The sequence below is a fragment of the Corynebacterium sp. MSK310 genome, from assembly GCF_030227355.1.
In the GTDB taxonomy this organism is placed as follows: domain Bacteria; phylum Actinomycetota; class Actinomycetes; order Mycobacteriales; family Mycobacteriaceae; genus Corynebacterium; species Corynebacterium rhinophilum.
Genome location: NZ_JASPFZ010000005.1, coordinates 57,672 through 114,231 on the forward strand (window position 1 = coordinate 57,672; position 56,560 = coordinate 114,231).

At 60.4% G+C, this 56,560-nt stretch carries 54 protein-coding genes (2 of these 54 only partly in view); 17 read left to right on the forward strand and 37 right to left on the reverse strand.

What is annotated here, in order from left to right; all coding sequences use genetic code 11:
• Both QP891_RS05640 and QP891_RS05645 read left to right on the forward strand, forming a co-directional pair.
• Positions 1–1,259, forward strand: partial view of a BCCT family transporter gene (locus tag QP891_RS05640; RefSeq protein WP_284770302.1) — the 3' portion only. It extends 544 nt beyond the left edge of the window; 1,259 of the gene's 1,803 nt are visible here — the last part of the coding sequence; its start codon lies off the left edge, out of view; the stop codon is at positions 1,257–1,259.
• The gene (locus QP891_RS05645; RefSeq protein ID WP_284770248.1) at positions 1,259–1,639 is read left to right on the forward strand and encodes a hypothetical protein; all 381 of its coding nucleotides are present in this window, start codon (positions 1,259–1,261) and stop codon (positions 1,637–1,639) included. The genes QP891_RS05640 and QP891_RS05645 overlap by 1 nt, the downstream gene beginning before the upstream one ends.
• A gap of 126 nt (positions 1,640–1,765) precedes the next feature.
• On the opposite strand, the gene QP891_RS05650 is transcribed toward QP891_RS05645, so the two are convergent.
• Positions 1,766–3,142 carry a M20 metallopeptidase family protein gene (locus tag QP891_RS05650; RefSeq protein WP_284770247.1) on the reverse strand — a complete coding sequence of 459 codons (1,377 nt, stop codon included), beginning with the start codon at positions 3,140–3,142 and terminating at the stop codon, positions 1,766–1,768.
• Positions 3,143–3,299: 157 nt separating this feature from the next.
• Between QP891_RS05650 and QP891_RS05655 the strand changes: the two genes are divergently transcribed.
• The gene (locus tag QP891_RS05655; RefSeq protein ID WP_284770246.1) at positions 3,300–4,289 is read left to right on the forward strand and encodes an HNH endonuclease signature motif containing protein; all 990 of its coding nucleotides are present in this window, start codon (positions 3,300–3,302) and stop codon (positions 4,287–4,289) included.
• Positions 4,290–4,512: 223 nt separating this feature from the next.
• Here QP891_RS05655 and efeB read toward each other — a convergent pair whose 3' ends face one another.
• From efeB to lepA, 4 genes are all read right to left on the reverse strand, one after another.
• The gene (gene efeB, locus QP891_RS05660; RefSeq protein WP_284770245.1) at positions 4,513–5,742 is read right to left on the reverse strand and encodes an iron uptake transporter deferrochelatase/peroxidase subunit; all 1,230 of its coding nucleotides are present in this window, start codon (positions 5,740–5,742) and stop codon (positions 4,513–4,515) included.
• The gene (locus QP891_RS05665) at positions 5,742–6,863 is read right to left on the reverse strand and encodes an EfeM/EfeO family lipoprotein (RefSeq protein ID WP_284770244.1); all 1,122 of its coding nucleotides are present in this window, start codon (positions 6,861–6,863) and stop codon (positions 5,742–5,744) included. The genes efeB and QP891_RS05665 overlap by 1 nt, the downstream gene beginning before the upstream one ends.
• A gap of 3 nt (positions 6,864–6,866) precedes the next feature.
• Positions 6,867–8,765 (reverse strand): phospholipase C, encoded by a 1,899-nt coding sequence (locus QP891_RS05670; protein ID WP_284770243.1) that lies wholly within the window; start codon positions 8,763–8,765, stop codon positions 6,867–6,869.
• A 250-nt stretch (positions 8,766–9,015) separates the two neighbouring features.
• Positions 9,016–10,866, reverse strand: a complete 1,851-nt coding sequence (lepA, locus tag QP891_RS05675; RefSeq protein ID WP_284770242.1) for a translation elongation factor 4 — start codon at positions 10,864–10,866, stop codon at positions 9,016–9,018.
• Between the two features lie 18 nt (positions 10,867–10,884).
• Between lepA and QP891_RS05680 the strand changes: the two genes are divergently transcribed.
• Positions 10,885–11,421: a type II toxin-antitoxin system PemK/MazF family toxin gene (locus QP891_RS05680; RefSeq protein WP_284770241.1), complete on the forward strand. Its 537-nt coding sequence runs from the start codon at positions 10,885–10,887 to the stop codon at positions 11,419–11,421.
• A gap of 222 nt (positions 11,422–11,643) precedes the next feature.
• Positions 11,644–11,907 (forward strand): 30S ribosomal protein S20, encoded by a 264-nt coding sequence (gene rpsT, locus QP891_RS05685; RefSeq protein WP_023023493.1) that lies wholly within the window; start codon positions 11,644–11,646, stop codon positions 11,905–11,907.
• A gap of 100 nt (positions 11,908–12,007) precedes the next feature.
• Here the strand turns inward: rpsT and QP891_RS05690 are convergent, their stop codons facing one another.
• On the reverse strand, positions 12,008–12,586 hold the full coding sequence (locus tag QP891_RS05690) for a TetR/AcrR family transcriptional regulator (protein WP_284770240.1): 579 nt from the start codon (positions 12,584–12,586) through the stop codon (positions 12,008–12,010).
• Between the two features lie 341 nt (positions 12,587–12,927).
• Here QP891_RS05690 and QP891_RS05695 point away from each other — a divergent pair, with 341 nt between their 5' ends.
• Both QP891_RS05695 and QP891_RS05700 read left to right on the forward strand, forming a co-directional pair.
• On the forward strand, positions 12,928–13,770 hold the full coding sequence (locus tag QP891_RS05695) for a DNA adenine methylase (RefSeq protein WP_284770239.1): 843 nt from the start codon (positions 12,928–12,930) through the stop codon (positions 13,768–13,770).
• Positions 13,763–15,124: a type II restriction enzyme gene (locus QP891_RS05700; protein ID WP_284805851.1), complete on the forward strand. Its 1,362-nt coding sequence runs from the start codon at positions 13,763–13,765 to the stop codon at positions 15,122–15,124. Before QP891_RS05695 ends, QP891_RS05700 begins: the two co-directional genes overlap by 8 nt.
• Here QP891_RS05700 and QP891_RS05705 read toward each other — a convergent pair.
• The 11 genes from QP891_RS05705 to QP891_RS05755 all read right to left on the reverse strand — a co-directional run bounded on the left by QP891_RS05705 (position 15,121) and on the right by QP891_RS05755 (position 24,300).
• Positions 15,121–15,768, reverse strand: a complete 648-nt coding sequence (locus QP891_RS05705; protein WP_284770237.1) for a LysE family translocator — start codon at positions 15,766–15,768, stop codon at positions 15,121–15,123. The genes QP891_RS05700 and QP891_RS05705 overlap by 4 nt on opposite strands.
• Positions 15,765–16,154 (reverse strand): ankyrin repeat domain-containing protein, encoded by a 390-nt coding sequence (locus QP891_RS05710; protein WP_284770236.1) that lies wholly within the window; start codon positions 16,152–16,154, stop codon positions 15,765–15,767. Before QP891_RS05710 ends, QP891_RS05705 begins: the two co-directional genes overlap by 4 nt.
• A 10-nt stretch (positions 16,155–16,164) precedes the next feature.
• A complete protein-coding gene (gene holA / locus QP891_RS05715) occupies positions 16,165–17,133 on the reverse strand; it encodes a DNA polymerase III subunit delta (protein WP_284770235.1) in 969 nt (322 codons plus the stop codon).
• Between the two features lie 7 nt (positions 17,134–17,140).
• Positions 17,141–18,544, reverse strand: coding sequence for a ComEC/Rec2 family competence protein (locus QP891_RS05720; protein WP_284770234.1), 1,404 nt, complete (start codon positions 18,542–18,544; stop codon positions 17,141–17,143).
• A gap of 20 nt (positions 18,545–18,564) precedes the next feature.
• A complete protein-coding gene (locus tag QP891_RS05725) occupies positions 18,565–19,242 on the reverse strand; it encodes a ComEA family DNA-binding protein (RefSeq protein WP_284770233.1) in 678 nt (225 codons plus the stop codon).
• Positions 19,243–19,400: 158 nt separating this feature from the next.
• Positions 19,401–20,198 (reverse strand): DegV family protein, encoded by a 798-nt coding sequence (locus tag QP891_RS05730; protein ID WP_284784782.1) that lies wholly within the window; start codon positions 20,196–20,198, stop codon positions 19,401–19,403.
• Positions 20,198–20,896, reverse strand: coding sequence for a histidine phosphatase family protein (locus tag QP891_RS05735; RefSeq protein ID WP_284770231.1), 699 nt, complete (start codon positions 20,894–20,896; stop codon positions 20,198–20,200). Before QP891_RS05735 ends, QP891_RS05730 begins: the two co-directional genes overlap by 1 nt.
• 7 nt (positions 20,897–20,903) lie before the next feature.
• Positions 20,904–21,347 (reverse strand): ribosome silencing factor, encoded by a 444-nt coding sequence (gene rsfS, locus QP891_RS05740; protein ID WP_284770301.1) that lies wholly within the window; start codon positions 21,345–21,347, stop codon positions 20,904–20,906.
• A gap of 117 nt (positions 21,348–21,464) precedes the next feature.
• Complete coding sequence (nadD, locus tag QP891_RS05745) at positions 21,465–22,082, reverse strand: nicotinate-nucleotide adenylyltransferase (RefSeq protein ID WP_284770230.1); 618 nt, start codon at positions 22,080–22,082, stop codon at positions 21,465–21,467.
• Positions 22,083–22,100: 18 nt separating this feature from the next.
• On the reverse strand, positions 22,101–23,027 hold the full coding sequence (locus QP891_RS05750; RefSeq protein WP_284770229.1) for a cutinase family protein: 927 nt from the start codon (positions 23,025–23,027) through the stop codon (positions 22,101–22,103).
• A gap of 4 nt (positions 23,028–23,031) precedes the next feature.
• The gene (locus QP891_RS05755; protein WP_284770228.1) at positions 23,032–24,300 is read right to left on the reverse strand and encodes a glutamate-5-semialdehyde dehydrogenase; all 1,269 of its coding nucleotides are present in this window, start codon (positions 24,298–24,300) and stop codon (positions 23,032–23,034) included.
• Between the two features lie 224 nt (positions 24,301–24,524).
• Between QP891_RS05755 and QP891_RS05760 the strand changes: the two genes are divergently transcribed.
• From QP891_RS05760 to QP891_RS05775, 4 genes are read left to right on the forward strand one after another with little or no spacing between them, the layout of a single operon-like run.
• Positions 24,525–25,604 (forward strand): metal ABC transporter substrate-binding protein, encoded by a 1,080-nt coding sequence (locus tag QP891_RS05760; RefSeq protein ID WP_284770227.1) that lies wholly within the window; start codon positions 24,525–24,527, stop codon positions 25,602–25,604.
• Positions 25,601–26,299 carry a metal ABC transporter ATP-binding protein gene (locus tag QP891_RS05765; RefSeq protein WP_284770226.1) on the forward strand — a complete coding sequence of 233 codons (699 nt, stop codon included), beginning with the start codon at positions 25,601–25,603 and terminating at the stop codon, positions 26,297–26,299. Before QP891_RS05760 ends, QP891_RS05765 begins: the two co-directional genes overlap by 4 nt.
• Positions 26,296–27,120 carry a metal ABC transporter permease gene (locus QP891_RS05770; RefSeq protein WP_284770225.1) on the forward strand — a complete coding sequence of 275 codons (825 nt, stop codon included), beginning with the start codon at positions 26,296–26,298 and terminating at the stop codon, positions 27,118–27,120. The genes QP891_RS05765 and QP891_RS05770 overlap by 4 nt, the downstream gene beginning before the upstream one ends.
• Positions 27,108–27,905 (forward strand): metal ABC transporter permease, encoded by a 798-nt coding sequence (locus QP891_RS05775; RefSeq protein ID WP_284770224.1) that lies wholly within the window; start codon positions 27,108–27,110, stop codon positions 27,903–27,905. Before QP891_RS05770 ends, QP891_RS05775 begins: the two co-directional genes overlap by 13 nt.
• 26 nt (positions 27,906–27,931) lie before the next feature.
• Here QP891_RS05775 and QP891_RS05780 read toward each other — a convergent pair whose 3' ends face one another.
• The 7 genes from QP891_RS05780 to QP891_RS05810 form a co-directional block, all read right to left on the reverse strand.
• Positions 27,932–28,606, reverse strand: a complete 675-nt coding sequence (locus QP891_RS05780; protein ID WP_284770223.1) for a metal-dependent transcriptional regulator — start codon at positions 28,604–28,606, stop codon at positions 27,932–27,934.
• A gap of 171 nt (positions 28,607–28,777) precedes the next feature.
• The gene (locus QP891_RS05785) at positions 28,778–29,707 is read right to left on the reverse strand and encodes a D-isomer specific 2-hydroxyacid dehydrogenase family protein (protein WP_284816988.1); all 930 of its coding nucleotides are present in this window, start codon (positions 29,705–29,707) and stop codon (positions 28,778–28,780) included.
• A gap of 22 nt (positions 29,708–29,729) precedes the next feature.
• Positions 29,730–30,962, reverse strand: a complete 1,233-nt coding sequence (gene proB, locus QP891_RS05790) for a glutamate 5-kinase (RefSeq protein ID WP_284770221.1) — start codon at positions 30,960–30,962, stop codon at positions 29,730–29,732.
• 140 nt (positions 30,963–31,102) lie between these two features.
• Positions 31,103–32,635 carry a GTPase ObgE gene (gene obgE / locus QP891_RS05795; protein ID WP_284805849.1) on the reverse strand — a complete coding sequence of 511 codons (1,533 nt, stop codon included), beginning with the start codon at positions 32,633–32,635 and terminating at the stop codon, positions 31,103–31,105.
• Positions 32,636–32,807: 172 nt separating this feature from the next.
• The gene (gene rpmA / locus QP891_RS05800; RefSeq protein WP_005277951.1) at positions 32,808–33,086 is read right to left on the reverse strand and encodes a 50S ribosomal protein L27; all 279 of its coding nucleotides are present in this window, start codon (positions 33,084–33,086) and stop codon (positions 32,808–32,810) included.
• A 43-nt stretch (positions 33,087–33,129) separates the two neighbouring features.
• Entirely contained in the window at positions 33,130–33,435 is a 306-nt protein-coding gene (gene rplU / locus QP891_RS05805) for a 50S ribosomal protein L21 (RefSeq protein ID WP_023023542.1), read from the reverse strand.
• Between the two features lie 224 nt (positions 33,436–33,659).
• Positions 33,660–37,517 (reverse strand): translation initiation factor IF-2 N-terminal domain-containing protein, encoded by a 3,858-nt coding sequence (locus QP891_RS05810; RefSeq protein ID WP_284816990.1) that lies wholly within the window; start codon positions 37,515–37,517, stop codon positions 33,660–33,662.
• 224 nt (positions 37,518–37,741) lie between these two features.
• On the opposite strand from QP891_RS05810, the gene QP891_RS05815 reads away from it, so the two are divergent.
• Positions 37,742–38,509, forward strand: coding sequence for a hypothetical protein (locus tag QP891_RS05815; RefSeq protein ID WP_284770218.1), 768 nt, complete (start codon positions 37,742–37,744; stop codon positions 38,507–38,509).
• Here QP891_RS05815 and arsB read toward each other — a convergent pair.
• Positions 38,506–39,570 carry an ACR3 family arsenite efflux transporter gene (gene arsB / locus QP891_RS05820; RefSeq protein WP_284770217.1) on the reverse strand — a complete coding sequence of 355 codons (1,065 nt, stop codon included), beginning with the start codon at positions 39,568–39,570 and terminating at the stop codon, positions 38,506–38,508. The genes QP891_RS05815 and arsB overlap by 4 nt on opposite strands.
• 158 nt (positions 39,571–39,728) lie before the next feature.
• On the opposite strand from arsB, the gene QP891_RS05825 reads away from it, so the two are divergent.
• Complete coding sequence (locus QP891_RS05825) at positions 39,729–40,079, forward strand: ArsR/SmtB family transcription factor (RefSeq protein WP_284770216.1); 351 nt, start codon at positions 39,729–39,731, stop codon at positions 40,077–40,079.
• Positions 40,080–40,206: 127 nt separating this feature from the next.
• Here the strand turns inward: QP891_RS05825 and ndk are convergent, their stop codons facing one another.
• From ndk to QP891_RS05850, 5 genes are all read right to left on the reverse strand, one after another.
• Entirely contained in the window at positions 40,207–40,617 is a 411-nt protein-coding gene (gene ndk, locus QP891_RS05830) for a nucleoside-diphosphate kinase (protein WP_005277934.1), read from the reverse strand.
• Positions 40,618–40,703: 86 nt separating this feature from the next.
• Positions 40,704–41,015 carry a hypothetical protein gene (locus QP891_RS05835; protein ID WP_023029145.1) on the reverse strand — a complete coding sequence of 104 codons (312 nt, stop codon included), beginning with the start codon at positions 41,013–41,015 and terminating at the stop codon, positions 40,704–40,706.
• Between the two features lie 5 nt (positions 41,016–41,020).
• Positions 41,021–41,506 carry a DUF4233 domain-containing protein gene (locus QP891_RS05840; RefSeq protein ID WP_284770215.1) on the reverse strand — a complete coding sequence of 162 codons (486 nt, stop codon included), beginning with the start codon at positions 41,504–41,506 and terminating at the stop codon, positions 41,021–41,023.
• A complete protein-coding gene (gene folC / locus QP891_RS05845) occupies positions 41,503–43,074 on the reverse strand; it encodes a bifunctional tetrahydrofolate synthase/dihydrofolate synthase (RefSeq protein WP_370658452.1) in 1,572 nt (523 codons plus the stop codon). The genes QP891_RS05840 and folC overlap by 4 nt, the downstream gene beginning before the upstream one ends.
• Positions 43,074–45,806 (reverse strand): valine--tRNA ligase, encoded by a 2,733-nt coding sequence (locus QP891_RS05850; RefSeq protein WP_284770214.1) that lies wholly within the window; start codon positions 45,804–45,806, stop codon positions 43,074–43,076. Before QP891_RS05850 ends, folC begins: the two co-directional genes overlap by 1 nt.
• 57 nt (positions 45,807–45,863) lie before the next feature.
• Between QP891_RS05850 and panB the strand changes: the two genes are divergently transcribed.
• Entirely contained in the window at positions 45,864–46,685 is an 822-nt protein-coding gene (gene panB, locus QP891_RS05855; protein WP_005277923.1) for a 3-methyl-2-oxobutanoate hydroxymethyltransferase, read from the forward strand.
• 11 nt (positions 46,686–46,696) lie between these two features.
• Positions 46,697–47,518 carry a pantoate--beta-alanine ligase gene (panC, locus tag QP891_RS05860; protein WP_005284412.1) on the forward strand — a complete coding sequence of 274 codons (822 nt, stop codon included), beginning with the start codon at positions 46,697–46,699 and terminating at the stop codon, positions 47,516–47,518.
• Here the strand turns inward: panC and QP891_RS05865 are convergent.
• On the reverse strand, positions 47,515–48,477 hold the full coding sequence (locus QP891_RS05865; RefSeq protein WP_284770213.1) for a malate dehydrogenase: 963 nt from the start codon (positions 48,475–48,477) through the stop codon (positions 47,515–47,517). The two genes, panC and QP891_RS05865, sit on opposite strands and share 4 nt — an antisense overlap.
• A 408-nt stretch (positions 48,478–48,885) precedes the next feature.
• Here QP891_RS05865 and QP891_RS05870 point away from each other — a divergent pair, with 408 nt between their 5' ends.
• Positions 48,886–49,644 (forward strand): TetR/AcrR family transcriptional regulator, encoded by a 759-nt coding sequence (locus QP891_RS05870; protein ID WP_284782285.1) that lies wholly within the window; start codon positions 48,886–48,888, stop codon positions 49,642–49,644.
• A gap of 57 nt (positions 49,645–49,701) precedes the next feature.
• On the opposite strand, the gene clpX is transcribed toward QP891_RS05870, so the two are convergent.
• A complete protein-coding gene (gene clpX / locus QP891_RS05875) occupies positions 49,702–50,997 on the reverse strand; it encodes an ATP-dependent Clp protease ATP-binding subunit ClpX (RefSeq protein WP_284770211.1) in 1,296 nt (431 codons plus the stop codon).
• Positions 50,998–51,227: 230 nt separating this feature from the next.
• On the opposite strand from clpX, the gene fabG reads away from it, so the two are divergent.
• A complete protein-coding gene (fabG, locus tag QP891_RS05880) occupies positions 51,228–51,992 on the forward strand; it encodes a 3-oxoacyl-ACP reductase FabG (protein ID WP_284770210.1) in 765 nt (254 codons plus the stop codon).
• Positions 51,993–52,107: 115 nt separating this feature from the next.
• On the opposite strand, the gene QP891_RS05885 is transcribed toward fabG, so the two are convergent.
• From QP891_RS05885 to QP891_RS05905, 5 genes are all read right to left on the reverse strand, one after another.
• Positions 52,108–52,362 (reverse strand): hypothetical protein, encoded by a 255-nt coding sequence (locus QP891_RS05885; RefSeq protein ID WP_284770209.1) that lies wholly within the window; start codon positions 52,360–52,362, stop codon positions 52,108–52,110.
• 160 nt (positions 52,363–52,522) lie between these two features.
• Positions 52,523–52,813 (reverse strand): hypothetical protein, encoded by a 291-nt coding sequence (locus QP891_RS05890; protein ID WP_284770208.1) that lies wholly within the window; start codon positions 52,811–52,813, stop codon positions 52,523–52,525.
• A 3-nt stretch (positions 52,814–52,816) separates the two neighbouring features.
• Entirely contained in the window at positions 52,817–54,121 is a 1,305-nt protein-coding gene (locus tag QP891_RS05895) for an inorganic phosphate transporter (RefSeq protein ID WP_284770207.1), read from the reverse strand.
• 322 nt (positions 54,122–54,443) lie between these two features.
• Positions 54,444–55,946 carry a peptide MFS transporter gene (locus QP891_RS05900; protein ID WP_284770206.1) on the reverse strand — a complete coding sequence of 501 codons (1,503 nt, stop codon included), beginning with the start codon at positions 55,944–55,946 and terminating at the stop codon, positions 54,444–54,446.
• A gap of 269 nt (positions 55,947–56,215) precedes the next feature.
• Positions 56,216–56,560, reverse strand: the 3' portion of a protein-coding gene (locus QP891_RS05905; RefSeq protein ID WP_284770299.1) for an ATP-dependent Clp protease proteolytic subunit. Its footprint extends 282 nt past the window's final position; only the last 345 of its 627 coding nucleotides appear in the window; its start codon lies beyond the right edge, outside the window; its stop codon occupies positions 56,216–56,218.

The following is a 56,560-nucleotide window of genomic DNA, read 5'->3' on the forward strand; positions in this document are numbered from 1 at the left end:
CCCTCATCTCTTCCATCTTCCAGCCGCTCTTCGGCTCCCGCGCCACGGACGGCCCGCTGGGCAAGCTTATCGATGTCATGGCGCTTATCGCCACCCTCTTCGGCACCGCCGCTACCCTGGGGCTTTCTGCTATTCAAATCGGCCAAGGCGTCAGCATCATTCGCGGCGCAGGCCCCATGACCAATTCCGCGCTCATCATCGTCATCGCCGTCTTAGGCTGCGCGTTTATCATCTCCGCGGTCTCTGGCGTCGCGCGCGGCGTGCGCTACCTGTCCAATTTCAATATCACCTTGACCTTGGGGCTTATTGTCTTCGTCTTCTTGGTCGGACCCACCCTATTGCTGCTGAACCTGATTCCTTCGGGCATCGTGACCTATATCGATCAATTCCTGCCCATGATGGCCAAGGGACTGTCCTGGGGCGATGAGACAATTGAATTCCAGTCCTACTGGACAGCGTTCTACTGGGCCTGGTGGATTGCATGGACGCCGTTTGTGGGCATGTTCGTCGCCCGCATCTCCCGCGGCCGCACCATTCGCGAATTCGCCGCCGTGACTATCTTCGCGCCCACCGCCATTTTGGCGCTGGCCTTTACCATCTTTGGTGGCACCGCCATTTCCTTCAACCAAGACGGCGTAGAGGGCTTCGACGGGGGATCCTCCAATGAACAGGTGCTCTTTTCGATGTTCCAGGATCTTCCCCTTGGCACCATCACCCCGTTTATCCTTTTGGTCATCCTAGCGGTCTTCTTTGTCACCTCGGCTGACTCTGCCTCCGTAGTCATGGGCACCATGTCCTCCAAGGGCGACCCAACCCCGAATAAGCTCATCGTCATCTTTTGGGGCCTGTGCATGATGGGCATCGCCATCGTCATGCTGCTGACCGGCGGCGAAGACGTGCTCACCGGCCTGCAAAACCTCACCATCTTAGCCGCCCTACCCTTCTGCCTCGTGCTGCTGACCATGATGGTGGCGTTCATCAAGGATTTGCGCTCTGATCCGATGTTCATCCGCCGCACCTATGCCCGTTCGGCGATGGATAATGCGGTCATGCGCGGCATCGCAGAGCATGGCGATGAATTCGAGTTCTCCGTCCAGCATGCCGAAGACGGCCGCGGGGCCGGCCATGACTTCGATTCCACCGCGGACCGTTATACAGAGTGGTACCAGCGCACGGATGAAGAAGGCGAAAACGTCGATTATGACTTCGAAACCGGCGAATGGTCCGATGGCTACGCCCCAGAGGATGAGGAGAAGTAATGGGTCTTCCCAGCGAAGTTGTCCTCGATGGCTACACCCTCATCGAGCAGCACGAGATTGACCACGAATTCTTATTACACGGTTCGCCGCTGAGCACGAACACTCCCCTGCTCTTCGCACTCACCATCGCCGGCATCGTACTCGTGGCCGCCAGTTTATTTCTACGCGGGCGCGGGCGGGTCATCGCCGGTGTATTGGGCGCGGTGCTCGCAGTAAGCAAGCTGTGGTGGATGCCTTTCGCCTTGGCACGACACTTCGATGACGGTCAGGTATTTGGCTATACGCTCAAGTACTTCCCGCAATACTGGCCGGTGGCCTCCATCATTGTCGGCGCCATCGCGCTCATCGGCCCGGTCTCCGCCGTTATCCGCCGGCATTAACCTCCGAGCACCGCAATCGCGATGTGAAATGCGCGTATTCACGTCGGCAGGCGAAAGGAACGCTGCTCAGCCCTCGGGCCGTCAACTGGCTTGTGCCTGCCACCACCCAGGCGCTCGCACACATCATTATTTCTGCACGCCGGCGGCCTCGCGCATGGCCTTGGTCTGCGCGGAAGGGTGCTCGTTTTCGGTGGCCAGTCGCTCGAAAGCCACGGCGGCGAGCGCTGCCGCCTGCATGCCGAGCACGGAGTCATCAAAACGCATCATCGGCGAGTGGTTCCACTCGCGCTGGTTTTCGGGCGTCGAAGGGTTGGCCGTGCCCATCCACATAAACGTGCCCGGCACTTGGGAAAGAACATAGCCGAAGTCCTCGGAGGCCATCATCGGGGCTTCGAAGGGCTGCATGTTTTCCGCGCCAAACATCTGCCCCCACAGCGTGGCGGCGAATTGATTCTCCCGCGGGTTCGTCTTCGTCGTGGGATACAACACCTCGAAATCCACCTGCGCGGTGCAACGGTGCGAGGCGGCCACCGAGCTGGAGACCTCGGTGATCATTTGGCGGACGGCGTCGATCTTTTCATCGCGAAGCACGCGCACCGTCGCCCCCAGCGCCGCGCGATCTGGAATCGCGTTATACGCACCATTGCCTGCCCACAGGTTAGTCACGGTGATAACGATGGGCTCCAGCGCGTCGAAGCGGCGCGTCAGCGCGGTCTGCAGCGCCATCTGGATTTCCGCCAGCGCCGCGACGGGGTCAATGGCATCGTGCGGGCGGGACCCGTGCCCGCCCTTGCCCAGCACCGTAATGGTCAGGTTGGACGAGCTTGCCATCATCGGACCTGGAACATAGTGGAACGTGCCTCGGTCTTGCGGGCCGACGTGCAGGCCGTAGGCGGAGATTGGGCGTCGGCCAGCGGCATCGAGCACACCCTCCTCGATCATCGGTTGCGCACCGCCCGGGCCTTCCTCGCCGGGCTGGAACATAAAGGTGACATCGCCATGCAGCTCCTCGCGGTGCTCGCACAGCATGCGTGCAGCCCCAATCAGCCCCGCGGTATGCAGGTCATGGCCGCAGGCGTGCATGTATTCGTTGATCGACGCAAAGGGGCTGCCGGTCTGCTCATGCACCTCCAGCGCGTCCATATCCGCGCGTAGCAGCACCGATACCGGCCGCTCGCCGCGCTTGCCGCCGCGCAGCACCGCCACCACGGAGCTAAGATCCTGCCCCACATGGATCTCGAGTGGCAGGCCCTCGAGTGCTTCAAGAACCTTTTGCTGGGTGCGCGGCAGATGCAGCCCGATTTCCGGGTGGCGGTGCAAATCACGCCGGATTTCCTGCAGGTCCTTCACCATGTTTTCGCCCATGTCCTGAAAAATCTCCGTCGCCGGCTGCTTGCCGATGCGCGCCCTAGTTACCGGCAGCGGCGGCAGCTCCTGCGCTTGGCGCGGGACGGACTTACGGCCGGGGTGGTTGGGGCGGATAATTTTCGTGGGATCAGTCATATGGGCTCCTTTACTCGCTGTCATATTCGACAATACCGCAGGTTATCCACAGGGTGAATGGACGGCGAGACGCCAGGTGTGACGCATGGGGCGAGTTATCCACAGGCGGGGCGGAGCGGGCTTTCGCGCGGGTGTACGGTGGCTTAACCTCGCAGGCATGACCCGCTTGCAGGACTACGCCCGCCAATTAACCTCGCCGATGGAGCTTCTCGGCGAGGTCTTCGGCCTTACCGAGGCAGACCTGCGGCGGCTCGGCATTTCCCGGCAGGAATCGCGCGAATTGCTGCTGCTTGCCGATGCCTACTTCGGTCCCACCTCCTTTACCCGCCGCCAGCGCACATGCCGGGCGACCAAGCACTGCTTAACCACGCTCAAGTTGATTGAAAAATACGTCTCCCGCACCAAGACGAAACGGGATGCTTGGGTGCTGCGGGCGGAGTTGTGTGGGACTTCGGGGGACATCGACAAGCTGGCGCGCACTCGGCTCAAGGAGATGTATCCTCCGCGCCAGCCCCAGCGCGGGGTGCGCATGACCCGGCGAAAGGACGGGCCCTCCACGCTGTCGATTACCGGCGATTCCGATTTCATCGCTGACCTGCACTCCACCATTGGGGAGGACTCCCCACTCGAAGCTGTCGACCGCATCTTCTTCCGCGGTGGTGCCACCCGCCCGGTGGCTAGCACCAATATCGTCATCCACCTCGATGAGCTGGATAAAATCTTAAGCGGCGGCGGCGAAGAGGTCACGCTGCAGATGACCAATGGTGCCGAAATTTCCGGGGCCAAGCTGGTGGAGAAAAAGCTTGCCGAGGTCGGCCTTATCACCCTCATTCACCCCTTCGAGGGCCCAGTCAACCTCTATAGGACTTCCAGGTTCGCTTCCGAAAAGCAGCGGCTGATGGCCGCCGCCGAAAACCCCTCCTGCCCGTGGGCAGAATGCAATTATCCGGCCGATAAATGCCAGGTCCACCATCTCCAGGCGTGGAAGCACGGCGGCGAGACGAATATGGACAACCTGACCATTGCTTGCCCCTATCACAACGGAGTCAACGACGATGACCCGCACGCCCCGCCGGTGCGCGGCCGCCTGCATCGCCATCGCGGCCGCATCGAATGGCTCCCGCCTTGGGCCTCGCCGCCCAGCTAGGTGCTCCCCTGGAAAGCGGCGCTCCGCCTGCTGTCGCTCTTCAACTTGCCACCACTTTTAGCAATCACTGGTCCAGCGGTTGCCAGTTTGGCGTGTCGTGGGCCCTGTGTGCTGGCGGTGCGTTTTGGTGTGCCTTCTCGCAAGATCGAGGCAATGCCACGCCCTTTGCACTGTGGTGGAAGCAAATGCGTGGTTGACCAGAGATTAGCTGGGCAGCGGGATTTTAGGCTTCGAGGAGGCTGCGGCCGAAATAATCGGAATCATCGGCAACGCCGGGAAGTGCGTAGAAATAGCCGCCGCCGTAGGGGCGGATATAGTCCGCCAGCGGTTCGCCTTCGAGGCGTTTTTGCACCGTGATGAACTGTCGCTTCAAGTCCTGCTGGAAGGAGATAAACACCAGGCCCACGTCGAGGGTGCCATTATCGCGCACGCCATTGTCATAGTTATAAGCGCGGCGCAGCATCAACTGGTCAGCGGTGTCTGGGGTGCGAGGATTGGCCAGACGGATGTGGGCATCGGTGGGAATCACATCGCCGGTGGCATCATCGAGGTAATCTGGTTCGGCGTGCTCGTCGCCGCCCGATAGTGGGCCGCCGGTTACGCGGTCGCGGCCAAAGATTTGCTCCTGCTCGGCGATGGAAATGCGATCCCAAAACTCGGTGTACATGGCAATAAGCCGCACCGCCATATAGCTACCGCCCGCAGCCCAATCGGGCTCATCCGAACCGGCCCACACGAGCGAATCGTAGTCATCAGGGCCGGGATTGACGATGCCATCCTTAAACCCCAAATGATTGCGCTGCGTACCCGACGGCCGCGGGGAATTCATATAACCGTTCTGCCGCCAGCGCACTGCCACATCGCCGCGGGTATGGCGCAAAATATCGCGCAGCGCGTGGAGAACAGTATCGCGTTCATCGGCGCAAATCTGTAAAGCAAGGTCACCGTGACATTTTTCTTCTTGCAGGGTGTCATCAGCAAACGCTTCCATCGCGCGCAGGTGGGCGGGCTTGTAGGCGGCGAGGCCGAAGCGGGCATCGAAAAGCGAATCGCCCACAGCGAGGGTGATAGATAAGTGATCGGCCGGAAGCTCAGGGCCCAGCTCGCCCGAATCCATTGCCGGGTAAGCAATGCCATCGGGCGCGGGAGTGCCACCAGCGGTTAAGATGCGTGCCCTTTCACTTAGCGTGCGCAGGAGCTTGTCCAAACGGGCCTTTGTCTTGACCTGCACGTCCAACGCCACTATTTCCGAGTATTTCTGTGGGGGATTTATGATGCCTTGCTGGTGTTCGCCGTGAAAATCCAGCGCGCCCGGCTGATCCACGGAATCGGTGGTTTCGAGCGGAAGCGACGTGGACTGCGCTTCTGCTCCCGGGGCAGCTGCGCCTGCGGCCGCGGAGGCGGCGAGGCCAGACAGAAAAGAGCGGCGGGAAAAGTTAAACGGGCACGGCACTAGTTCATCCTCCGGATAACGGTCATGGTGGCAACTGGGGCGAGCAGCTCATTCGCCTTGGCGACGCCCGCCTGTAAGCGCAATCGGTCCTCCTGTGTCCAGTTGGCGAAAGCCACGCTAGAAGCACCACCGTATTTATCGTCGAATTCCTCAGCAAGGGAGTCCAAATCCGCGAGCTGGTCGTAGATGGGAGCGGTGTCTAAACCGCGATCCTCGACCAAAGCGCGCACGGGATCCAGCGTTTGCCGCGTCGATGTAATGATTCCGCGCAGGGCGGTAGGCAGGGCGTGGGCGCCGAAATCGCGCTCGCCGCGCAGGTCAAAACGCTCGAACTCCTCCATCACCTCATGCGCGCGCAGCCCATAATCCGGGGCGGGAATGGCAAAATGGGAGGTGTCGAGGGCGTGGGCGGTCTGGTCGGTGGCATCGGCAAGCGCGGCGGCGGGCTGGGTAGCATCGCTCGGCGGGCGATTGGACCACAGGATGCGCTCGATGTCTTCGTAGCCCTCCAAATCCGGGCCGGGCCACTCCGCGCTGGAATCGTCGAAGGAGCGATAATACTCCAGGTAGTCCAGGTAGGCGGCTTGGGCGGCGGGGCGGGAGGAAGAAGTGGCATCGGCAAGCGCATGCGCGCGCTTTTGCAACTCAGGCACGCGCTTTTTCTGGTTTTCAGCCTGCTTGATGGACACCGCGGCGACCTCGTGATCCGTAATGGGGACCATCTTGGGCGCATTCGTAACGGTGGACCCCGTCACCGTGAAAACGTCGGACTCCACGGCGGAATCGTTGTGGAAGACGCAGGTCAGGTGGTAGGTTCCGTCCTCCAGCTGCGGGTTCCACTCGCGAACGGCAGGGGTGCCGATGCGCTCGAGAACCTGGTAGGCATTGCCCTTGTCATCGGAAACGTAGACCGTGAGGGCAAGCCCGGTGGTGTTATTAATCTTCCATTTCGCCTCACCCTGCACATCCTCAGGCGCCGGGCAGGAATACACATCGCGCACGGCGAGCTCGCGTGTGGGCTGCTCGCTGCCCTGCCCACTGAGCGTGGCCTGGGTACCCGTTTGCGGGATGGAGAGCCCAACGGCGAGCGCGAATGCGGTGGCGAAACGGGAAATCTTCATAAATTAGAAAGGCAGGTTCTTCAAATCCAGGCCGGGGTGACCACTCATGAGCCAGCCGATGATGCCGGCGGCTACGCCCAGTGCGGCGAGGATGCCGATGATGCCTACCTTGGAGGAACCGGAAGCGGCGTGGTTAGTATCCGGCTGCTGGGCCTTATCCAGCGTGGTCACGGCAGGAACGCCCTGCTCGGTGACCTTGGTGTCATTCATGCCATCGACAACCGGCTTCAGGTTGGTGCCAGCGCGCGAGGTGTCATCCACGCGCTCTACGGAGTCATAATCCTGCGCCACAGTGCCATCGGTTTCATTGAGGAAGAGCTTCGGGGCCTTCTCCGCAACCGCGAAGTCGAACATGCCGGTGAGCTCACCCGCGCGGTCATCGAAGGAATCGCCGCCCAAGCGGCCGAGGCCCCAGTTGTCCTGGATGAACTTGGTCACCGAGGTCTGCTCGGTATAGGTGGAATCGATGTGGTTGGTCTTGGCATAGGGAGATACCACCAACAGCGGCTGGCGAGTACCGGGGCCGCACTGGCCGTTCTTATCACCCTTGATGCCTACCTTCGCGGCAGCGGCGGTGCAGATTTCCTTGTCCTGGTGCGGATCAGTGGAGCCGTTGAGGATTTCCGGCGCCTTGTGGTCGTACCAGCCATCGGAATCGTCGTAGGCGATGACGACTGCGGTGGAATCCCACTCCGGGGAGTTTTGCAGCTCGTTGATGTAGTGGGTGATAAACGCTTGCTCATCCAGCGGATTGGAGTAGCCAGCGTGGCCATCCTGGTAATTGGCGGCCTTGAGGAAGGAGACGGAAGGCAGATTGCCCTGCTCGATGGCGGTATCGAAGTCCGCGAGGTCGTACTGGTGATTTGCCTGGTCGGTCTTGCCAATCATGTCATCGCTGGACGGGGCCAGGTGGTGTGGGTTGGCGGTAGAGGCGTAGTACTGGAACGGCTCGTGGTGCGGGTTGTAGTCCGTCTGGTTCTGGCCGGTCAGTGTGGTGTGCGAAGAACCGCAGCGGGCGCGGGAGTCCTTCGTTGCCTCATCGGTGGGGCGGAATCCGCCTTGGAACCAGCCCCAAGTGACGTCCTTATCGTTGAGCTGGTCACCAATGTTCTTGGAGTGCATAGCGGTGACCTGGTTGGTACCGGCGGAGGACTTATTGGAGCAGTCATCGAAAAGCGGGTCTGGGTCGCCCACCACGGTGGCGGTAGACCCGTCCTCGGATACGCCGGCCAGGGCGTGGTTCTTGCCATCCTCGATTTTCTGCTGGTCGCCCGTGGCTGGGTCTTGCATGGTGGCATCCGCAACGGTGCCGGAAATCAGGTTCAGCGCGCCCGGGGTGGAGGGGCCGAAGATGGTGGAAAAGCTATTGTCATTCAGCGCGAAATTCTGCGCGTAGTTCCACATGCCGGTCACGGTATTTCCGTCGTAGTATCCCATGGTCATGCCCGGGGTGGCGTAGGCACCCTCATTGCTCTTATCGATGTCCGTGGACACAGTCTCCGGGAACTTGTCCATCTTGCCGCCGTTGTAGGCTTCCTGCTCATCGGCGTAGTGGTGGTTCTGGTCCGTGGTCACGGAGTGTTCAGGCGAGATGCGAAAAGGATCGATGGAATTCGGATTGTCCTTCAGCTTGCCGCTGTTTTCGAGATTATCCGCTTTAGGGGTGTCGGCCTTGGCGGTGAACTTAGGGGCAGGTTTCTCGCTTCCCTGCAGCTTTTCGGTCTCGTCATTGAGTGCATTCGGGTAGGTGCCGAAGTAGTGGTCGAAGGAAATGTTTTCGGAGTAAATGACCACGACGTGATCGATGGGGGTCTTGGTTTCTGCCTGTGCGATACCGGGGACCAAGGAGGTCGTAGCAGCGGCTGCGGCGCACACTGCCACAGCGCGAGAGCGAAGCTTCATCTTATTTTCCGCCTTAAGTTAAACGAGTGAAACAAAGAGGGAGAAAGTGGCTGTGGCTCGCCGAAGAGTCATCGGTCGCTTTCGAATCGAAATTAAACGCCGTGAAACCATAAACCGCAAACACTCAAAAAGGGCATTCCCAGTCTCAGGAATGCCCTATGGGTGCTGCTCAGCCTCGCTTTTAGGCGGCAGCCACCGCGGAGATTGTTAACTGAAAGTTAAAGTACTATTACGCTGCGCTTTCCAGTGCTTAGTCGTCCGCGTCCGTCGACAGCGCCGCCACGAAGGCCTCCTGCGGCACCGACACGGAGCCCAAGGTCTTCATGCGCTTTTTACCCGCCTTCTGCTTTTCCAGCAGCTTGCGCTTACGCGAGATATCGCCGCCGTAGCACTTGGCCAGCACGTCCTTGCGCATGGCGCGGATGTTTTCGCGGGCGATGACTTTGGTACCAATGGCCGCCTGGACTGGGACCTCGAATTGCTGGCGCGGGATGAGCTCCTTGAGCTTCTTAGTCATCTTATTGCCATACCACTGGGCGGAATCGCGGTGGATGATGGCGGAGAAAGCATCCACCGGGTCGCCGTTGAGGAGGATATCGACCTTAACGAGGTCAGACTGCTGCTCGCCGGCCTCCTCATAGTTGAGCGAGGCGTAGCCCTTGGTGCGGGATTTCAACATGTCGAAGAAATCAAAGATGATTTCGCCCAAGGGCATGGTGTAGCGCAGCTCCACGCGGTCTTCGGACAGGTAATCCATCCCGCCCATCTGACCGCGCTTGGATTGGCAGAGCTCCATGGTTGGGCCGACGAACTGCTCGGGCACGATAACGGTCATGGAAACAATGGGCTCGTAGACCTCGTTGAGCTTGCCTTCCGGCCAATCTGAAGGGTTGTGAACCCAGCTTTCCTCGCCGTCTTCTGCCACCACGCGGTAGGTCACGGACGGGGCGGTAGAAATCAGGTCGAGGCCAAACTCGCGCTCCAGGCGGTCGCGGGTGATCTCCATGTGCAGCAGGCCCAAGAAGCCGCAGCGGAAGCCAAAGCCAAGGGCGACGGAGGTCTCGGGCTCGAAGGTCAAGGAGGCATCGTTAAGCTGCAGCTTTTCTAACGCATCGCGCAGGTCGGGGAAATCGGCCTGGGAGATGGGGAAAAGCCCGGAATAAACCATTGGATCGGGATCCTTGTAGCCCTTCAGCGGGGTCTCGGCGCCGCCGTGGGACCAGGTAACGGTATCGCCCACCTTAGTCTCGCGCACGTCCTTCACGCCGGTAATAAGGTAGCCCACTTCGCCGGGGCCCAATCCCTCGCACTTTTGCATCGTGGGCGAGACGATGCCGATTTCCAGCAGCTCGTGGTTGGCGTTGGTGGACATCATCGTCACCTTCTGGCGCGGGGTGAGCTTGCCATCCACCATGCGGATATAGGTCACCACGCCGCGATAAGTGTCATAGACGGAGTCAAAAATCATCGCGCGCGCGGGCGCATCGGGCGCATGCTCCGAGGAAGGCGGCGGCACCAACTCGCAGACCTTATCGAGCAGCTCAACCACGCCTTCGCCGGTCTTGCCCGATACCTTCAACACTTCCTCGGGCTCGCAGCCGATGATATTCGCGATTTCCAGCGCGTACTTATCCGGATCCGCCGCGGGCAGGTCGATCTTATTGAGCACTGGGATGATTTCCAGGTCATTTTCCATCGCCAGGTACAGGTTGGCGAGGGTTTGGGCTTCGATGCCCTGGGCGGCATCGACAAGCAGGATGGCTCCCTCACACGCCTCGAGCGCGCGGGAGACCTCGTAGGTAAAGTCCACGTGGCCGGGCGTATCGATCATCTGCATGACGATCTGCTCGCCTGCCGATGCCCCAGATTGCGGCACCCACGGCAGGCGCACGTTCTGCGCCTTAATCGTAATGCCGCGTTCGCGCTCGATATCCATATTATCGAGGAACTGGTCACGCATATCGCGCTCCGCAACCACCTTAGATAGCTGCAGGATGCGGTCTGCCAGCGTCGACTTTCCGTGGTCGATGTGAGCAATAATGCAGAAGTTACGGATCCGGGAGGGATCCGTAAACGTCGTGGCCGCAAAGTTTTCAGACATACGTCTACAATAGTCGACATGAATTCCGGCATGCTCACCCGTCTGCGCGAGGCGCTCGGAATCAGCGAGCGCGAGCCCGTGGACTCTGGCCTCAACCGCATCAACTCCCAGTTAGGGCTGGACAGATCCCCCCAAAGCCACGAGCCGCGCAAGGCCGCCTCCATCCAGGTCGAGGCCACTGCGGCGCATCCCCGTTCCATCTTCTTCTCCCCCGATATGGACGGCCAGGCCGATTCTGGCGAGGTCGTGTGGGTGTGGACGCCTTCGGAAGGCAAGCAGTCCCCTCCCCGCGAGCGCGCTATCTTGGTGGTCGGGCGCACCCGCACCACCGTGACCGGCCTGCTCATTTCCGCCAACCCAGAGCATGCGCTTGACGATGCCTGGCTGGAAATCGGCTGCGGCGAATGGGACGCCTCCGGGCGCAATTGTTGGGTGCGCTTGGACCGTTTATTGGAGGTTTCCGAGGAGCAGGTGCGCCGGCAGGGCATCCTTTTTCCAGAACGCAGGTTCGAAAGGATTGCCAACCGCTTGCGCTCGCGCTATCACTGGGCGTAGTTCTGCGGCGCGGCGCCCGCAGACTTGGCTCGTGCGCGGTTGCGCTGCTATTATTTGCAAGTTACTTACTTTCCGGGCGCGTTGGTCGGGGCGGGCAGGACCTTGGGTTCGCTCTTCGAATACCAACGCCGAGCGGTTTCCCGCCCTTGGCGGGGATCGCGGGACACGTCCGGCGGGTTTGTTTCTGAATCAATCATCTTCGATTATCAAGAGGTATTTTTCATGGCTAATATCAAGTCCAAGCAGAAGCGCGTTCTGACCAACGAGAAGTCTCGTCAGCGCAACAAGAGCGTGCGTTCCGCGGTTCGCACCGAGATCCGCAAGTTCCACGCAGCCGTAGAGACTGGTGACAAGGCTGCAGCTGAAAAGCAGCTGCGCGTTGCTTCCCGTGCGCTGGATAAGTCCGTTTCCAAGGGCGTCTTCCACCGCAATGCTGCTGCTAACAAGAAGTCCGGTTTGGCTACCGCCTTCAACAAGATGGACTAGTAACTAGCCTTCTTGTCTCCCCCCGAACAAAGCGCTGCCTGCGTGCAGCGGCTTGTTCGGGGGATTTTTTATTGCGCCGCTTTCATTGCTCGTGATGGGCCTAGGCTAGATCATCGGCAAAGTAGGCCTCGAAGATCTTGCCTGCATCTGCATAGGCCACCGACAATGATGTCCGGCCATGGGTTTCCACAAAAGTCTGGATGGCGGTTTGAAACTGCGTGTGGATGATATTGACCGCCGGGATGAGCCGAGAATCCGAGGCCTTCCACCCCTCGCGGGCTTGCAATGCTCGGCGGATGTGCATCATGACGCGCTCGTTTCGGCGCCAGTACATGGACAATAATTTCCCATCCTGGGAGAGTGCTCGGGCGGTCAATTGGGAGATTTCTGGGAAATGATCGTTGCCCACAGCGTGCTCGAATTCCGCGTTTGCCATGATTGCAGAATCCTCCCGCAAGCTGCCGGTGGGCAGGCCAGCGGCGAAGTTTTGCAATTGTTGGTCGAACTTTTCCGAAACTTCCGGGCCGAGTACCGCTGACTCCTTGTCCTTGACGTAGTTAAAGAGGGTGCGCCGAGATATCCCGACGTCGTGCGCAAGCTCTTCCATGGTGAACCCGTCATACCCGTGGTCAATGACAAGCCGCAGCGCTGCGACGCGGATCTCTGAAATGCGCGGCATACTCTCTCCCCTCTTCCTCACGATATTCAACCCGTGGAAACCCAACAATTCAACCCCATAAATATGGTATTTTTCTTCACTTTATAGTCTTTCTGCCCACCAAGAAAACCGACCCTTGGTAGGCTTCCCTAACCTCCTTAAATCGCCGAAGTTACAGCATGTCAACGCGGCGTTCCCAACCCACGACGGCGAACCAGACGCCGAATCAAGCACTAAAGCAGGCGCTGGAGCAGGTGCTTGATCACCGTGATATTTTGCGCTGCAACACTTAGTTTATGGGCTTGTATGTTCGAACGGGTGATGGTGTTCGTGTCTGCGGGGGCGGCTAAGATAGGTGACCAATGAACAACGTCAAGCCTCTGGTGAAATGGGCCGGCGGGAAACGCCAGCTCTTGCCGCATATTCACGCCGCCCTGCCCGCTGGGACACCGCGGCGTTATTATGAACCCTTCATCGGCGGTGGCGCGGTTTTATTTTCGCTCACTCCGGCCGCAGCGCGGGTCAATGACCTCAACTCGGAGCTCATCAATTTATATGAGGTAGTGCGCGAAGGCGTCGAAGAACTCATTAGCCTGGTATCGACCTACCCGAACGACGCGGATTTTTTCTATCAGCTGCGCGCGGTAGACCGCGATGCAGAACGGTTCGCGGCGCTATCTGCTACAGAGCGCGCCGCGCGGACGCTGTATCTGAATAAGACCTGCTATAACGGCCTGTACCGGGTAAATTCCGCGGGGCAATTCAATGCGCCTTTTGGCCGTTATAAGAACCCCACCATCTGTGATGCGGATACGCTGCGCGGGGTCCACCAGTATTTTTGGGACAATGACATCACCTTCACGCAGGGCGATTTCGCTGCGGCGGTAGCAGATGCCGGTGAAGGTGACTTTGTCTATTTCGATCCGCCTTATGACCCGGTCAACGTCACCAGCTCCTTTACCGGTTATCAAAAGGGCGGTTTTGACCGCGCGGAGCAAGAGCGCTTGAAGGCGGTGTGCGATGACCTCAATGCCCGCGGCGTGAAATTCCTCCTGTCCAATTCCGCCACGGAGTTCATCCGCGACCTCTACGCAGATTATTCCATCGACACCGTTGCGGCCACCCGCGCCATCAATTCCGTGGGATCACGCCGCGGCAAGGTAGATGAAGTGCTCGTGCGCAATTACGAGGTGGGCCATGAGTAAAGCACCGAGCACCCAGGAGCAGCGGGAGCTTCGCGCGCTTTTCGGAGTCCCAGAGGGCGAAAAGCTTGGCCTCGATGATTGGGGATGGCTGCGCATCATGGCCGCAGGGCGTGGCGAGGAGCTGGAAGAAAACGGATACTTCTACCTCACGGCCAAAGAGCTAAAAGAGCTTTCCGGCCGGGAACCGCGGCTGATGGCCAAGCACGATTTTTCTACCTCGCGCCCGTGGATTTTCAAAGAACTGGGTTTGGGTATTCTCCCGGTTAGCCGCAGCGAATACTTCGTCGGGCCGTTGGACCTGTACGAACGGTTCCCGGACCCGACCCACGCCGGGCCGAGTTCTGTGCGCACGTTGGACATGCCAGCCGGCCTTGACACCCTTGACATCGAGAGCGTGAACTCGGAATCAATGGCGTTAAATGTGGCATCGGCAAGCGGCATGCTTGAGCACTTCTTGGGATGCGAACCATTGCAGGCCACCGTCGCCGGGCGCATGTCGTCGCTGGAAATGACGATTCCAGTGCCGGATCTGGGGCTGGAAGTCAAGGTCGACCGCGCGCAGATGGAAATCGACGGCGGCTTCGAATCGCTCGAGCATTTGGTGCTGGTGGAGGCGAAAAATCACATCTCCGAAGATTTCAATATCCGGCAATTGTATTTTCCGTACCGACGCTTCCAGCAGTGGCTATCTAAGGCAGTGGTGCCCGTGTTTTTGGTCTACTCGAATGGGATTTTCCACCTGTATCGGTACGATTTCAGTGCTCCCGCGGATTTCCGCAGCATCGCGCTGGTAGACCACGCCCGCTACGCGCTTAGCGCTTCGCACCTCAGTGTGGATGATGCGCTGGGCATTATTGGCTCCGTCGAGGCTGAGCCGGAGCCGGCGGGGATTCCCTTCCCGCAGGCCAATAGCTTCGAGCGCGTGGTCAACCTGGTGGAGCTCATTGCGCAGCAGCCGATGAGCAAGGAGGAAATTGCGGAGCAGTACGACTTCCATCTGCGCCAGGCAGACTATTACGCCAATGCGGCCTGCTATCTCGGGCTGCTGGCGCTTGCCGATGGCCACTATCAGCTCACCCCTCGCGGCGAAAAGGCCATCACACAGCCCCGACGCGATGGGCGCAACGCTGCCCTGCTGCGCGCGTTGGCGGCGCGGCGGGTATTCCGCCAGGCGCTGGAGATGAGCCTGCGGCGCGGGAAGGTGGCCGAGACGCACGAGATTGCGGCGTCGATAGAAGGACTCGGCCTGGGCGCTGGCACGGCGAGGCGGAGGGCCTCGACGGTGGCGCGGTGGATCCAGTGGGCGCTGGATGTGGTGGCAGAGGGCGAACCTGAGACTCTGCCGGGGCTTTAAGCCACGAGCTGTTGTACACCAGCGACCACGAGCGCGACGCCGGCGATAATGAAGAACAGGCCCGATCCGATATCGATCCACGGGCCGGCGGCGATGAGCTTGCGACGCACCGCATTCGTGGAAATCACCGTGGCCACCACGAGGAAGAAGGCGAAGGCCGATAGTGCCAGCGCCAGGGTTAAGGCGATGGCCAACCACAACGGTGGGGATGCCGGCAGCTGCGGGGCGATCATGGCGGCGAGGAACAACACGATCTTCGGATTGGACAGGTTCGTTGCCAGCCCCATCTTGAAGGAATGGCGCAGCCGGCCCAGTTTGGCCTCGGCGTCCTCCAAATCAACGGGCGGGTTGGTGCGCTGTTCGAGGCCGCTGCGCAGCGCCCGCCATCCCATGAAAACGAGGAAGCTACCGCCGATTGCCTGGACCGCCCCTAAGATTCCGGGGAAGGCGGTCAGAAGGGCGGCCGCGCCAAAGACCGTGGCACCGCACCAGAACAACACGCCGATTTGAATGCCCGCGGCCGCAGCGATGGCGTGGCGGCGCGACTTGGTGGCATAGCGGGTGACCAGGATGATATCTGGGCCTGGCGAGGCCACGCCCACCAGGTTCATCAGGAGAATGGTGAAAAAGGAAGTCCAGCTCACTGCGCGGACTCGCCTTCCAGGCGACCGAGCAGATCCTCGCGGCCAAACATGCGGGCCGAATCAATGGCGGTTGGCTGGCCGGCGGTAGCGGAGGCGCCGGCGTTTAGGAGGGCATCGATAACCGCGTCTTCTTTTTTGAAGATCGCACCTGCCAGGGGCGATTGGCCGCGATCATTGAGCAAGTTCACGTCGGCACCGGCGCCCGCCAGCGCGGTAACGAGATCCGCGTGGCCGTGGTAGGCGGCAAGCATGAGAAAAGACTGGCCGTCTTGGTTGACCAGATTGATATTGACGCCCTGGTCAATATAGTTCAGGAGATCCGGGTTTCCCTCCCGCGCCATGTCAAAGAGCCGACCGGCGAATTCTTGCACTTGTTCCTCAGACATGGGCTCTAGCTTAACGTGCCAATTCCGCGACTCGTTTTACGGCCGCCTCAACGGCGAATTCGGGCTCACCACCTTGGCCTTTAACGGCGGCATCCAGTTCGGAGACGAGGATGACGGCGGCGGTGATGTCATCGGCGGTCCAGCGCCTGGCTACGGGCTGGGTCATTTTTACAACGTACGGGGCAAGCCCGGTTTGGCTGGCAAGGGTGTACTGGTCCCCGCGGGCGGAATACAGGCGCGCGATGGCGCCGACCTTATTGGCCAAGGCCGCAGCGATGGCCACGGGGCTGGCGCCGAGCTGGAGGGCGCGCCGGCAGGTGGAGACGGCGGCCTCGACGCGGCCGGCGACGGCGGCATCGGCAATGTCCCAGTTGGCAACCTCGGCCACGCCGACGTAATAATTGCGCACCGCTTCCTGCGTCACGTTGCCACCGGTATCGGCCACGAGCTGGGAGATGGCGGAGGCAAGCTCGCGGAGGTCGGAGCCGACGCCGTCGAGTACCGCGTGCACGACGTCCGGGGTGGGGCGAACGCCATGGGAGGCAAACTCGCGGGTGGCCCACTGCCCCAGCTCATTGGGATAGAGCGAAAAGACCTCGTGCACCTCCGCAATCTTGCGCAGCTTCGCCACTAGTTCGGGCGCCTTCTTCTTTTTCTTCAGCGTTTTCGCGGCCACGGAATAGACCACCACCATGGTCATGCCCGGCGCAGGATTAACGCAGGCGCGCAGGATGATATCGACTACCTCTTTCCCGGCGCGTTCGCAGTCCGTGATGACGATGACGCGGTTATCGCCAAACAGCGACGGGCTGGTGGCCTCCAGGATTTCGCCCTCGGAAACCTCGGAGGCCTTGAGCATCATCAATTCGGGGCGATTGGCCTCGCCTTCGGCCGCGGCCTTGTGAATGGTGTGGCGGGCGCGTTCGGTGAGGAATTCATCGTCGCCGAGAATGAGGTGTACGGGAGGCATGTCCATCATTTTAGCGCTAGGCGGCAAACAGACCCAGACAAGCGATAACCCCCGCCAAGGTCAGCCATGGCCGGTAATACAGCAGCCCTGCGATGACCCATCCGTACGCGAGGAGCGTAAATAGCGGGTGGGCGGTGATGGTGACCACGGGCAGGCTAGCCACGCCGTGGGCGATGGTATTGATCCACCACGCTGCGGGTTCGATGAGTTTTAATAATCCCGCGGCGACGATGCTCAAGGGGCCTAGCTGCGCGGCGATGGCCGCGAGCAGCCCTACCACGGTAATGGGTGCGGTGGCGGGTGCTACCAAGACATTGGCGAGGACCGAGACGACGGATACCTCGCCGGACATGAGGGCGATAAGCGGCAGGGTGAGGATATCGGCGGCAATCGCCACGGCAATAGCGCGCAGGAAGATGGCGGGCCAGCCGGTGACCGCGAGCTGCGAATAGATAAGCGGGCTTAGCATGACGATGCCGAAGGTCGCCGCGCACGATAGCGCGAAGCCAAAATGCACCGCGAGGTCCGAATCCACGAAAAGGAGGGTGAGGATGCCGAGGCTGAGCGCGTGGATGGGTTCCATGGTGGAAGAGTGCAGCACCGCGAGCAGGCCTACTACCCCGGCGACAGCCGCGCGCTGCACCGAAGGTTCAAGTCCCACCAAGACGACATATGTGGCTAACGCGGCCAAGGACACCGCCACCCTGGTGCGCGGTCCGGCGGCGCACGCGGCGCAAATGATGGCGGCGAAGGAACAGACGATGGCCACATTGGCACCGGATACAGCGCTGAGGTGCGATAGCCCGGTATCGATGTAGAGTTCGCGCTCGGCGGGACTTTGCAGGGAGGTATCGCCAAGCACCATGCCTGGGATGAGCCCCTGGCTGCTCGGGCCTACCGCCTCTAGTACGACCGCGCGGAAGTTATCGGCCACCCGTGCGGCCCAGCCGGCTAGGCCCGAAGGTGGCGCGGCGATGCTCAAGTGGGAGGCGTTGGCTATCACGTTCCCGACTCCGGGTTGGTCGGACTCGGAAAGCTGTACCGCTGCCGTGACTTGCGTTCCGGCAGGGACGCTCAGTGGCTCGGGGCTAAAGACCGGAAGCTGCGCGGGGTAGCCCGGGACATCGAGCCGGATGAGCCAGCCGCCGGTGCTCGTTTGGGTCGGCGCGGTGACCACGCGGCCGGTAATCTCGCGGCCGAAGTCAAAGGCGGCCGCACGCGCCTGTCGCACGCCTGCTACGAAGGCGGCGGCGCTGGCGAGTACGCCGCAAAAGATGGCTTGGCCCCAGTGCCGGGCAACCAGACATATCCCTACGACACTGCCGATGCACGCCACGGCCCACCCCTGCCCGAAAACCAGCACCGCGATGACCGCCACCCATGCGGTCAGGGCGCCGGGCAGCAGACGGAGTTCTTTCATCGCGGCGTGGCCTCTTCTGCCTACAGCTGCACGTTATCTTTGAGCTTGGCAAACTTGGCGGGACCAATCCCGCTGACCTCGAGGAGTTCCTCGACGTCCTTAAATCCCCCGCGCTCTTCACGGAAGGAGACGATGGCTTCCGCGGTGACCTCCCCTACTCCGTTGAGATCCATGAGATCGGCGGCGGTCGCGGAATTAAGGCTGACTTTATCGCCGCCGGCGGGTGCTGCGATGGGGGCATCGGCAAGCGCGGGGTCGGGCGGAGCACCTTGGGGCAGGATGTGGAGCTGCTGGCCATCGGCAAGCCGCTGCGCTTGGTTGAGCGTCATGGTCTCCGCCTCCGGCAAAGGCGTGGCGGCCGCGAGGGCATCAGCGACGCGGGCACCGGGCTCGAGGGTCTTCAGGCCAGGTGCTGCAACCTCGCCGACGACGGATACGACGATTTCGCTAGCCTCCGCGCTGGGCTCGGCGGTGGTACTGCCCATCGCCGCGGGTTCGGGCATGCCGGACTCATCCGAATTGCGGGAGCTCAGGCCCAGCCAGATAATGACGCCCACCACCACGATGATGGCTACCGCGCAGGCTTGCCAGCGGCTGATGCGCACTCGCGGGCGCGGGTAATCGACCTGGAGGAGTTCTTCCTCGCCGGTGGGTTGAGTATATTCGCGGAGTCGTTCGCTGATCTTGGGTGCCGCCATAGCCCACAGGCTAGGAAGCCGCCGCGTGCGGTGCGAGAACGTGGGCAGAGGCGCTGTGGATAAGTCGTTGTAGGAGGCAACCAAACGGGTCCTGGCGGGATAGTTATCCACAATCAGGGGCGCACAGGCCGTAGGGCTTCGCCCGTGCGTGCGAGGGCCTAGGAGCTAAATACCGCAGATACCCCAATGGCGGAGGGCCCAGCGTGCACGGCGAGCACCTCGGTTAAGGGCGTGGTGATAAAGGACGTGCCTTCTGGCAGAGTATCGCGCAAGAGGCCCTGCAGCTTGTCCGCCGCTTCGCCGGCCTGGTTGTGCTGAATGGCGATGAAGGCGGGCTCGCCGGCGGCGCGGGCGGCGATGATCTCTACCACCTTGGTAAAGGCCTTGGTTTGCGTGCGGGTTTTTCCCACCAGTTCCAGCTTGCCGTCCACGATGGACATAATCGGCCTGGTGGCTAGAAGCGCGGTGGACAACATGGCGGTGGCGGCAGACATGCGGCCCGAGCGGCGCATATCCTCGGTGGAATGCAGGTACACCCAGGTAGCCGCCCGCTCGATGCTGTCTAGCGCCGCCGCGTGGCATTCTTCCAGCGCCGCGCCGTGTGCCGCCTTAGTGGCAGCCGCCATCGCCGCCGCGCCCATGACCATGCCGGCCGAGCCGGAATCGATAACGCGCACTGTATCGGGGAAAACCCCTGCCGCGGCCACCGCCGCCGACCACGTGGACGAAAGCTCCTTGGACAGGTGGATGGCGATCACGCCATCATCCTGCGCCTTTTCCATTTCCCGGCCGTAGGCAGCGGCCAATTCGAGGGAAGACAGGCCCGAAGTGGTGCGAAGCTTTCCGCCCTTATCCTCGCTATCCATCACGTGCAGGTCAATGACGGTGATATCGAGTTCTTCAGCGATCTCTGGGGGCAGGCTGGCCGCGGAGTCAGTAATGACGCGAACGGTCACTAGGCATCTGCCCCTCCATCACCGGTGACCTCGCCACCCATATTCCAGCCGTCGAAGTACCACTGTGCGCTCGCCACCGTCTCTGGCGTGAATTCCAGGGAGGTTACGGGGGTTTCCGGGTTGAAATCCGGGCGGGCGGTCAGCTGCGACCAGTGGGTATTTTTCAGGCCGGATAAAATGCCGTACTGGCCGTGATCCAAGCCCAACAGGTGGCAGGTGAGCGCGGAAATTGCGCCACCGTGGGCGACGATGAGCACGGCGCCGTCATCCCAGCCGGAAAATTCCTGCATGAGCTCGTCGACGACCGGGCGTGCCCGCCGCGCCACGTCCACGCGGGACTCGCCCTCCGGCGGGGCCCAGGTAGGGTCATGGCGCCAGATGGCGCGGGCGCCGGGAAATTCCGCATCCACCTCGGCAGAGCTTTTGCCCTGCCACTGCCCCAGGTTGGTCTCGCGCAGGCGAGGGTCCGTAGAAAAGTCCAAGCCGAGTGATTCTGCCACTACCCGCGCGGTTTCCCGAGCGCGCTGCAAATCGGAGGCGACGATTTTTACCACGTCCTGATCCCGGAGCAGGCGCGCGGCGGCGCGGGCCTGTTCATATCCGACATCGGAAAGCTCAGTGTCCAAGTGGCCCTGCATGCGGCCGGAGGCATTGTAGGTGGTTTGTCCGTGGCGGATCAGAATCAGGCGGCGGCTCATGGTGGGGTTAAAGCTCCTCGTCCTCGCCAGGGGCCTTTTGCGCCAATGGCAGCTCATCAATGGAATCCACGGTGCGCGGGTTAACGCCATTAGTCCAATCGCCGGGGCGCTCGGGTGACTCAATGCCCTCAATGTCCACCAACGGGCAATCGTGGTAGAGGCGGTCAAGCCCGTAGTGCTCGCGCTGATCGGTGCGCTGCACGTGGATGACGATATTGCCATAGTCCAACAGCACCCAGCGGTTTTCGCGGTTGCCCTCGCGGCGCTGTGGCTCGAAGCCCTCGGCCGTCATTTGGTCCTCCACCTCATCCACGATGGAGCCGACCTGGCGCTCATTATCGGCAGAAGCCAGCACGAAAACCTCGGTGATGGCAAGGACATCGGAGACATCGATTGCTGCGATATTGCTAGCTAACTTGTCCTGTGCGGCATGTGCCGCGGTTGCCGCCATGCGGCGGGCGAGATCAGAAATAGACAATGTATAAAAATTCCCTTTTCGCGTCTGGTGAGGAAGTGTCTTTTAGCTGTTTATTCTTGCACGTTCGGCGCGATTGTGCCCAAACTTGAACTATAAAGGTTTATCCGGCTGCGCCGAGTAGAGATTATTTTTGGTGATGTATTGCACCACTCCATCCGGAACCAGGTACCACACCGGCCGGTTTTGCGCGGCCCGCTCGCGGCAATCCGTGGAAGAAATGGCCATGGCGGGGATATCGATGAGGTTGATATCTTCCCGCGAGTCGGCCGGCAGCATGTCTGTACTCAGCTCGTAGCCTGGGCGCGTAACACCCACGAAGTGCGCCATTTCCAGCATCTCTTCCCAGTTATGCCAGCTCATGATGGACTGCAGGGAATCCGCACCGGTGATGAAGTAAAATTCGGCACCCGGAAAAAGGTCACGCAGATCGCGCAGGGTATCGATGGTATAGGTAGGGCCCTTGCGGTCAATATCCACGCGGGAGACGGTAAAACGCGGGTTGGAGGCCGTTGCCACCATGGTCATCAAATACCGGTGCTCCGCGGCGGTGACCTCGCGGGAGGCCTTCTGCCACGGTTGACCGGTGGGTACAAAGACTACGGTATCGAGGGCAAAGCGGTGCGCCGCCTCGCTGGCGGCGACCAAGTGGCCATTGTGGATTGGATCAAAGGTGCCGCCCATGATCCCAATGCGCTGGGAATTAGTCATGGCTGGAGAGTATAGCCGCTACCCTGCTGGGGAGTTAAGCCAGCCAGCCACGGTATCGGCCACGCGGGCATTGTCCTGTTCCACCGCCGCATCGCCCTCACTTTCGCGGAAATACGAGGCGTGGTGGGCGGCCTTAGTGGCTAGGGCGTCTTTGGCATTGCGCAGGTTGAGATCACAAACGAAGTCGCCGGCAAGGCAGTAGTCGATACGGCGATCGGCCGGCAGTGCGGCACTGTGAGGAATGAGATATCGCGGAATCGGGCCGGCCATGCCGCCGGGACGCCGCAAGGGATTGCCCAGGTAGATCGCCCCGGCGAGCTTGTCCTTGGACGCGAGGTAGCGTTCCGCGCTTGTGGCGATAATGGCTCCTTGCGAATACCCAGCGGTGATATAGCGCGGGCTGCAACCCGTTTCCTCTTCGTACTGCTCCACCACGCGCGGCGCGTTGTTCATGCCGCTGCGCAGGCTCTGCACAAAGCCAACGGTGACCTGATAGATCAACTCGTGCAAGGGGTGCTCCAACAGCACTCCGCCCAGGCGTCGCATCAGCTGCAGCGGGCGCAGGTTTTCGCCCTCTTGGGCCAGCGGTGGCAGGTTCATCGAGGCTGGATATGCATCTGCATCCAGCGCCAGCACGTAGGCATTATCCATGGTGCCGGGGTGACGTTGTTCTACCAGGTGGAAGAGCGCTGCGAGGTTGGGACCTTCATAACCATTGGATTCCGCGCCCTGTTCCGAGTAGCGCTGTGGGCCGAAATACTCACCGTGTTCCTCGTTTTGGTCCGAGCCGCGTGCGGCAAGGAAAACGTAATCGGGACAGGTCTCGGCCTGCGTGTGGGGCTGACCCTCCGCCGCGGCAGGGGCGAGCATAGACATGCCAAGCGCCGCCGTGGCGGCGATAGTTACGAAACCAGCGGCGGCGCGAGAGCGAGGAAAAAGACGCATATTCTTATGGGCGTACGTGACCGGTGCCTTGGAGGACCCACTTGGAAGAGGTCAGCTCCGGCAGGGCCATTGGGCCACGAGCGTGCAGCTTCTGGGTGGAAATACCGATTTCTGCACCCATGCCGTAGACCTCGCCATCGGTGAAGGCAGTGGAGGCGTTGAGCATGACGGCCGCGGCATCGACCTCGTTGCCGAACTTAACCAAGACGTCCGCATCCTGGGCCGCGATGCCCTCGGTGTGGCCGGTGGTAAATTCCGCGATGTGCGCGATGGCAGCGTCAACGCCGTCAACCACCTTGGCGCAGATGTCCATGGACAGCGACTCTTCGCGCCAATCCTCCTCGGTGGCCTGGACAACGTCCGTGGCACCGAAGCCCTCGAGCTCGTCAACGTCACCGTGGACGGTGACGTCTGCATCTTGGAGGGCGCGGACGATGCGCAGCTTGGTGGCATCATCAAGCGCAGCATCAATAAGCACGCACTCGGTGGAGTTGCAGACCGAGGTGCGGCGGGTCTTGCCGTTGATTACCATGTCGATGGCCTTGTCCATATCGGCCGAGGCATCGATGTAGAAGTGGCAGTTGCCGGTACCGGTCTCGATGGCTGGAACAGTAGCGCCGGTAACCACGGCCTCGATGAGCTTGGCGCCGCCGCGGGGGATAACCAAATCCACCAGGCCGCGGGCGGTAATCAAGTCTTGGACGGAGTCGTGGGTCTCACACGGCAGTAGCTGGACTACCTCGCGTGGCAGATCAAACTCTGCAAGGGTGTCCTGCAGAAGCTCCACCAGCTTGGTATTGGAGTTGCGCGCGGACTTGGAACCGCGCAGCAGCGGCACATTACCGGACTTCAGGGCGAGGCCGAAAGCATCCACGGTGACGTTCGGGCGAGCCTCGTAGACCATGCCCATCACGCCGAGCGGGACGCGCACCTGCTTCATCTGGATGCCGTTATCCATGGTGCGGCCCTGCAGGATCTCGCCTATTGGGTCTTGCAGGCCAGCGACCTGACGCAGGCCATCTGCAATGCCCTCGACGCGGGCAGCGTCCAGGGTCAGGCGGTCAATGAGGGAATCGGACATGCCGCGCTCGCGGCCTGCCTCAATATCTTGCTGGTTGGCAGCAAGGATGTCATCGGTGTGGGCAATAAGATTTTCGGCTGCGCGCTGCAAGATTTCATTCTTGCGCGGCGTGGACAGCTGCGCCACGACGGGCGCAACGTCCTTAGCAGCACGGGCTTTGGACAGAACTTCTTCGCGTTCAGTGTTGCTCATGTCATACCAGAGTAACGTACCTGCCCGAGTTTTTCAGCCGCCCGTCTTTTACCTCACACTTTTCCTCAATTGTGCGGGCTACGCAGTGAAATCTCCTCCCCCTCCCTCGCCCGAAACTGCAGTAAAGCTCACAAATTCAAACCCTAATGTTCACTACCTTGAAAATGGTACTTGGGTATGTTTATTCTTTGCTTGATAGGTTTCACTGCACAAAAGGAGCACTCATGAAAAAGAACGTGGCCAAGCTGGGCCTGATGCTGACTCTGAGCGGGCTCGCCCTCACCGCCTGCAGCACGAATGACGGCGGCAACGGTTCCGACGCGGGCTCCGGTTCGGGCGACGATCAGACCATCAAGGCCGTTGCCACCACCACGCAGATCTGCGATTACCTTACCCAGATTGCCCAGGGTGGCATGACGCTGCACAAGGTGGATTCCAGCGGCAAGGAAACCACCGAGGGCGATGGCGATACCACCCTCGATCTCACCTGCCTGTTGGCGCCGAATGCCAGCGCGCACGAGCACGAGATGACCCCGCAGCAGATGAGCGCCATGGCGGATGCGGACTTCCTCTTTAAAAACGGCGTCGATCTCGAGCACTTCCTCGATAACGCCGTGGAGTCCTCCGGCTTCGATGGCGAGACTATCGTCACCGCAGGCGATGACGATTCCAACCACAAGATAGACCTTCGCCCGTGGCCCTTCCCCGGCGAGGACGGCGAGGAACCAGAATTCACCCACGACCCACACGTATGGACCTCCCCCAAGAACGCCAAAATCCAGGTACAAAACATCGTGGATGCCTTGGCCGATAAGGAACCATCCGTGAAGAAAGTCGGTGAAAAATACACCAAGCAGCTCGACGAGCTGGATAAATGGGTCACCGAGTCCCTGGAGACCGTCCCTGAGCAGGAACGCGTGCTCTTTTCATCGCACGATGCCTTCGGCTACTTCTCCAACGACTATGACGTGGAATTCATCGGATCCGCGCTCACGGACTTCAATAACCAGCAGGACGCTACTTCCTCGCACATCGAGGACGCAGCCAAGAAGGTCCGCGATTCCGGCGCCAAGGCTATTTTCGCGGAAAACTCCAATAACTCTAAGTCCATCGAGGCCATCGCCCGCGCCGCTGGGGTCAAGGCCATTACGGACGAAGACGCCCTGTACGGCGATTCCTTGGGCGTGCCAAATAGCGACGGTGCAACCTACATCGGCTCCATCATCCACAACGTCACCACCCTGGTAGATGCCTGGGACGGTGAAGTGGCCGATCTGCCAGAAAGCCTGGACGCCGCGCAATGAGTGCACCGCTTTTAAAGCTTTCCCATGCCTCCTGCGGCTATGGCACCACCACCATCGTGGACGATGTCTCCTTGTCCATCCACGAAGGTGAGGCCATCGCGCTGCTGGGGGCTAATGGCGCTGGTAAGTCCACACTCTTAAAGGCCATCGCTGGCCTTGCCACCCTGCGCGGCAAGCACGAGCGCACGGCGACGCTGGGATATGTTCCCCAGCACCACACCTGCGATCCCACCTTCCCCGTCACCGCCTGCCGGGTCGTGGAAATGGGCTTGCTCAATAAGGCCTCGTGGTGGGAGCGTATGGGCAGCATGCGCCGCCTGCGCCCGCAGATCACCCAAGCGCTAGAGCTCGTCGGCATGGCGGAAAAGGCGAAGACGCGCTGGGACAAGCTCTCGGGCGGGCAGCGCCAACGCATATTTATCGCCCGCGCGCTCGCCGCACACCCAGACCTCGTACTCATGGACGAGCCCTTCAATGGCCTGGACCAAGACAGCAGGCAGGTGCTTTTGGGGATCATCGCCAAGCTCAAGGAGAGCGGGGTTGCCCTGCTCATTTCCACCCACGATCCCATTTTGGCGCAGCGCGCCTGCGATGCCGGAATGCTCATCGTGGACGGTCACAGCGAGGTCCTTGATACCGAGGATGCAGTCGAGCGCTACCTGGAGGCCACGTCGGTATTTCAGGGGGACATGTGACGCTTCTGCTTACTGCTCCCTTTATGCAGCGCGCGGCCCTGTTTTTGCTGTGCGTAGCCCTGACCGGCGCGGTGATCAGCGTGGTGGTCAACCTGCGCCGCATGGAATTTAGCGTTGAGGCGCTGGTCCACTCGGTATTCCCGGGCATCGTCATTGGCCTGGCCGTGGCGGGCTTTCCCGGCATCTTGCCCGGCGCCGCCATAGCTGCTGGCGTCGCAGTGCTCATTTTGGCGCGCCTTAATTCCGGCAGCGATGGCCACGATCATGAATCCGGCACCGCCGTGGTGCTGACCTTGATGTATGGCATCGGCGTGGTCATCAGCCTCGCCGTAGGGGATCGTTCCGGCCAGCTAGAGGCCCTTATGTTTGGCCGCTTGCTCGATATCACCACTGACCGCATGATCCCCTCGATCATCTTGTGCGTGGTTGCCGCCCTGCTCATCCTGGCCACCTGGCGCTCGCAAGTAGCCGTCGCCTTTGACCGCGAATCCGCGCGCGCCACCGGCATCCGCGTGGGGCTAATCGATGTCACTGCCAACGTAGCGGTGGGCCTAATCGTCGTCGCCGCGAGCTCCGCCATTGGCGTGTTGCTCGTCTTGGGTTTCGTCGTGGTACCAGGCCTGGTCGGGCGCGTCTTAGCCAGCACCCCGGTGCAGATGCTCCTGTGGGCATTGGTCGGCGCGGTGCTAGCCGTATGCGTGGGCCTGTGGCTCATGCTTTCGGTAACCTCCCACCAGATTTCCCCGCAGGCCATCGTCGCGCTGTCGCTGTCCCTAACCGTTCCGCTCGCACTTTTAGGCAGGCGCATATGGGGGTCTTAACATTGCCATTCCTCGAAGCCATCGCGGTGGGCTGCCTTTCCGGGCTGGTGGGCACGCTCATGGTGCTGGGCAACCGCGTCTTTTTTGCAGAGAGCCTTTCTCACGGCACTTTTCCCGGCGCGGTTATCGGCGTCGTCGTAGCCAATGCGCTGGGCGCCAACTTGAGCGATGGGCTCATGCTCGGCTCCGTGGCGGTCTGCATTCCGCTGGCGATTTTCATGCATTACCTGGGCAGGGTGCATGGCGTATCCTCTACCGCTGCGGCGGGCACCACGCTCACTCTGGGCTTTGCGCTGGGCATTTTGCTGCTGCGTTGGTTTCAGCCGTTGCCGCTGCACGTCGATAGCTTCCTGGTGGGCTCGCTTACTACGGTTAACCACCGCGATGTCGCCGTCGCGGCCGGACTGGTCGTTATCTGTTTGCTGGCGGTATTGGCCTGCCGGCGCCGCCTTTTCCAGGCCTATTTCGACCCCAGCACGTCCCCGCATAGCGGGCTTTACGATGCCCTGACGCTCGGCCTTATCTGCTTGACGATGGCCGCCGTCATCCCCGCCGTCGGCACCATCTTGTCCATTGCCCTACTCGTGGCCCCGGCCGCGGGCCTGCGCCCGTGGGTATCGCGGCCGGAGGTGCTGCTTATCGGGGCTGGCATCATTGGCATCACCATCGCGGTCGCCGGGCTATTTATCGCCGCGCACTTAAGCCTTTCGGCCGGCGGCACCATCGCCATTGTGGCGGGCGTCTTTTACCTCACCAGCATGGCGGCCTATAAGGCGGTTTCCTAGCGCGCGGCGCCATTCTGCGCCGCGCGTTAATTGTTCGAAGCAAGGCGGACTGTGATCTCGCGGGCGGCCACCTCCGCCAGCGACATCTCGCCGCCTTCGGTCTGCACCGTCAACAGGCCAGCCACGCTATCGCTGACGCACAGCTTATTGCCCAGCTCCACACCAAAGCGGTCGAGGTAGCGCAACAGGCCTGGATCCTCATCGCAGACGCGCTCCACGGTCACGGGCGCATCGAGCGGGGCGCTGGCGAGCGTGAGCGTGCCGAGATCCTCGATGCCACCGCCGACATCGGGAATGGGATCGCCGTGTGGATCGCGGTCAGGGGACCCCAGCAGCGCATCGATGCGGCCAATAAAACGATCGGAGCAGGCGTGCTCGAGGCGGTCAGCGTCCTCGTGCACCTCGTCCCAGGAATAATCCAGGGTCTCTACCAAGAAGGTTTCTAAAAGCCGGTGGCGGCGCACCATCTGCATCGCCAGCTCGCGGCCCGCAGGGCTCAATGAGACGCCCTGATAGCGCTCATGCTCCACCAGACCTTGGGCGGCGAGCTTTTTAATCGCCTCGGAGGCAGTGGGCACCTTTTGTTCCAGGCGGCCCGCCACATCCTTCAGCGCCACTGGGGCACCCCCGGAATGCTCCGATAAGTCCCACAGAACCTTGAGGTAGTCCTGGCTACGGGTAGGGAGTTCTTCTAGGTGCATGTCCACCATCTTAGTAATCGTGCTTGTGTCGTCCTGGGATAAGTGTTAAATTAATAGTAGTTCAACACGTTGAACTTTTAATTTCACTTGCCACGGACAGTGGGCGGTACGTCCTTTCTTCGGTACACACACGACGCACTCAGCCTTCGCTGTCCGTGGCTTTTGATTTTTCTAGTATCCCGCCTCCGGATCTACCTGGGTGGGCATGGACTCTCCCTTCTCCCACGCGGCGGCATTCGCATTGAAAATATCGCCCATGTGGTACTGCGCCACGTGCTTTGTCGCCCCGATGTGCGGGGTCATGGTGCAATTGGGCAGGGAGAGCAGCGGGTGGCCATCAGGAAGCGGCTCTGGGTCCACGACTTCCAAGCCAGCGCCTGCAATTTCGCCCTCGCGCAGGGCATCCACCAGCTCATCGGTAACCACGGTGCTGCCGCGCCCGACGTTGATAAACAGCGCGGACGGTTTCATGGCGCGGAACTTCGCGGCATCGATTAGCCCCTCCGTTTCCTGCGTGGCGGGCAGGATGCAGAAAATAACATCGGCCTCGCCCCACACGTGCGCGGCATCAGCCATGGCCACCACCTCATCGGCGCCCTCCACGGGGCGCCCAGAGCGATTCACGGCGGTGATGTGGACCCTGAAGGGCTTGAGCAGGGCAATGAGTTGCTTGCCGATGCCCCCAGCACCCAAAATCGCTACCTTCTTCGGCCCCTGCTGGTCATAGATCCACTCCTGCGCCTCATCCAGTTCCTTAGCCACCGACCAGGTGCCGGCCTGTGTAAAGGCCTTGTGCTGGTGGGCCTGGGAGAGCAGGAGGCCCAAGGCGCATTCAGCCACCGGCTTGGCAAAGGCACCGGCGGAATTGCACCACGGCAATCCCTCAGAGGTAATCAATCCAGCATCAATGAGTTGGTTTACACCGGTAAAACAATGCTGCACCCAGCGAATATTGTCCGGCATCTCTGGGATGCGGCGCGGGCTGGGTGTGTTATTGACATAGACCTCTGCGTCTTCGAGGTTTTCTACGCGTTCGTGGCCGGCAGCGCTTAAGTCATCGACCATCGGCTGCCAGGTTTCTGGTCCCATAAAATACTTCATGGGACCAGCGTACGGCACGCGGCTAGATGCGCGAGGCGAAGTTGGAAAGGTAATCCGCGTGCACGACGGAGCGGCGCTTATCTTCTGGCAGCTCGCTCATCTGCATGCCCTTGATCGCGTTCAATTCCTCGGAATCGAAGCGGACCTCACCGCGGCCGATAACCTCGCCCTTCGGGCCCAAGATATCGATGATCTCGCCCTTGTTGAATTCACCGCGGACATCGGTAATACCCACGGCAAGCAAGGAGGTACCGCCCTTGGTCACGGCTTCCTTCGCACCCTCATCCAGGCGCACGGCTCCGCCGGTATCGGCGCAGTAGAGTGCCCAGAACTTCCAGGCCGAAAGCTGGCGTTCCTCGCGGGTGTGGAAGACGGTGCCCACGGAGGCATCGGAAAGCGCGGGGCCAATATTATCGGTGGAGGTCAACAGCACTGGAATGCCGCCGCGGGTGGCCAGGCGGGCGGCCGAGACCTTCGTGGCCATACCGCCGGTGCCAACCTTGCCGCCATCGCCTGCAACAACGCCCTTAAGATCCTTACCGGTGCGCACCTCGTCGATGAACTTCGCATCCGGCTCGGCCGGGTTCTTGTCATAGAGGCCATCAACGTCAGAGAACAGGAAGAGCGCGTCTGCGCCCACCAAATTTGCGACCAAGGCCGATAGGCGGTCGTTATCGCCAAAGTGCATCTCCGAGGTAGCAACGGCGTCGTTTTCGTTCACGATGGGAATGGTGCGCAGCTGGCGCAGGCGATCAATGGTGCGCTGCGCGTTGCGGGCGCGGTCGCGGTGCCCGGCATCGGACGCCGTAAGCAGCACCTGACCGATGGTGCGCTGGTAGCGCGCAAAGGAACGGCCCCACTCATAGGCTAGGTGAACCTGGCCCACAGACGCCGAGGCCTGCTTCGTAGCGAGGTCGGTGGGGCGCTGGTGCAGGCCGAGCGGGCCCATACCGGCAGCAACCGCACCGGAGGAAACGATGATGACATCGGAGCGTCCCATGCGTGCGTGGACAGCATCAACGATGTGATCGATCTTTTCCTGCGCCACGCGGAAATTCTCATCCGTCAGCGACGAGGAACCAATCTTTACAACGACGCGCTTGGCCTCAGCGATAGAGTTGCGCAATTCGGATTCAAACCCGGAGGCTATCGGGTTTTCATCAAGGGCTTCGGGGAACGGAGTATCAGCGGTAGGGCCATCAAACGGCTCTACGGGGAGCGGAAGAATGGGCTCTTTCTGTTGATCAGCAGACATAACTCAATAGTGTACAAAGCTTATGCCGCCCGCCCCCTTCATTGGGGCACATTTCCCCCATGTGCGCAGCATAATGCGTCTGAACTGGGGGCAATCATCCGGTGGAATTGCCCCCACTTCCCTTCACTGGAAGTTAACGACTAACCCTGCCACCGGTCTCGGTTAGCGCCTTCACGGGTGATCTCTTCCTCGTCTCCGTAGTCGAGCTCATCAACCAAGCCACGCCGGGCTTGGGAAGCACGCTTGCGCTCCGCAGCCGACACGCGATTAGTGCCCTTGAGGCGGGCATCCTCACCGCGGCTGGCCATAGTGGGATCGCCGCCGGTCATCGGCTCCCATTCGAAGGTAATGCCGCCGATGGTAACGGGACAGCCTTCCACCGCGCCCTGCTTGTGCAGCTCGTCTTCCACGCCGGCCTTGGCCAGGCGGTCCGCCAAGTAGCCCACGGCCTCATCGTTTTCAAAGTCGGTCTGGGTGATCCAGCGCTCGATCTTTTCGCCTTCCACGATGAATCCGCCCTGCACTTCTGGGTCTGGTCGCACGCTAAAGTCTGCGAAGCTGCCGGTGTTTTTCTTATGCGCTTGGGCCTTGGGGTGAATAACGGTATGGGAAGGATCCCGCTTCGGCTTAGGCTGTGCCTTGTGGTGCTCGGTGACCATTTCCATGAGCTTGAATTTCAGCGGGTCCAAACCCTTACGCGCTGCCGCAGAAATGATAAACACCGGCCAGCCAAACTTTTCCTTCAGGTCATCCTTGACGAACTCCGCAAGCTCTTCTGCTTCCGGCACATCGGCCTTATTCAAAATGATAACGCGCGGGCGCTCGCGCAGGTCACCCAAGCCGGTATCGCTTTCTAGCGCTTCCTGGTATTTGGCCAGCTCATTTTCCAGCGCCTCAATATCGGATTCCGGGTCGCGGCCCGGCTCGATGGATGCGGTATCAACGACGTGGGCCAGCACGGCCGTGCGCTCGATGTGGCGCAAGAAGTCTAGCCCCAAGCCTTTGCCATCGGCGGCGCCAGGGATAAGACCAGGGACATCTGCAATGGTAAAGGAGCTATCGCCCATATCCACCACACCCAAGTTGGGCTGCAGGGTGGTAAACGGGTAGTCACCAATCTTCGGCTTGGCTGCAGACAGCACAGAGATCAACGAGGACTTGCCCGCCGAAGGAAATCCCACAAGCCCCACATCCGCCATGGATTTCAGCTCGAGCACCAAATCATGAGCTTGGCCCGGCTCGCCCTGCAGCGCAAAGCCCGGTGCCTTGCGGTTCTTAGACGCCAACGCCGCGTTGCCCAAGCCGCCAAAACCGCCCTCGGCCGCGACGAAACGCGTGCCCGGCACAGTAAGATCCGCCAAGGTCTCACCCTTTTCCGTGCGCACAACCGTACCTGCGGGAACCTCCAGAATCAGGTCCTCACCGCGCGCGCCATTGCGCATATCGCCGGCACCGTTACCACCGCGCTCGGCCTTAATATGCGGGCGGTAGTGGAAGTCCATCAAGGTATGGATCTGCTCTGAGACCTCCAAAACAATGTCGCCACCGTGGCCGCCATTGCCGCCATCCGGTCCGCCCAATGGCTTGAATTTCTCGCGGTGGACAGACACACAGCCATGCCCACCGTCGCCAGCCTGTAAGTGCAAGACGACGCAGTCAATAAATCGTGCCATGATGTGCCACACCCTTCTTATTTAAATCTATTGTCTTAGCCAGTGTAATGCGTAGCCAAGCTCGGACTCCAACCCATGCCCTGCCAGCACAGTGGGAGGTAAAACGAGAAAATCCTCGAGCTGCCCTCACCCGTAGTGAAAGCTGCCCGAGGATTGACTGCTGCGGTCGTGCTTAAGCAGTAGCTTCTGCAGCAACCTCTTCAGCCGGGATGATGTTGACCATCCGACGGCCGCGCTTGATGCCGAACTTCACGGAGCCAGCAGCAAGTGCGAACAAGGTGTCATCGCCGCCGCGACCAACGTTCTCACCTGGGTGGAACTTGGTGCCGCGCTGACGCACGATGATCTCGCCGGCGTTAACCTGCTGACCACCGAAGCGCTTGACGCCGAGGCGCTTGGACTCGGAATCACGACCGTTGCTGGAGCTGGAAGCACCCTTCTTGTGTGCCATGTCGTTTCCCTCCTTCGGGGATGATTTGCAGCCCGGTTAAGGCTTACTTGATACCGGTGATCTTCAAGGTGGTCTGAGGCTGGCGGTGACCCAAACGCCTCTTGTAACCAGTCTTGTTCTTGTACTTCAAGATATCAATCTTTGGACCTTTACCCTGTTCAACGATTTCCGCAGCAACGGAAACCTTCTCCAAGTCGGAAGCCTTGGACTTCACAGCGGCGCCATCGACGAGCAGAACCGGGGTGAGAGCCACGGCAGAGCCTGGCTCACCCTCGATCTTCTCGACCTTGACGAGGTCACCTTCAGCAACCTTGTACTGCTTGCCGCCGGTCTTGACGATCGCGTACATAGAGGGTTACCCCTTATCTAAACTCGCTCGGACACGGCATCCAGGCCGTTATCCGAATGGACACTTACATATTGCGTTCAGACCCCGCGCGAACATGTCCGCAATCACCGGGCGGCAATTGTGGGCTGATCCAGCGCCGAGAGTTCTAAACAGCGACTGTCAAAGACTACCCCGCCGCGGGTACAAAATACAAACCACGCACTTCGCACCCGCGTGGCGATGCCCTAGGAAGTAGCTCGCCGTGCTACGCGGCGCCGCCGCCGGCCCGCGTCCTTAGCACCAGTCTGCGGGGTCTCCGGCGCGTTAGTGGACGCCTTTTCCCCAGTACGTTCCTGCCGCGCGGCCGCTGCCGGCGCCCCGGTCTTTTTCACCGCGCGCTTCTTCCCGCGGCGAATGACCTTGGTTTCAGTCTGCGGAGCACTAGCCTTCTGGGAATCCTTCTCCCCTTGAACAGGTGTAGCCGTTGGGCCACCCGCATTGTGCGAGGTGGCCTTATCCCTCGGGTTCGTACGCACCACCCGGCGCTTGCCGCGACGGCCTCCCTGTACCGAGGATTTATTCTTCCCGCCACTGATATTCTCGTGACGCTGCTCCGCAGTTCGCGAGGTGTCCCCGCGCTTGTCGTCCTGCTTTACATCCTGCGCGTTTGCCCGGTGCGAGGCCCGCACATTTGCCCGGCGGGAATTTGGCTGGGTGCGAACGCTGCGACGCCGACCACGCCCGCGTGACTTGCTGCGAGGCTTTTGCTGCTCGGCGTCCTGCTGTGCCGCACCGTCACCGCGTGACTTCTCGGCGGAACCCGTGGATTCCTCTTTTTGTGGCTGGGCAAAAGCCTCTGGGCGCGGGCGATTATCGGAACGCGAATTTCCGCGCGTGCGCCGCTTCCGGCGCGGAGAAGCCTCAAACTCGGCTACTGCCTCCTCGTAGGTCTTCTCCGGGGCATCGGTAGCTACCGCCTTCTTCTCTTCAGCCGCCTGCTGGCGCTGTTTCTGCTGCTCCTGCACGCGGCGGGAAGCTGGCGAGGTCCGCGTTGCCCGGCGCGGCTTCTTGCCCCGCTGGGTGCGCTTCTTCTCCTTCGCCGGTGATTCTTGGCCATCGGACACATAGGAATTAAATTCCTGTACCTCATCGCTTTCGGCAGCGTTTTCTGCCGCAGCATAGGCGATGGCCTCGATTTCAGAGACCTCGGACTTCTTCTGCACTCGGCGGCGCTTCTTCTGCTTGTCTTCGCTGCGGCCACGGCTGCGCTCGTCACGGTGTCCGCGGGCGTTGTCGGCTCGCTTCTGTGCGGCCTTCTGTGTGGAGTCGGCGGTCTCATCGTCTACGACGACATTGGCCACGAGCTCCTCCAGCGACGGTGACTGCTCGTCCTCGCTGCTGTAGAGGGGAGCGTTGGTCTTTTGGTACTTCTGCGGCTGGTTAGCGGCCTTATGCCCCTTGTGGTGCTTCTGGCCCTTCTTCTCCGCGCGCTCGTCTTCATCGTCATGCTCGTGCATGGCCACGGCAGCCGGGTGCTGCTGGGGATCGTGGTCTGGCTTCTTGTGCGACTTGGAGGAACCGTGCGAATGCTGGCCGGAGTGGTTGTCTTCAGCTTCATCGACCGGGTACTCGTGGATGATGATGCCGCGGCCATGGCAGTGCTCACACTCGGTAGAAAAGGTCTCTACCAGGCCGGTGCCCAAGCGCTTGCGCGTCATTTGCACCAAGCCCAGGGAGGTAACCTCGGATACCTGGTGGCGCGTGCGGTCGCGACCCAGGGCCTCCTTCAGGCGGCGCAAAACCAGGTCCTGGTTTTCCGGCAAGACCATGTCAATAAAGTCCACCACGATCATGCCGCCCAGATCGCGCAGGCGCATCTGGCGCACGATTTCTTCGGCCGCCTCCAGGTTATTGCGGGTCACGGTCTCTTCCAGGTTGCCGCCGGAGCCGGTGAACTTGCCGGTGTTGACATCGATGACGGTCATGGCCTCGGTACGATCGATGACCAAGGTGCCGCCAGATGGCAGCCATACCTTGCGCGAGAGCGCCTTATGCAGCTGCTCATCAATGCGGTAGGCGGCAAAGGCATCCTGGCCGCCGTGGTCCTTGGGCTTATAGCGCACCACGCGGTCTGCAAGGTCCGGGGCCATGGATTCCACGTAGGCATTGACCGTATTAAAGGAACGCTTCCCGTCCACGATCAGGCGATGGAAGTCTTCGTTGAAGAGATCCCGGACGACCTTGATGAGCATATTCGGCTCTTCATAGAGCGTGACCGGCTTAGCACCCTTGGAGGATTTTTCCTTCTTAGCTTGGGTGGAAATATCTTCCCACCGGTTATGCAGGCGCTGCACATCTGCTGCAATGGCCTCCTCGGGAACGTTTTCGGCAGCGGTACGGATGATGGCTCCGCCATCGCCTGGCACCACGCGGCCCAAGATGTCCTTTAAGCGCTTGCGCTCCGGTGCCGGCAGCTTGCGCGAAATTCCAGCACTGCGGCCGCCTGGTACGTAGACGAGGTAGCGCCCGGCCAAGGAAATCCGGGTGGTCAGGCGCGCACCCTTGTGGCCAATCGGGTCCTTTGCCACCTGCACCAAGATTTGATCGCCGGATTTCAGGGTATTTTCAACCTTGCGGGACCGCCCGTGCAATTTGGTCTTGCGCCAGTCAATCTCGCCAGCATAAAGCACACCATTGCGGCCCTGGCCGATGTCCACGAATGCCGCCTCCATGGATGGCAAGACGTTTTGCACGCGGCCTAAGTAAATATTGCCAATGAGGGAGGCTTGGGCCTCGGTGGTAACGAAGTGCTCGACCAAGAGGTCATCTTCAAGCACGCCCACCTGCGTGACGATGCCCGCGCCGTCCTCGCGCTGCTTATCGCGCACCACCATGGTGCGTTTCACGGCCTCGCGCCGCGCCAAAAATTCCGCCTGGGACACGATGTGCTGGCGCTCGCGGCCCTTTTCGCGCAATTCTGCGCGGCGGCGCTTCTGTGCCTCGATGCGGGTGGAGCCACGGATGGCCTTGGGCTCATCGATAAGCTCCGGCTCCTTATCCGCCACATCCTTCTTGGCGTTCTCGTGCACGCCGCGCCCACGGGAGGTACCACGGCGGCCGCGGCGACGCTTGTCAGAACCCCCGCGCGACGCCTTATTGTCTACCTCGGCCTCGTCCGGCTCTGCGTCGTCGCCAGGTTCCGCCGCATCAGCGGCTTCAGCGATCGCCGCCATGTCCGCGGCCTCATCCTCACCAAGCTCGGCGGCGTCCTGCTGCTGCGGCGGCATAAACAGCGGCGCGAAGTCATACGCAGCGGAATCGTCGTCCGTCTCCGCGCGCGGGACTATGCGCGGGGCATAGTAATCATCGTCGAAGTCCTCGCCGGCCTCTGCCAGCACCTCATGCAGCTTGGCCGGATCCACGGTCCCAGTCGCTTCGCCAGCTCCGGCAGCGGCAGCGTCGGTGGCATTAGCATCGGCATCATCTTCAGCGCGCGCGGGCGCGTTCGACGGCTCAGGATCCGGCAGACGATCCGGCGCCTGCTTTACATCCGGCAGTGCGCTCTTTACCAGCGAAGCATCGACCTTTTCCTCAATCTGGGAGATTTCATTATCCACGTTCTTGCGCACGCGGTAGCGCAGGTTCTTTTCTCCTTCCCCATCGGCAGCAGTGCTTTCAGCCGGAGCGCTATCTCCCACCGCGGCATCGGCCCGCGCCGGTTCCTTCTTTGCCGCGGGTGCGGACTTCTTCGTGGCCTTGCGGGCGCGCCGAGCCCGCTTGGTGGTTTTGGCCTTGACCTCGGGCTTTGCGTCCTCTGGGTTCTCGTCCGCGGCTGCCGACTGTCCCGCCTCCGCAGCGCCGGCGTGGCGCGCCAAAGCCGCAAAGAGGTCGCCGGCTTCCGCGCAGGTAATGGAGCTCTGCGCGGTCTTGTTCAGACCCATGTCCTTAAGCTGCGCCACCAGCTGGCGTGATGATAGGCCGAGCTTTTTGGCCATGGCATATACGCGGGTTTTATCTTTGAGCTCGCTCGGGTCTATCCACTGGGCCAAAGCCGCGGCTGCCTGGAGGTTTTCAGTTGTTTCTTGAGAGTTCTGTGCCGCCATTAGTTGGGCTTACTCCTGTACTTCGATTGTATGGTGCGCCGACCACTCGGGCGCAGGCACAGTCCCAAAAAGGACCGCGCCGCTGCCGCACGAATAGCCACGATAAACGCACTGCGTTAAAGCTTGTGGGGTTATGAAATTATGCGCGCGCTGCGCGTGAGTTCCATTGTGTCACAGAATCTTGGCTGGGCGAGCAGGCTGTGGGCGATGATACGTTTGAACTTATGGTAGAACTGGCACCACGTCCCGCCCGAACATTATCGCAGTACCGGCAGCGCAATGAGATTACGCCGAAAGAGGCGTGCTTATTCGGCGTTCCGGCCGGCTTTGCCCTCGGGTTTGCCCAAACAGGGGCCGACTACATGCTAATGGGTGCCGGCGTTTTTGCGGTCTTTGCGGTCATCGGATTGGTGCACCTCATCCGCCATTATCCCCGCTCTATTGGGGCTAGCCAGGATGTCTACCTCGAGGGCGATTACCCCGCCATTGCTTATTGGGCGCCAGTAATTCCACTTGCTCTACCGCTGGCCATGGCCCCGCTATCCGCGGCCGGCTGGTTGCCGGATATTTCCCTGGCCCCGCCCGTAGAAGGCATCTTAACCGGAGCGGTGTCGGCGTTCGCACTCCCGCTGGGCTTGTGGGCCATGTTTTCCCAGTCCTTTCGCATTGGCCGCCGCCGCATGCAGCGCATCGTGGCTGAAGATCCCTTAGAGGGGGTCACGGATAGTGCCATGCAGCTTGCCGATGCCCACCTAAATATCCTCACCGCCCTCGTCACCGCCGGGGCCGTCCAGGGCAATACGACCACCACCAAGGCCTTGTCCCGCCTGATGCAGGTGGAACTAGATACCCTGCCGGATGCTCTTCAGGAACTAAAAAAGCATGGGCTCGTGAAGGTAGAAGATATTGGACTGCGCTCCAAAGTAGAAAGCTGGCGCATCACCCTCACCCCTACGGGAGTGCGGTGCCTGTATCAACTTGGCAGGCGCTAATTCGGCAGAGTCCGGTCTCCGGAAAATAACTTGGGACCAATCCAGAGCATTACGTATACCAGGCCAACCAAAACCGGAATTTCAACAAGGGGCCCGATAGTACCGGCCAATGCTTGAGCAGAGGTGGCACCAAAGGTACCGATGGACACCGCGATGGCTAACTCAAAATTGTTTCCCGCTGCGGTAAAGGCCACTGAGGCAGATTGTGCATAGTTCATTCCGACAGCCTTAGCTACGCCCAAAGCCAAAAAGAACATCCCGACAAAGTACAGCATCAGAGGCACGGCTACCCTAACCACTGCTACCGGCTGCTCCACTAGCTGTTCTCCTTGCAGGGAGAACAGTAAGACGATTGTATACAGCAAACCGATCATTGCCAAAGGAGACACCGCAGGAAGGTAACGGTTTTCGAACCACTCACGCCCTTTAGTTTTCTCTGCCCATACTCGGGAGATAACCCCGAGCAAAAGCGGGATGCCTAAGAATACGAGCACTGAAGTAACAATGGACCAGAAAGAGAATTCGACAGAGGTGGTATCAAGACCCAGCCATCCCGGCAGTATCTGCAGGTAGAACCAACCCAGGACACCGAACATCGCAACTTGGAAGACGGAGTTGATTGCTACTAATACTGCCGTGGCTTCTCGGTCACCGCAGGATAGGTCTGACCACACCAAGACCATGGCGATGCAACGGGCAAGGCCGACAATAATAAGACCCGTGCGCAGCTCCGGTTGATCTGCCAAGAATATCCAGGCCAGTACGAACATGAATGCTGGCCCTACAAGCCAATTCAAGACGATCGACACGGTCATCAGCCGCCGATCTGTCGCAATCTCCCGAGTCTTTTCATAGCGCACTTTAGCAAGGGGTGGATACATCATCACCAGTAGCCCTAAAGCAATTGGAAGGGAAATACCTCCAACCTCCCAAGCTGAGAGTGCCTTTCCAATGCCTGGAAGAAAATGACCTATAAGCAGGCCAAGAATCATAGCTATGATGATCCACACGGGAAGAAAACGATCGAGAAAAGCCAAACGCGGCTGCTGTGATGTAGCCATACCCATCTCCTCTATTGCCCCAAGTAGCGCTGTACACTGCAAAACTGTAACCATTCATATCGATACCTGTCAATATGAAGCGTCCTGGGTTTAGTTCCGCTTCTTTTACGACCCTGTACTGACGAGCTGGGTGTGGTAAACGCCCCTATACTGAAGGCATGGTTTCTTCGTGCGGCATGGCTAAAAATCCCCACACCAACGAATGTTGTTCACTCAGCAACGGACCCCTAAACCAGGACGATTCCGTACGCTTTGCCCAGCAATTCAAGGTACTTGCAGATCCTGCTCGACTTCGCCTTTTGTCTATATTGTGCGATGAAGGCTGTGGCCCGATGAGCGTCTCCGAACTGACCCCATTATCCGGTCTTAGCCAACCGACGGTGTCTCATCATCTTGCAAAATTGCGAGATGCTGGCCTCTTGGCCAAGCGACAAGTAGGCCGCACCGTCACCCATGAAGTACAAAAGGAAGCTTTCACCGCGTTGCGCGATTTACTCTCTTTCCACTAAAGAGCCGCTCTCAATAAAATCCTGACCTAATATGTCTGTAACGTCCGCTAGGGTCCAAAATCCCCCAAAGACGAAAAGGCCCGAGCATAATGCTCGGGCCTCCTTGAAAACTAGGTAGGTTCAGTGCTTAAAGGTTAGGGAACCAAATTCCGATTTCTCGCTCGGCGGACTCTGGGGAGTCGGAGCCGTGAACGATGTTCTCGCCCACGCTGAGTGCGAAGTCACCGCGGATGGAACCCGGCGCAGCCTTGGAGACTGGGTCGGTGCCACCGGCCAGCTGGCGCCATGCCTCGATGGCGCGCTCGCCTTCAACAACGCCGGCAATCAACGGTGCGGAGGTGATGAAGTCCACCAGCTCGCCGAAAAATGGCTTGTCCTTGTGCTCTTCGTAGTGCTTTTCTGCGGTCTCACGGTCAGCCACGCGCAGGTCCAGCTCGGCCAGCTTGAGGCCCTTGCGCTCGATGCGGGCAATAATCTCGCCCACGTGGCCGTTCTTTACGCCGTCCGGCTTAATGAGGATCAATGTACGTTCAGTCATGCCCCATACTGTACCGAATACCCACAATTCGTCCACGCCCGAGGGCTATAAGCGGGGGCAGCGCAGTGGGCGGCATTTAATAAACACTAAGTAAGCTGCTGGACTATCTCCGTCGCGCGCTCATGCGAGGTCCCCCTAAACCACAGGCGCACTTGGTTAACCGCCGTGCCGAACTGGCCGTTGCCCAGCAAGCGCTTAATCTCTGCGCGCTGCTTTTTATCCAAATCATCAAGAGTGGCTTCTTCTGCCCGCTGAAAATTAGCGCGCAGTGCCAGGGCCAAAAATACGGCGGCGATGATGAGTGCTACCAGCGGCAGCCACGGCGCGCCCGTGGCTGCGCGGGCAGCGACCGCGGCAATGCAGGCTAGGGCCGCGAGGACGAGATAGACGGTGCGCATGGCCACTACTTCTGGTTGAGGTGCTGGGTAGTTAAGTAACCGCGCTTCATGCGGGCGATTAAGTTACTGCGCAAATACGCCGCAAGGAGCCACTCCATGCCAAAGATGATGAAGATCGCGGCGATGGACCAGTGCGCCATGAAGCCAAGGATGAGGCCCAATAGCTGCGCCCACACGATGACGGTCAGCGCCCACTTCTTATTCATAAACGCGATCATGCCCAAGTGGAATATCAGGGCACCTATGACTACGCCGTAGTTAAACGGCGTCCACAACGTGCCGTCATACAGCTTGTACAACAGCGGCAGCGCCAAAACGAGCGTGATTGACTCCATGATGAGCGAGCTGGCGATGACCATGCCATTAAAGCTCTTGAGCGGATCCTTGACGGGATCCTGCCCTAGGCCCAATGGGCCGATTTCATTGTCCGCGATTTCGTCGCCGCGGCGCGGCGGCCGAGGCGGGCGGGACCGGGGATGAGGGCTGGTCATGCGGGCTCCTTTCCAAACATAGCGCGGGCTTCGCCGGCGGTAACCACCGAACCGGTAATGACAATACCGGAGCCGGATTGCACCTCAGATTCCTCCGCCAGCTCCACGGCTTGCGCGTAGGCACCGGGCAGATCATCGGCCACATAGACGCGCTCTTCGCCATAAATATCGCGGGCCGTTTCCGCCAATTCATAGGCATCGATCGCGCGCGGCGAGGAGTTCTGGGAGATTACCACCTCGCTCAAGTACGGCTCCAGCGCGGCGAGGATGCCTTGGGCATCCTTATCGCCAAAGATGGAGAGCACGCCGATGAGCCGCGCAAAATCGAAATCGCGGTCGAGCGCCGCGCCAAGCGCCTTGGCGCCGTGGGGATTGTGGGCGGCATCGATAAACGTCGTGGGCGAGGTGCGCACTCGCTCGAGGCGGCCGGGCGAAATCGTCTTGGCAAAACCGTTGCGCACGGAGGCAATATCCAGAGGATGCCCGGAAGAGGCACCGAAGAAGGCTTCCACCGCTGCAAGGGCAACGGCCGCATTCTTGGCCTGGTGCTCGCCGTGCAACGGCAAGAAAATATCCTCGTACATGCCGCCGAGGCCCTGGATATTAACCTGCTGGCCACCGACCGCAATGCGGGATTCTAAGGCCGCGAATTCCGCTCCGGAGCGGGCCACGCCGGCATCCATATCCACCGCGCGCTGCAGGATGACCTGCATGGCCTCAGGGTCTTGCTCGGCAATAATGGCGATGTTTTCATTCGGGGTCAGCGGGTCTTCGGCATCGGCGCGGCGCTTGATGATACCCGCCTTCTCCCCCGCAATCTCCCGAATATCGCTGCCCAGGTAATCCGTGTGGTCTAGGCCCACCGGGGTAATCACGGAAACGTCCGCATTGACCACGTTCGTGGCATCCCACGTCCCACCGAGGCCGACCTCGACGACGGCGACGTCAACGGGGGCATCGGCAAACGCTGCATAGGATAGGCCCACCAAGACCTCGAACTTGGACATGGGGACCTCAGAGCGCGCATCCACCATCTCCACGTACGGCTTGATTTCGTGCCACAGGCGCACGTAGTCGCGCGGGTGGATGGGCCGGCCATCGATGCCGATGCGCTCGGTGACCCGCTGCAGGTGCGGGCTGGTGACCAGGCCCACGCGGCGGTGGAAGGAACGCAGCAGCGAATCGACCATGCGCGCGGTAGAAGACTTACCATTGGTGCCCGCAATGTGGATGACATCAAAGGACTGTTCGGGGTGACCGAGCAAATCCATGAGCATCTCGATGCGCTCCAGGGTGGGCTCGATCTTAGTCTCCGGCCAGCGCTGGTTGAGCTCGTCTTCCACCTCACCGAGCGCCTGCAGCTCCTCCGGGGATACCTCTTGGGGCGCGGCGTCGTTATATTCTTCGTCTTCGCCCATGCCGAGGTTCAGGGTCAGGCCCGATTCCGTGATCTCCACCGGGGTGCCATCGGTGCCTTCCTTGAGGGCATCGACGATTTCAAAATCGTCTTCTCCCCCGGCGACCTCGCCGTTCCCGTTGGCGTCGTGATTGAAGCGCTGATCTGTCACTACTTAAGGCCCTCCAAACGGCTGGTAATGCGCTCGACTTCCTCGCGTGCGATGTCTTGGCGCGCCCGAATCTTATTGACCACCTCTTCCGGCGCCTTGGCCAGGAAGTTCTCATTGCCCAGCTTCTTGCCGGTCTGTTCCAGTTCCTTATTGGCCTTGGCCAGATCCTTTTCCAGGCGCTTGCGCTCGGCTTCAACGTCGACCGCGCCGTGGGTATCCAGCGTTACCTCCACGGTGGCCTGGGACAGGCGCACCTCAATGGAGGCCGAGGGGTTAAAGTCCTCGCCCGGCGCGGTGGTATTGGCCAGGTTGCGGACCAATTCCTCTTGGCCCTGCAGGTCTGCCGCGGCGAAGTCGAGGCGGCCCGGCACCTTTTGCGAAGGCTTAACGCCCTGATCGGAGCGGAAGCGGCGCAGCTCGGTAATGAGCTTATCGGCATCATCGATGCGGCGGGCGGCCACCGCGTCCTTGGTGGCGCCGCCGTTGGTATCGGCCACTGTGGGCCACGGGGCGATGACGATGGATTCCCCGCCGGTCAATGCCTTCCACAGCACCTCGGTCACATACGGCATGGTGGGGTGCAATAGGCGCAGCACCACGTCGATGACGCGGCCCAAGACGATCTGGGTATTGCGGCCTTCTACCGTTTCGCCATCGCTCGGGATCTGCGTCTTGGCAATCTCCAGGTACCAGTCACAGAGCTCGTCCCAGGTGAAGTGGTAGAGCAGCTCGTTGGCCTTGGCAAATTGATAATCGTCCAAGTAGGCATCGACCTGGGTGCGCACCTCTTCAGCGCGGTCGAGGATCCAGCGGTCGGCATCGGAAAGCTCCGTGCGGCTGGGCAAAGGTGCCACGCCGGCGCCGTTCATCAGCGCGAACTTGGTGGCATTAAAGAGCTTGGTAGCGAAATTGCGCGATGCCGCGGCAGCGTCAGAGCCCAGCGGCAAGTCCACGCCCGGGTTGGCGCCGCGGGCCAGGGTAAAGCGCAGCGCATCGGCGCCGTAATCGCGCACCCAGTCCATCGGGTCAATGCCATTGCCCAGGGACTTGGACATCTTGCGGCCCTGCTCATCGCGCACAAGGCCGTGCAGGTAAAGGTCTTTGAAAGGAATCTGCGGGCGGCCATCGGTGCCTTTACCCAAATGCTCTGGGGTCTTGGTGCCGGCAAAGGTGCCAAACATCATCATGCGGGCGACCCAGAAGAACAAAATGTCATAGGCCGTAACCAGCACATTGGTGGGATAGAACTTCTCCAGATCCGGGGTCTTATCGGGCCAGCCCAGGGTGGAAAATGGCCACAGCGCCGAAGAGAACCAGGTATCGAGGACATCCGGATCCTGCTCGTATCCTGCCGGCGGCTCCTCATCGGGGCCGACGCACACGATGTCACGCTCGACCTCGCCGGACTCGTTCGTACGCTCCGGGCCGTACCAAATGGGGATGCGGTGGCCCCACCACAGCTGGCGGGAGATGCACCAATCGTGCATGTCATCGACCCACTCAAAATAGCGCGGTTCCAGCGACTGCGGGTGCAAGACGGTATCGCCCTCACGCACGGCGTCACCGGAAGCCTTCGCCATCTGCGCGACATCGACGAACCACTGCAGCGATAGGCGCGGCTCGATGGGCTCGCCGGAGCGCTCCGAGTGGCCCACGGAGTGAACATAGGGGCGGATTTCTTTGAGGATGCGCCCCTGCTCCCGCAGCGCCTCCCTAATTTCCACGCGCGCATCTTCGCGCGTCATGCCATCAAACCGGGTGCCGGTATGCGCGATGTGGCCGGTGGTATCCATCACCGTCGGCATATCCAAGTTATGGCGGGTGCCCATGGCGTAGTCATTTGGATCGTGGGCCGGGGTGATCTTTACCGCACCGGTACCAAAATCCATGTCCACGTAATCATCGGCGATGATCTTCAGCTTCAGGTCATCGCGGAAGGGGTGATCCAATTCTTGGCCCACGAGGTGGGCGTAGCGCTCATCGTCGGGGTGGACGGCAATGGCGACATCGCCAAGCATGGTTTCCACACGCGTGGTGGCAACAATGAGGTGCGGCTCATCGTCATTGAGCGAGCCATAACGGATGGAGACCAGCTCGCCCTCGACGTCCTTGTAGACGACCTCGATATCAGAAACGGCGGTCTCTAGCACCGGTGACCAGTTGACCAGGCGGTTGGCCCGGTAAATCATGCCCTCATCGTAGAGGTTCTTAAAGATGGTCTGTACCGCACGCGACAGGCCCTCATCCAGGGTAAAGCGCTCGCGGGTCCAGTCCACGGAGTCACCGATGGCGCGCATCTGGTTCTGGATGGTGCCACCGAATTCTTCCTTCCATTCCCAGACCTTGTTGATGAATTCCTCGCGCTCATAGTCCCAGCGCTTCTTTCCCTCCTGCTCACGCAGACGGGCCTCCACCTTGGTCTGGGTGGCGATGCCTGCGTGGTCAGCGCCCGGCAGCCACAGGGTGGCATAGCCCTGCATGCGCTTGCGGCGAATGATGGAGTCGATCAGAGTGTGGTCCAAGGCGTGGCCCATGTGCAGCTGGCCGGTGACGTTCGGCGGCGGCAGCACGATGGAATAGGGCTCCGCCTCCGAGGATGCATCCGGGGTGAAGTAACCGGCGCTTACCCAGCCTTCGTAGAGGTCTTTTTCTACTGCCTGCGGCTCCCAGGACTTGGGAAGCTGGTCCGCGCGGTTGGTGCCAACGAGTTGCTCTTTATTCTGATCAGTCACCTGGCCAACTCTACCCTGTGCGTCAACTGGCACCACCGGCCTGTCTAGAGTAAGGGCATGTCTCACAACCCTGGCCACCGCGCCCGCCTCCGCACCCGTTACTTCACCCAAGCCAAAGACAACTCTCAGGCCTTCGCGTGCCTGACGAGCTACGACTGCTTGACCGCCGAAATCTTCGATGAAGCCGGGGTCGATCTCCTGCTCGTCGGCGATTCCCTGGCCAACGTGGTGCTGGGCCGCGAAACCACGCTCTCGCTCACCCTCGATGAGATGATCCCGCTGGCCCGCGCGGTGGTTGCTTCGACCTCCCGCGCCTTCGTGGTGGTGGACCTTCCCTTCGGCTCCTATGAGGACGGCCCCTCCCAGGCGCTGGAGACCGCGGTGCGCGTCATGAAGGAAACCGGCGCGCAGGCCGTGAAGCTGGAGGGCGGTGCGGAGCGCGCTCCCATTGTTGCCGCGCTTGTCGCCGCCGGCATCCCGGTCTGCGCCCACATTGGCTTTACACCCCAGCAGGTCCACGCCTTGGGCGGCTTCGTGGTCCAAGGCCGGGGTGCCGGTGCGGAGAAGCTTCACGACGACGCCCGCGCCCTCGCCGAGGCCGGCGCCTTCGCCGTGGTGCTGGAGATGGTCCCGGCAGCCCTTGCTGAGCAGGTGACCAAGGAGCTGCCCATCCCCACCATCGGCATCGGCGCCGGCGCGCAGACCGACGGTCAGATTCTGGTGTGGACCGATGCCTTCGGCCTGGGAGGTCCCAAGGCGCCGCGTTTTGTGCGCCGCTACGCGAATCTGCGCGGCGCGCTGCTGGAAGGAGCGAAGGACTATGTCGCAGATGTGGGTGAACGTTCCTTCCCCAACGCCGAGGAGTCTTTCGAGGACTAAGGTCTTAAGCCATGCAGATCCTCACAACTAAATCCGAACTCCGTGCCTTCCGCGCGGCAGCGTCCGGTTCCGTGGGTTTGGTGCCCACGATGGGCGCGCTTCACGACGGCCACGCTTCCCTCATTCGCCGCGCCCGCGAAGACAACGACACCGTGGTGTGCTCGGTCTTTGTCAATCCCCTCCAGTTCACGGACCTGGGCGACTGCGAAGACTACCGCGCCTACCCGCGCACCCTCGACGCGGATGCCGCACTGCTGGACTCGTTGGGAGTCGATGCGGTCTTCGCCCCCAGCGTGGAGGAAATGTACCCGGGTGGCACCCCGCGGGTGTGGGTGCGCACGGGTGAGATGGGCTCGGTCTTGGAAGGTGCCTCGCGCCCCGGCCACTTTGACGGCGTGGCCACCGTGGTGAGCAAGCTGTTTCACCTTGTCACACCAGACCGCGCTTATTTTGGGCAAAAGGATGCGCAGCAAGTAGCGATCATCCGCCGCCTGGTGGCGGACCTCGACCTGCCGCTGGACATCATCAGCGTGCCCATCGTGCGCGCAACGGACGGCGTGGCCGAGTCCAGCCGCAATGCGCGCCTCAGTGCCGCCGAGCGTGAGCAGGCGGTCGCCTTATCCCAGGCACTCTTCGCGCTGCAGGATGGCGCCTCACGTGAAGAAGCTGAGGCCCAGCTCGCTTCCTCCCCCGGCGTGACGGTGGATTACCTCACCGTGGTGGACCCGGCCACGCTCGAGCCCGTAGATGCACAACACCGGCCCGCCTTGGCGCTGGTAGCAGCGCATGTGGGGCCGGTGCGGCTCATCGATAACTTGGTGCTGGAGGCTTAACCTTTCAGCAGGTGGGCTACGGCCTCGCGCTCCTCACGCAGCTCCTGCACGGAGGCCTCGATGCGCTCCTTCTGGAAATCGCTGAGCTCCAGGCCTTGGACGATTTCCCACTTGCCGTCGCGGCAGATGGTGGGAAAGCCGCAGATGAGGCCCTCATCGACACCGTAGGAGCCATCCGAAGGCACGGCGGCGGTGCGCCAATCCTCGGTGCCGTGGACCCAATCGTGCATGTGGTCCACGGCCGCAGATGCAGCCGACGCCGCGGACGAGCTGCCGCGCACCTCGATGATCTCCGCGCCGCGCTTGGCCACCTTGGGGATCATCTCCTCGCGGTACCACTGCTCATCTACCTCCGCGTTTGAGAAGGCGATATCCGGGAACTGGGTGGCGGAGTGGTTGCCCCAGACCGCAATCTTGGAAAAGTCCTTGGTGGCCTTGCCCGTCTGGGCCGCCAACTGGCCCAAGGTGCGGTTGTGGTCTAGGCGCATGAGTGCGTTGAACTGGGAGTTATCCAGATCCGGCGCGCTATGCGCGGCAATCAGCGCGTTGGTATTGGCTGGGTTGCCCACCACCAGCACGCGGACATCGCGCGCCGCATAGTCATTGATGGCCTTGCCCTGCTCAGTAAAGATGGCGCCATTGGCCTCGAGCAGGTCAGCGCGCTCCATGCCCTTGCTGCGCGGGCGGGAGCCGACGAGGAATGCGGCGGAGGCATCCTCGAAGGCGACCTTGAGGTCATCAGTCACCGTAATCGAGTTAACCAGCGGCAGGGCGGAATCTCGCAGCTCCATGGCCACGCCCTCGGCCTTTTCTACTACCGCGGGGATTTCCAAGAGGGCAAGGTCTACCGGGGTGTCCTTGCCAAATACGTCGCCTGCGGCAATCCGCCACAGCAGGGAGTAGGCGATATTTCCGGCGGCGCCGGTAACGGTTACTTTTACTGGCTGGGTCATGCTCATTCCTCCTTATATGTCGTGGGGATGTAAGCGTCCCTCATGCACGCCACCCTCCACGGGATGTATCCACCCCCGAGCTTAGCGTTATACGGAGGTAGCGTGTTGTGAAATAAATCCCCCTCTTTCGGAGGGAAAACGCCGCGAAATTTCCGGATATTACCCCCATTTACCTCCAAATTAACGCCCCCAATGGGCACATTCCTCCCGCCGGGTGGGGCTAATCGGGCATGATGGAAGCGGCACAGACCTCACTGGGGAGCGCGCTTGCAGGGATGCATTCACTGCCTGTGGGCGGCTGCACGGTGGCCAACCACTGCCGCATCGAACCAGCATGAGGCCGGCCGTGCAGTTCCCGAGACACTACCCACCATCGCCACATCGGCGCCGCGAAGCAGAGATAGGACACATGCTATGAGCACTGAGCACACCGAACCGCTGCACGCTGCGGAGCAGGCGGAAGACTCCGACGCTCACGCTGCGGATTCCATCAGCACCGATGCCGTGGTGGATATCGCCATTTCCCAGTTTTCCGCGTGGGGTTTTTCTGAAACCAAACTGGATACCATCGCCGCGGAATCCGGCATGTCCAAGCGCATGATTCACTATCACTTTGGCGATAAACAGGGCTTGTACTTAAGGGCTTTAAGCACCGCCGCCGAGCGCCTGCGCCCTGACGAAGAAGACCTAGAACTCGATTCCGCGGTTCCGGTCGAAGGCGTGCGCAAGCTGGTGGACTGGATCTTTTGGCAGTACGTCAACCACCCCGAGGCCATCCGCATGATGACCTGGGAAACCGCCCAGTCCATCGTGGGCTCTTCCACCAATCCCGTGGCGGATTTTAGCGGCGTCGCCCTTCACGTCGATCGCCTGCTCATGCTGGGCCAGGACGCCGGTGCCTTCCGCCCGGGCATTTCCACCAACGATATTTTCACCATCATCGCCTCGCTCACCTCGTACCGCGTGACCAACCGGGCGATGATGGACAACCTCTTGGGCGTGGATATGTCCAGCCAGGCAAATACCGACGGCATGCACCGGCTTACCGTCGATACCGTGCTGGCATTCCTCACCGCCAATATCCCCGATTCCGGCCACGAGTCTTACTTGGTGCCTTCTGATGCCGACGAGGGCGACGAGGCCTCCCCGCAAGACATCTACGGCGAGGCATAAAAAGAAAGCACCGGCTGCTTGCCGATGCCCCTTTTTCCTACCACAGCGTTTCTCTCGCTAGGCCGATTCCTTTGCCTCATCCTTGTAGGTGAATTCGGGCGCTGCGCCCTGGGTGACGCAGTCCGCGGTAATGTGCACGGCGGAAATATCTTCCCGGTCCGGCAGCTCAAACATCACTGGAACGAGCAGTTCTTCCAGGATCGCGCGCAGGCCGCGCGCGCCGGTCTTGCGCTCGAGGGCGAGCTCTGCGATAGCATCCAGCGCCCCGGCATCCATGTCCAGCTCGCAGTCATCCATCTCAAATAGGCGGCTGTATTGCTTGAGCAGGGAGTTCTTGGGCTCGGTCAACACCTTGACCAGGGCCTCGCGGTCCAAGTTATCCACCGTCGCCACCACGGGCAGACGGCCGATGAATTCTGGAATCAAGCCAAACTTCACGAGGTCTTCCGGGCGCACCTGGGAGAATAGATCCACCTTTTCCCGCTCGTCTTCCGTGCCCAGCTTCGCGCCAAACCCAACGCCCTTCTTGCCCACGCGATCCGCGATCACCTGGTCGAGGCCCGCAAACGCGCCGGCGACAATGAAGAGGATATTGGAGGTATCCAGCTGGATAAATTCCTGGTTCGGGTGCTTGCGCCCGCCCTGCGGCGGGATAGCAGCCACGGTTCCCTCCAGGATCTTCAGCAGCGCCTGCTGCACGCCTTCGCCGGAGACATCGCGGGTAATGGAGGGGTTTTCGGATTTGCGGGAAATCTTATCCACTTCGTCGACGTAGATGATTCCGCGCTGGGCGCGCTCCACATCGAAATCTGCTGCCTGCAGCAGCTTCAAGAGGATGTTTTCTACGTCCTCACCCACATAGCCGGCCTCGGTCAAGCTGGTGGCATCCGCGATGGCGAACGGCACATCCAGCAGGCGCGCCAAGGTTTGCGCCAGGTAGGTCTTACCGGAACCGGTGGGCCCCAACATCAAAATATTGGACTTGGAGATCTCTACCTCTTCGCCCTCGGCCTTCTTCCGTCGCGCATCTAACGCAGCGGATTCTTCTGCCTTAATGCGCTTGTAGTGGTTATACACCGCAACCGACAGCACGCGCTTGGCCTTGTCCTGGCCAATGACGTACTTATCCAAAAAGGAAGAAATCTGCGAAGGCTTAGGCAGGCGCACCTCCGCCTCAGAAGACTCCTCGGCCTGTTCGTGGCCGAGCTCTTCTTCAATAATCTCATTGCAGAGCTCGATGCACTCATCGCAGATGTAGACCCCGCCGCCGGCGATGAGCTTTTTCACCTGCTTTTGGCTCTTTCCGCAGAAGGAACACTTCAGGAGATCAGCGCTTTCTTGCATACGTGCCATTCAGTACTTTCACACTCGCTCTTGTTTACCGCTTTTAAAGGTGGGGCGGAAGGCTCGCTCACTTCCATCCCCGCGGTTGGTTGTTCAAAAATCTACCTTAGTAAATCAACCCGACACGGCTCCTATTCATTCCCTCCGCGTGGCGAAATTCGCAGATCTTTATCCGCCCACACCACTAAACTTGGGATTGGATCCTCCACTACCTCCACCACCGCCGAAGGAGCCATTTCATGTTTGATCTCACCAACCGTACCGCGATTGTCACGGGCGGGGCTGCGGGCATCGGCAAAGGCATCGTTGCCTCCCTGCGCGAAGCCGGCGCGAACGTCATCATCGCCGATATTGACACCGACAAGGCTGAAGCCACCGCCGCGGAGCTCGGTGCTACCGCCTGTTCTGTCGATGTCACCGATAGGGACTCCATTAAAGAACTGTTTGCCAAAGCCCACGCCGCGCACGGGGCAATCGACATCGTCTGCTCCAATGCCGGGGTCTTTCCCAACTGCCCGCTGGAAGAGATGACCGATAAACAGTGGGAGACAATGTTTGACATCAACACCCACGGCACGTTCAAGGTCGTGCAAGAAGCCCTGCTGTATATGAAGGAGCGCGGCTACGGGCGCATCGTTATCACCACCTCCATTACCGGCTCGCACACCGGCTTTCCCGGTTGGGCACATTACGGCGCCTCCAAGGCGGCCCAACAGGGCTTTATCCGCTCCGCTGCCCTAGAAATCGCCCGCGATGGCATCACCATCAATGGCGTTTTGCCCGGAAATATCCTCACCGAAGGCCTCGAAGCGCAGGGCCAGGACTACCTCGATGAAATGACGCGCTCCATCCCGCTGCACCGGCTTGGCAGCCCCCGCGATATTGGCAATGCCGCGGCCTTCCTCGCCTCCACCGAGGCCGGATATATCACCGGCCAAACGCTGATTATTGACGGCGGCCAGCTCCTGCCAGAAACCCCCGAGGCCATCCTGCCGCCGCGCTAGCCTGCACCTGCCTAGCTAGTGCTTGCCCAGCTGGCGCTTGACGATGCCCACCCTAAGACACAGATAACCCCGCCGACACCGTTACGGTGCGTGGCGGGGTTATTTAGTACGGCTCTTATTGCAGCCAGTCAAAGTCGAGCAAGAATGCCTCGACATCGAGCATGTCCAGCTCATCTGGCGCGTGGCCAACAACGAATGCGAAGGACTCAGCGACGTCCTTGGTCGTCGCGGGAGTAAGTCCCGCGTCAACGAGATTTTCCGCTACGCGGGCAGAAACCGGTGTCTGAGACACGGTATCCAAACCCGTACCCGTGGTGGAGTCCTTGAACATATCGCTAATGCCACCAAAGAAGGTCCGCATCGTGTTCATCTCTCTCACCTCTCAAAGTTGCTCTGTTGATAGGTATAAATATACTTGGTACTTACCCACTAAGCAACACTTAGGCCACTTAAAGTTAACCTTTTGTTAACTTTAAGTGGCTGTGAGGCATATTATATAATCTCGGGCTCGCCCGGCCCGCGGGCTACTCTTAAAGGTCCCCAAATGGTGCGAAGCCAAAGTAATGATCCAGGGAATCGCGCGCGATCCACGCGATTGCCACCACGATGACGGCACCCAATACGGCATAGACGGTCCACCCCAGCACCTTCATTTGCCGGTTAGCGGGAGTATCTCCTACCACCACGCCGTTATCGTCCCGAATGGGATCCCCCGTCATGGAACGCATACCCAAGGCGAAGAGCAAGGGAATACCAGCGCCGAAGACGAGGGCTAGGCCAGCGACGCGGAGTATAGATTCGAAGATTTCTGCAATAGTCATGATCTAGCGCTCCTCGTGTGGATTAGATGAGGTGGAGTTATTGTCCCCATTAACCGCCGATACTGGGGTCATGCCGCCTGCGGCCGCGACAGTCTCTTTCGCGCCAACGCGCGGCTCCAAGGACGAATCCACGGACTCAGCGTTTTCGTCCCAATCATTATTGACGTTGGAGGCATCGACTGGGTTCATACGGGAGCGGATGACGATGAGCGCCGTCATAGCCAAGAGCAGAACGAAGTCCACGATGGCACCGGTAGCCATCGTCGTGGCAGAGGAGACGCCGTGCGCCAGCCACCACGAAGCGAAGCCAACGAAGGCAGCACAGGGCAGCGTAATGAGCCAGGCGGCCACCATGCGCATCGCCACACCCCAGCGCACGTCCGCGCCGCGGCGACCCAAACCAGTACCAAGGATGGAACCGGTGGACACGTGAGTCGTAGACAGTGCCATACCACCAGATGCGGAGGTCAAGATGATGGCCGCGGACGTAGCCTCGGCTGCCATACCCTGTGGGGATTCGATCTCAACCAAGCCCTTGCCCAGGGTGCGAATAACACGCCAGCCACCGGACAAGGTACCGGCCGCAATGGCAACCGCACAGGAGATAATGACCCAGGTGGGAATGCGGGCATCAGCAACCGCATGACCCGAAGCCACGAGGGCGAGGAAGATAACGCCCATGGTCTTCTGAGCGTCACCGGCACCGTGGGCCAGCGATACCAAGCAGGCGGTAACAATCTGGCCGTGACGGAAGTGCTCGTTCTTTTCCTTATTCGGAATGGTGTTGGTCACCCAATAAACGAGGAAGGTGGCGCAGGCGGACACCAGCGCGGCGATAATCGGGGACGCCACCGCCGGGATAATGATCTTGGCCATAATGGAGGTCCACTCCACTCCCCCAGTACCCATGGCAGCGAAGGCTGCACCGATAAGGCCGCCAAAAAGGGCGTGGGAAGAGCTAGACGGCAGTCCGAGCAACCAGGTGAAAAGGTTCCACAGAATACCGCCGATAAGGCCGGTAAAGACCACCATCAACAGGGCCTGGCCGTCCGAATCAGCGGCTGCACCCGAAAGGTCATAGGAATCGAGGTTGACGATACCCTTAGCCACCGTTGCCGCGACATTCACGGACAAGAATGCGCCAACGAGGTTAAGTGCGGCAGAAATCGCTACCGCAGTAAATGGCTTCAGCGCGCCCGTAGCAATGGAGGTTGCCATCGCATTGGCAGTGTCGTGGAAACCATTGGTGAAGTCGAAGGCTAAGGCGGTAACCACCACAATGCCCAAGATAATCAGAGTCGCTGTCACAGCATTGGCCCCTTGTAAGCAATTAACAAATGAGAAGAAAGTGTAATTGCGGCGCCGTCACGCGTCGCGTACGAAGTGCAGCGTACTCCGCAATAATAAGCTAAGCCAATAGCGTTTCTTAGAAGTAAACTACACTTTGCCTAGTGTTAACCTTCCGCCCATGCCCTCGTGTTAGCTACTTGTCGAAAATCTGCGGTTTACCAGCATTTTTTAAGAAACCTAATCTATTTTCAGCCTTTAATACCGTGGCGGAAAACACTAAGAGAGGTGCGCCGGTTTCACGCCAACGCACCTCTCGAAATAAAGGGTTTAACTTCCCTTTTTAGCGGAAGGTAGCAAACTTCTTGACCACCCAGCGGCTCAGCACGAGCAGGACGATGCCCAAAGCGATGGAGCCGACACCCAAGGAAATAAAGAAGGTGTTTTCCGCAGCCGCATCCTCTGGGTTGTAGAAGCTAGCCAGCGAACCGGCAAGCGCGGTACCCATAGCCACGGCCATCATCCACACGGCCATCATGCGCGATGGGAACGCCTCTGGTGCCACCTTGGTGGCAAGAGAGTTGCCCACCGGAGACAGCATCAGCTCACCCATGGTGAACAGGAAGAGGATCCAGATAATGACATACATTGGCGTGGAGTTCGCGCCCAAGCCGGAGAACGGCAGGAAGAAGAACAGCGAGACACCGATGATGATATTGGCCACGCCGAACTTCACCGGCGTGGACCACTGACGGTCACCGAGCTTCGTCCACATAGCTGCGAAGATTGCAGAGAAGATAACGATGAAGATCGGGTTAATGGACTGCACCAATGACGGCGGAATCTCGATACCAAAGATGTGGCGGTCCAAGCGCACATCGGCGTAAATGGTCATCACGGTAAATTGCTGCTGGAAGATACCGAAGAACAGTACACCGGAGATGAACATCGGAATAAAGCCCAAGAGGCGGTTCTTTTCTTTCCGGCTCACCAAATCAGAGGTGTACATCTGAATCCAGAAGTACACGGCGGCGATCAGGGCAACGGCGGTGACGATATTGGAAAGCCACTCCACCTTGATGATCCCGGTACCCAGGCCGATGACCATCACGAGGATGACGACGACAATCGCACCAAGGCCCATCAAGCGCTGCTTGGAGTCCGCCGGATTCGGAATATTGTGGCCGGCATCCTTAATGGTGGTCTTACGCATGATGGTGTACTGGATAAGGCCGAGGGCCATACCGACGGCAGCGATGCCGAAGCCCCAGTGGAAGCCCTTCCAGCCCCACATTGCGGTGGTAAGAAGCGGTCCGAAAAGGGCACCAATATTAACGCCCATATAAAAGACAGAAAAGCCGCCGTCACGGCGAGGATCGTCACGACTATACAGCGAGCCCAGCACCACCGAGGCGGTGGTCTTTACACCACCGGAACCAACGGCGATAAGGATCAGGCCGATTGCTAGGCCGGTCACGGCAGGAATAAATGCCAAGACGAGGTGCCCAGCCATCACCATGATTGCGGAGTAGAACAGGGTGCGCTCCGCACCGAGGATGCGGTCAGCTACCAATGATGCCAACAGGCATGCCATATACACCAAGCCGCCGTACGCGCCAACGATTGACGTCGCATCGGCACGGTCGAGGCCTAAGCCGCCATCGGTGGTGGCGTAGTACATGTACAGCAGCACAATGGACTGCATGCCGTAGAAGCTGAAGCGCTCCCACATCTCCACGCCGAACAGGTTAGCCAGTCCCCACGGGTGACCAAAAAATGTGCGCTCCCCACTCGAAGCAGTGGGTGCGGAGATGCGATCCTCCGCCTCTGGTTCCTTATTTGTCATAGCATAATACGACCACTCAGAGGTCTAATTCACAAATCGGGCATTATACGTGAAACATCGCACAAATAAATCTGCCTAACGACCTGCAGATATTTCTCTGAAAGATTTACCCCGTTTGGGGTAGATGCCCACGCGCCACTACCCCTCCGTCACACCGCTCATAAGCATATACCGAGCCACTGATATGCGAATAATAAAAGCCCTGCGAGGGCTCCTCTCGAAGCTGCCTCCAGGGCTTCCTCTGATGGATTTAGTCCATCAGGACCGAATTAAGAATTGAGCTTGCGGTACTCAAAGACGGTATCGATGATTCCGTATTCCACGGCGTCTTCCGCGGTCAGGATCTTATCGCGGTCGGTGTCGATGCGGATTTGCTCAGGCGTACGGCCGGTGTGCTCCGCCAGGGTGTTTTCCATCAAGGTGCGCATACGCTCAATCTCTGCGGCCTGGATTTCCAAGTCCGAGACCTGACCCTGGGTGCCCTGGGTTGCAGGCTGGTGGATCAGGACGCGGGAGTTCGGCAGCGCCGCACGCTTACCCGGAGCACCAGCGGCCAACAGCACTGCGGCAGCGGAAGCTGCCTGGCCTAAGCACACGGTCTGCACATCAGGGCG

What these genes read in the sequence shown, in the direction of transcription:
- arsB (WP_284770217.1), bottom strand. Translation starts at nt 39,570, where the DNA reads ATGGCTACATCACAGCAGCCGCGTTTGGCTTTTCTCGATCGTTTTCTT.
- QP891_RS05760 (WP_284770227.1), top strand. Translation starts at nt 24,525, where the DNA reads ATGAAAAAGAACGTGGCCAAGCTGGGCCTGATGCTGACTCTGAGCGGG.
- QP891_RS05670 (WP_284770243.1), bottom strand. Translation starts at nt 8,765, where the DNA reads ATGAAGCTTCGCTCTCGCGCTGTGGCAGTGTGCGCCGCAGCCGCTGCT.
- QP891_RS05775 (WP_284770224.1), top strand. Translation starts at nt 27,108, where the DNA reads ATGGGGGTCTTAACATTGCCATTCCTCGAAGCCATCGCGGTGGGCTGC.
- lepA (WP_284770242.1), bottom strand. Translation starts at nt 10,866, where the DNA reads ATGTCTGAAAACTTTGCGGCCACGACGTTTACGGATCCCTCCCGGATC.
- QP891_RS05725 (WP_284770233.1), bottom strand. Translation starts at nt 19,242, where the DNA reads ATGGCGGCACCCAAGATCAGCGAACGACTCCGCGAATATACTCAACCC.
- proB (WP_284770221.1), bottom strand. Translation starts at nt 30,962, where the DNA reads ATGTCTGCTGATCAACAGAAAGAGCCCATTCTTCCGCTCCCCGTAGAG.
- QP891_RS05755 (WP_284770228.1), bottom strand. Translation starts at nt 24,300, where the DNA reads ATGAGCAACACTGAACGCGAAGAAGTTCTGTCCAAAGCCCGTGCTGCT.
- QP891_RS05750 (WP_284770229.1), bottom strand. Translation starts at nt 23,027, where the DNA reads ATGCGTCTTTTTCCTCGCTCTCGCGCCGCCGCTGGTTTCGTAACTATC.
- QP891_RS05665 (WP_284770244.1), bottom strand. Translation starts at nt 6,863, where the DNA reads ATGAAGATTTCCCGTTTCGCCACCGCATTCGCGCTCGCCGTTGGGCTC.
- QP891_RS05655 (WP_284770246.1), top strand. Translation starts at nt 3,300, where the DNA reads ATGACCCGCTTGCAGGACTACGCCCGCCAATTAACCTCGCCGATGGAG.
- QP891_RS05810 (WP_284816990.1), bottom strand. Translation starts at nt 37,517, where the DNA reads ATGGCGGCACAGAACTCTCAAGAAACAACTGAAAACCTCCAGGCAGCC.
- panC (WP_005284412.1), top strand. Translation starts at nt 46,697, where the DNA reads ATGCAGATCCTCACAACTAAATCCGAACTCCGTGCCTTCCGCGCGGCA.
- rpsT (WP_023023493.1), top strand. Translation starts at nt 11,644, where the DNA reads ATGGCTAATATCAAGTCCAAGCAGAAGCGCGTTCTGACCAACGAGAAG.
- QP891_RS05900 (WP_284770206.1), bottom strand. Translation starts at nt 55,946, where the DNA reads ATGACAAATAAGGAACCAGAGGCGGAGGATCGCATCTCCGCACCCACT.
- clpX (WP_284770211.1), bottom strand. Translation starts at nt 50,997, where the DNA reads ATGGCACGTATGCAAGAAAGCGCTGATCTCCTGAAGTGTTCCTTCTGC.
- rpmA (WP_005277951.1), bottom strand. Translation starts at nt 33,086, where the DNA reads ATGGCACACAAGAAGGGTGCTTCCAGCTCCAGCAACGGTCGTGATTCC.
- ndk (WP_005277934.1), bottom strand. Translation starts at nt 40,617, where the DNA reads ATGACTGAACGTACATTGATCCTCATTAAGCCGGACGGCGTAAAGAAC.
- QP891_RS05885 (WP_284770209.1), bottom strand. Translation starts at nt 52,362, where the DNA reads ATGAACACGATGCGGACCTTCTTTGGTGGCATTAGCGATATGTTCAAG.
- QP891_RS05700 (WP_284805851.1), top strand. Translation starts at nt 13,763, where the DNA reads ATGAGTAAAGCACCGAGCACCCAGGAGCAGCGGGAGCTTCGCGCGCTT.
- nadD (WP_284770230.1), bottom strand. Translation starts at nt 22,082, where the DNA reads ATGACTAATTCCCAGCGCATTGGGATCATGGGCGGCACCTTTGATCCA.
- QP891_RS05720 (WP_284770234.1), bottom strand. Translation starts at nt 18,544, where the DNA reads ATGAAAGAACTCCGTCTGCTGCCCGGCGCCCTGACCGCATGGGTGGCG.
- QP891_RS05780 (WP_284770223.1), bottom strand. Translation starts at nt 28,606, where the DNA reads ATGCACCTAGAAGAACTCCCTACCCGTAGCCAGGACTACCTCAAGGTT.
- fabG (WP_284770210.1), top strand. Translation starts at nt 51,228, where the DNA reads ATGTTTGATCTCACCAACCGTACCGCGATTGTCACGGGCGGGGCTGCG.
- holA (WP_284770235.1), bottom strand. Translation starts at nt 17,133, where the DNA reads ATGATGGACATGCCTCCCGTACACCTCATTCTCGGCGACGATGAATTC.
- QP891_RS05765 (WP_284770226.1), top strand. Translation starts at nt 25,601, where the DNA reads ATGAGTGCACCGCTTTTAAAGCTTTCCCATGCCTCCTGCGGCTATGGC.
- QP891_RS05735 (WP_284770231.1), bottom strand. Translation starts at nt 20,896, where the DNA reads ATGAGCCGCCGCCTGATTCTGATCCGCCACGGACAAACCACCTACAAT.
- QP891_RS05890 (WP_284770208.1), bottom strand. Translation starts at nt 52,813, where the DNA reads ATGACTATTGCAGAAATCTTCGAATCTATACTCCGCGTCGCTGGCCTA.
- QP891_RS05690 (WP_284770240.1), bottom strand. Translation starts at nt 12,586, where the DNA reads ATGCCGCGCATTTCAGAGATCCGCGTCGCAGCGCTGCGGCTTGTCATT.
- QP891_RS05650 (WP_284770247.1), bottom strand. Translation starts at nt 3,142, where the DNA reads ATGACTGATCCCACGAAAATTATCCGCCCCAACCACCCCGGCCGTAAG.
- QP891_RS05870 (WP_284782285.1), top strand. Translation starts at nt 48,886, where the DNA reads ATGAGCACTGAGCACACCGAACCGCTGCACGCTGCGGAGCAGGCGGAA.
- QP891_RS05865 (WP_284770213.1), bottom strand. Translation starts at nt 48,477, where the DNA reads ATGAGCATGACCCAGCCAGTAAAAGTAACCGTTACCGGCGCCGCCGGA.
- QP891_RS05645 (WP_284770248.1), top strand. Translation starts at nt 1,259, where the DNA reads ATGGGTCTTCCCAGCGAAGTTGTCCTCGATGGCTACACCCTCATCGAG.
- QP891_RS05825 (WP_284770216.1), top strand. Translation starts at nt 39,729, where the DNA reads ATGGTTTCTTCGTGCGGCATGGCTAAAAATCCCCACACCAACGAATGT.
- QP891_RS05785 (WP_284816988.1), bottom strand. Translation starts at nt 29,707, where the DNA reads ATGAAGTATTTTATGGGACCAGAAACCTGGCAGCCGATGGTCGATGAC.
- panB (WP_005277923.1), top strand. Translation starts at nt 45,864, where the DNA reads ATGTCTCACAACCCTGGCCACCGCGCCCGCCTCCGCACCCGTTACTTC.
- QP891_RS05835 (WP_023029145.1), bottom strand. Translation starts at nt 41,015, where the DNA reads ATGCGCACCGTCTATCTCGTCCTCGCGGCCCTAGCCTGCATTGCCGCG.
- QP891_RS05840 (WP_284770215.1), bottom strand. Translation starts at nt 41,506, where the DNA reads ATGACCAGCCCTCATCCCCGGTCCCGCCCGCCTCGGCCGCCGCGCCGC.
- QP891_RS05695 (WP_284770239.1), top strand. Translation starts at nt 12,928, where the DNA reads ATGAACAACGTCAAGCCTCTGGTGAAATGGGCCGGCGGGAAACGCCAG.
- rsfS (WP_284770301.1), bottom strand. Translation starts at nt 21,347, where the DNA reads ATGGCGGCAACCGCGGCACATGCCGCACAGGACAAGTTAGCTAGCAAT.
- obgE (WP_284805849.1), bottom strand. Translation starts at nt 32,635, where the DNA reads ATGGCACGATTTATTGACTGCGTCGTCTTGCACTTACAGGCTGGCGAC.
- QP891_RS05815 (WP_284770218.1), top strand. Translation starts at nt 37,742, where the DNA reads ATGGTAGAACTGGCACCACGTCCCGCCCGAACATTATCGCAGTACCGG.
- QP891_RS05680 (WP_284770241.1), top strand. Translation starts at nt 10,885, where the DNA reads ATGAATTCCGGCATGCTCACCCGTCTGCGCGAGGCGCTCGGAATCAGC.
- rplU (WP_023023542.1), bottom strand. Translation starts at nt 33,435, where the DNA reads ATGTACGCGATCGTCAAGACCGGCGGCAAGCAGTACAAGGTTGCTGAA.
- QP891_RS05710 (WP_284770236.1), bottom strand. Translation starts at nt 16,154, where the DNA reads ATGTCTGAGGAACAAGTGCAAGAATTCGCCGGTCGGCTCTTTGACATG.